Raw genomic sequence first — 57,223 nt, 5'->3', positions numbered from 1 at the left:
TCATTGCCGAGGCCTCCGACATCGTCGTGCCCGTTCTCCCATCCGCTTTCGACTGGCAGGCCACGGTGAAATTCCTGGATGGCATTGCCGATATCAAACGCGTGCGAAAGGGGAAGGCCGATATTTTTCTGGTGGCCAACCGGATCAACCGCAGTTCCAGCCAGGTCGCCGAGCTAGAGCAAACGCTCGCCAAAAAGGGCTATCCCGTTCTGTGCCGGATCTCAGACCGTGTGGTCTATGCGAAGCACGCGACGAGCGGATCGGGTGTTTTCGATTTTTCGGATGCACGCTCCTCCGATATCCGCGGGCAATGGCATCCACTGCTTCAGGCTGTTGATTGATTTGTCCTGAAGGCTTTGAATGGCGACGGTAAACCGGTTCAACGCGGGCAAACGCCAAAGTGGGCTTGCAGCATGCCGCAACCGGGAGCGGGGGAGACGGGATACCCGATCCCGCCGCCCGCGCTGATATTATCCGAGGTTCTCGACGATGATCGCGATGCCCTGACCGCCGCCAATGCACATGGTGGCCGCGCCCAGTCTTTCGTTCCGGCGTTGCAGTTCATGCACCAGCTTGGTCATCAAAATGGCGCCGGTTGCGCCGATCGGGTGACCCAGCGCAATGGCGCCGCCATTCGGATTGACCTTTTCGGACGGCAAGCCGAGCTGATCGTTGACCGCGCAGGCTTGAGCGGCGAACGCCTCGTTCGATTCGATCACGGCCAGATCGTCCTTGGAAATACCGGCCCGTTTCATCGCGATCTGCATCGCGGGTACCGGACCGATGCCCATGACGGCGGGGTCGACCCCGGCCACGCCGTAGGACCGGATCCTTGCCAGCGGCTTGACGTTCAGCTGGACTGCTTTTTCGGCGGTCATGAGGATGATCGCGGCGGCTCCGTCATTCAGCCCGGAGGCGTTTCCGGCGGTGACCATCCCGTCCTTCTTGAACACCGGGCGCAGCTTTGAAATGTCTTCAATCTTCGCGTCATGGCGGACATGCTCATCCGTATCGAACTCGGATTCCTTGCCCTTGCGGCCCACCATCACGGGAACGATCTGGTCCTTGAAGCGGCCTTCGCGGATGGCTTCGCTGGCGCGGCGGTGGCTTTCCAGCGCGAAGGCATCCTGACGCTGGCGATCGACCTGATAGCGCTCGGCGACGTTTTCAGCCGTCACGCCCATATGACCGATGCCGAACGGATCGTGCAGCGCGCCCGTCATCATGTCGACGGCTTGCGTGTCCCCCATTTTCTGCCCCCAGCGCGCGCCGGTCATCAGATAGCCCGACCGGCTCATGCTTTCGGCGCCGCCGGCCAGCGTGACGTCCCCATCGCCCATGGAAATGGCCTGGACCGCGGAGACGATGGCCTGCAGTCCACTGCCGCACAGCCGGTTCATGGTCAAGGCTGGCGCCTCGTCCGGTACACCGGCTCCCCGAGCGGCCACGCGGGCGATGTACATGTCGCGCGGTTCGGTATGGATCACGCTGCCGAAGAACGTCTGCTCGACTTGTCCGGCCTCGATCCCGGCTCGTTCAATCGCGGCGCTGGCGATCAGTGCGCCCAGATCCGCCGGCGCGATATCCTTCAAGGATCCCCCGAAACTCCCCACCGCCGAGCGGGCGGCACTGGCAATCACAATCTCTTTCATGGCTTTCCATCCCCATTGCACAAAGTCCTGATGCGTTCATCGCAAGCCTTGGTGCCTGCCGCAAGCGTCATGTCACGAAAGGCGGAACAATCATTTCTTCAGTGCGCGCAAGGGGAGGGGTTCGCGGCGGGGCTTCCGCGCCCAGATCCGCAAGTCCAGAACGGCGAAAAACGCCGCGCCAACTGCAAGTCCGCACAAGACGGCCTTCGACACGGTTTCCATCGTGCCCTCGATCTGTACGGCATGACCGGCTGTGCCAATCACGCTCATCAGCGCCAGGGTTGTGTGAAGGCGGCGCCACATCCGCGGCCGCAGAGGCAACCGACCGCGCAACAAGGCGAGTGTGGCGGTTGCGAACACGGCCCACATGGCGACCGCACCCCAGATGGAAAAGGGCGCCGGAGACCGGAACAGCAAAACGTCGACCACATCCGGCGGGCTGGTGATCCAAAGCCCGGCCACATGGATCAGGACCGCGAGCAACACGCAGGCCCCTGTCCAACGGTGGATGCGCCGGCTTTTGTAGGGGGACAATCCCGGCAGCCGCCCGGCCGCCAAAAGGGGCTGAAGGAAAAGCAGCACCAGGGCGACCACTCCGGCAAGTCCCGCCGCGACGTAGACCGGGTCCCGCCAGGCCAGCAAAGGGCTTGTCGCGGCAAACCAGAGCGCGGCCGCCGGGACGGCCACTGTCAGGCCCCAGATGATGGCGGCTCGCAGCTTTGCCTTGATGGTCACGGGTGCCCGTCAGGCCGGTTCAAGCACGAAATGGGCTTCCAGGCGGGTGTCTTTCGCGCTGGACATGACCGGGCGCAAGAACACGGTCTTGAAGTCGCCGCTGTCATAGGCGAGATGGCCGTGCGGTTGCCCGAAGGCGGGCACGATCTGGGGCATGTCCATCTGGAACACCCCGTCCTCATCGGTCAGGGTCGCGCCGTGGCTGTGCCAGTCGCGCTCGTGGCCCTCGGTGGTATGGGCCCATATCTGGATCCGCTGATTGGGCAGCGGCCGGCCGTCGCCCGCCCGGCGCACGGTGCCGGTCATGGTGAACCCGCCGCCGCCGATTCGCTCCACGATGGGCGCGCCGGGCCGGTAGTTGTTCGCGCCGCCCCGCATGGATGGCGTTGGTGCAAGGCCTTGAGCCCGGGCTGGAACCACGAGGCCGGACGGGCCGGCTACGAAAGCGGCGCCTCCCATGGCCAGAACTTGGCGGCGGTTGAGGTGAGGAAACGGCATGTCATCTCTCCTGTCGCTGAAAGGCGCCCTGGTGGATCTTCCTATCTCCATCGGTATAGGACCTTTGTGGCAAAATCCGATGCCGGAGCGTCACACGATCCTGGTTTTCGCGTTCACGGTCCCGTGAGCGAAGGCACCGGTTCGCACGCTTGCTTCAAGACCGTTGAAGACCGGGCATCTGCCGCCCAGACTGGCCCGCTCCCTTGACTTTTCGCCTGCATCGTGGCTTGTGCGGCGCGCATGTCCGGATCTTGCTGCCGGGCAGCATCGTTCCGGCGCCCGGGCGCTGTCACGGCGTGATCGTTTCCGCACGCTTCAATCAAAATCGAGGACACAGAATGCATCCCTACCGTAGCCATACATGCGGTGACACCCGTTTGTCCCATGAGGGTCAAACCATCCGTCTTTCCGGCTGGGTTCACCGGGTGCGCGATCACGGCGGGGTGCTGTTCATCGATCTGCGCGACCATTACGGCATCACCCAATGCGTGGTTGACCCGGATTCGGCCGCCTTTGGTCTAGCGGAAACCGTCCGGTCCGAGTGGTGCATTCGTATCGACGGCAACGTCAAGAAGCGGACCGCTGAGACGGTCAATCCGGATCTGCCGACCGGCGAGATCGAGATTTTCATCCGCGATATGGAAGTTCTGGGCGCAGCGAAAGAACTGCCGCTGCCGGTATTTGGCGACCTGGACTATCCCGAAGAAGTGCGCCTGAAATACCGGTATCTCGACCTGCGCCGTGAAAAGCTGCACAACAACATGATCTTGCGGTCTGAGGTTATCAAGGATCTGCGCAATCGTATGTGGGAGATCGGGTTCAACGAATTTCAGACCCCGATCATCACGGCATCCTCGCCGGAAGGCGCGCGCGACTTCCTGGTGCCGTCCCGCCTGCACCCCGGCAAGTTTTACGCGCTGCCGCAGGCCCCGCAGCAATTCAAGCAGCTGCTGATGGTCTCCGGTTTCGACAAGTATTTCCAGATCGCGCCGTGCTTCCGCGATGAGGATCCGCGCGCGGACCGCTCGCCAACCGATTTTTATCAGCTCGACATGGAAATGTCCTTCGTCACCCAGCAGGACGTGTTCGACACCATCGAGCCGGTGCTGGCCGGCTGTTTCGAGAAATTCGGCGGCGGGCGTCCGGTCAACCGCAACTGGCCGCAGATCGCCTACAAGGACGCGGCCCTTTGGTACGGCTCCGACAAACCGGACTTGCGGAATCCGATCAAGATGCAAGTCGTTTCCGAGCATTTTGCCGGGTCCGGATTTGCCATCTTCGCTAATCTTCTGCAGCAGCCGGGCACCGAGATCCGGGCCATTCCGGCGCCAAATGGCGGTTCCCGCAAGTTCTGCGACCGCATGAACAAGTTCGCGCAAGGCGAAGGCTTGCCCGGCATGGGGTACATCTTCTGGCGCACGGCCGACGACGGGTCCATGGAAGCGGCGGGTCCGCTGGCCAAGAATATCGGCACGGAACGCACCGAGGCCATCCGGCTGCAGCTCGGCCTCGATGTCGGCGACGCCGCGTTCTTCCTCGGCGGCAAGCCGAAGCAATTCGAGCCGGTGGCCGCGAAGGCCCGCAACATCATCGGTGAGGAACTCGGCCACACCGACAAGGAGCGGTTCGAGTTCGCCTGGATCGTGGATTTCCCGATCTACGAAAAGGACGAGGAAACCGGCGCGATCGATTTTGAGCACAATCCGTTTTCCATGCCCCAGGGCGGGCTGGAAGCGCTCGAAGGGGATCCGTTGCAGGTGAAGGGCTATCAGTACGACCTGACGTGCAACGGCAACGAGCTGGTGTCCGGGGCCATCCGGAACCACAAGCCTGAGATCATGTACAAGGCCTTCGAGATCGCCGGGTACCCGGCCGAGGAAGTCGACAAGCGCTTTGGCGGCATGGTCACCGCCTTCCAGTATGGCGCGCCGCCGCATGGCGGCTGCGCGGCCGGTATCGACCGGATCGTGATGCTGCTGGCCAATGAGGCGAATATCCGCGAGGTCATGCTGTTCCCGATGAACCAGAAGGCGGAAGACCTGATGATGGGGGCGCCCAATGAGCCGACCGCGGCCCAGTTGCGCGAGCTGCATTTGCGGTTGAACCTGCCCGAAAGCTGATCCACCGCCTCTTGCGACGGTCCTGAAAAGAAACGATAACGCAACCAAGGGCCGGACAATCCGGCCCTTCGCATATCGAAAAGGCGATCAGCGGCGTGATGAATCCCGCGAAATGGCAACTTTTGCAAGATCCTGACGGCACCTACCAGGTGGTCAAGCGGCTGGTGCTGGAGAATACCCGGCAGTATATGGCCCGCTATGGTCTGGCGTTCTTTTTCATGGCGCTTGTTGCCGGATCGACGGCCGCCAGCGCCTGGATCATGCGCGACGTCATCAACGAAGTTTTCGTCAATCGCGATCCGATGATGGTGTATGTGATCGCCGCCACCGTGGTTGGGATCTTTCTTGTCAAGGGGGCAGCGTCCTACGGACAGATGGTCGTTCTGGCGCGGATTGGCAATGACATCGTGGCCACGCTGCAGAAGACCCTGTTCCGCCGGATCACCGAGCAGGACACGGCCTATCTGGACGAGAAGTCTCTCGGCGATCTGTCCGTCCGGGTCAATCAGGGCGCGAATGACGCGCGCGCGGTGATGGACATGGTCATGGTCACGCTCGGCCGGGACGTGTTGACACTGGTGGCGCTTGTCGGTGTGATGCTGCTTCAGGATCCGGTGTTGAGCATGATTGCCCTGGTCATCATGCCGCCCGCGGTCTTGGCCGTGACCGTGCTGATCAAACGGGTGCGCAAGCATGCCCGCCAGCAGATCGTGTCGTCGGCGAAGATCATGTCCGTCCTGCAGGAAACGGCCCTGGGCGCGCGGGTCATCAAGGCCTTTGCGATCGAGCCGTTCATGCGCGCGCGCATGGACGCGGCGGTCGACGATGTGCGCAAACAGGCCGACAAGATCGCGGCCCTGACGGCCCGGACCTCGCCGCTGATGGAAACCCTGGGCGGCTGCGCGGTCGGTCTTGTCATTCTTTATGGCGGCTACGCGGTTGTCGAGTTGGACCAGGACCCAGGTGCCTTCTTTTCGTTCATCACCGCTTTGCTCCTGGCCTACGATCCGGCCAAGCGTCTGGCCCGCCTGCAGGTCAATTTGTCGAAAAGCCTCGTCGGCGTGCGGATCATGTACGAGTTGATTGACGACAAGCCCGTTCTGGTGGACCAGGATGGGGCGCCGCCCTTGGAGATCCGAACGGGGGAGGTCGAGTTCAAGGACGTCGATTTTTCCTACGGAGAGTCCCCTGCGCTGCGCGGTTTGTCGCTTGTTGCCAGCGGCGGCCAGACGACGGCGCTGGTTGGCGCGTCGGGTGCCGGAAAGTCCACCTTGTTCGCGCTGCTCGAGCGGTTTTACGATCCCGGATCGGGCCGGATTTCCATCGATGGTCAGGACATCCGCGCGGTGTCGCTCAACTCGTTGCGCCGGCAGATCGCCGTCGTCTCGCAAGACACTTTCCTGTTCGACGTTTCCCTTCGCGACAACATCGCGCTCGGATGCCGGGAGGCGACAGACGCGCAGATCGAGCAGGCCGCACGGGATGCGAACGCCCATGACTTCATCCTGGAACTGCCGAGGGGATACGACACTCCGGCTGGACTGGGCGGCGCGAACCTGTCTGGCGGTCAGCGGCAGCGGATCGCCATTGCCCGGGCGATGCTGCGTGACGCGCCGGTGCTGCTGCTGGACGAGGCGACGTCTGCGCTTGATGCTGAGTCCGAATCCAAGGTGCAGTCCGCGCTGGCGCGGTTGATGAAGGGACGGACCACCCTGGTGATCGCCCACCGGCTGTCCACCGTGCGCCATGCCGACCGGATCTATGTCCTCGACCGCGGAAAGGTTGCCGAAAGCGGCACCCATGCCGACTTGTATGCGAAAGACGGTGTTTACAGGCGCCTTTGCGACTTGCAGTTCCAGACAGAGGCCGCCGCCGCGGGCCAGAAGAAGCCGGCAGCCGAATAGCGCCCGTGCGAGCCTAACCCGAAAGGCCCCAAGCCCTTTGCCGATCGGACAGCCGGGACAAAGGCCTCAAAAAAAATGCCCCGGACCAAGTCCGGGGCGGTTTCGTGTGGTCCGGCGCAACGCCTGTCGCCCGGTCTACTGGTTGGCGTTGATCGACACACCGAGCATTTGCGGCAGGGCCTGCGGGGCCATCATGACGGTCCCCATGATCTGGGCCATTGGCACCGGGTTCGCCGGGGCGGCCGCCAGGCTCAACGATTTTGGATCCGTCATGAAGGCGGTGAGGGCGGTGGCCACTTCATCCTGGAACCCCGGATTTTGCAGCATGCCAAGCATCATAGGCAGCGCCGCGGTCATTTGGGACACGAAGGTCGCCCGGTCCATGCCAGCTTCCTGCGCGTGCTGTTCCAGCACCCGGTCGACCAGCGAATCGTTCTGGAGATCGATGTTGATCGCGTTCACGGTGATGCCCTGCATCAGGGCCATGGCCTCTTCCGGATTGTCCTGGGCCGCATCCAACTGGTCGATAAGCTCCCGTGTGATGCCACCAAGCGAGAAGGAGAGTTCGAGCGTACCGACTTCCGCGCCCGAGATGCGCCAGGATTGGAGATCGGCCTGCGCACTGTCCGGATCCCAGCGGCCCTGGCCGGACACATCGAGCGTGATACTGTCGTAGCCAAGCTTTTTCAGTTCCGCGGCATCAGTATCGGACAGGGCGGCGGTATCGATGGTTAGACCGTCCACGGCAAAGCTGCCGGCCGTCATCAGATCGCCGTCCATCTCGTCGATGGTCGCGGCGATCTTGTCGATCGCGACGGTATTGCCGTCTTCCGCGGTCACGGTGATGGTTTCGACCGCCACCGTCTTGTAGACCGGCCCGCCAAGCGGCAAATCCTCGACATTGTCCACCATCCCCGGAGCGGGGAGCAGCACGTCCGTCGCGCGCATGGTCTGCACGGTCAGCCCGCCGTCACTGGAGGTGAGCGCCAAATCGTCCATGGACAACCCGCCCAGTTTCAGCCGCCCATCGGCCTGAAGCTGGCCGTCCGAAAGAAGGGTTCGGCCGATAGTCACGACTGTGTCATCTCCGCCATCGCTGACGACCTTGATCCCCTCGATCACCAGTCCCGCGCTGGTCGGTGATGCGCTGGCATAGCTGTCCACCTTTCCGTCCTCGGCCTCCAGGAGCGTCAAGAAGGCATCGCCAACATCGCTGCCGGTGGGCTGAAAGGCCTGCGCGCCCGAAAGAGGGATCGCCGCGACGGACAGCAACAAGGCCGCTGCGAGGGCTGTGGATCGACGAGTCATAATATGGGTCTCCGTGATGGAACGGCCTTTGGCAACAAAGGCGAGACAGGCGGCACGATGGAGCAGGAGGCAGCCGTATTCAAGAGCGGGATCGGACTAGCGGTGTGTATCCAACAACCCGGACACGCTTTTTTCCGGAAAGGCCGCCGCCGCAATCTCGACTTGGGCAAGGTCGGGAAGGCTGGCCTCGTTTCCCAGGTGCTGGATGGCATGTGTGGAGGCGCCACGGGCAAACCGGAAATGCTCCTCCCAGGTCTTGTCCGCGTCGTGAAGGTAGGAGGCGATGTAGGCTCCGTGAAATACGTCTCCGGCTCCATTGGAATCGATGACTTTCGAAAGCGGGACGTCGAGTGCGGGGAGGGTCTGGTCCGGGCCCGAACCCGAATACCAGACCGTTCCGTTTTCGCCGAGCGTGACGGCGCCGACCGGGCATCCATGTGCACGTAAGTGCTCAAGAGTGTTGCCGACGGACTTTCCAAGCTGCTCGCAGAAACGCTCCGACACAACCGCAATGTCAATGTATCGCAGAAGCTCGTCTGTATTGGCGCGAACCGCTCCGCCATCCAAGGATGTCAAGATGCCGAGCTCGCGGCAGGTTCTTGCATAATGCAACGCGGCATCGGGCATGTGCCCGTCCAGATGAAGGGCCCGCATGCCGGTCAGGTTCAGCGGTGGAAACGGATGCAGGAAGTCGTTGTCGCGGCAGCGCACGATGGCACGTTTCCCGCCTTTGGGCATGATGAACGAGAGGGAGGATTCGCGCACCTTCCGGCCATGCACGGAAATGCCGTATTGCGCCGCCATGTCCAGAAACATCCGGGCCAGCCAGTCGTCAGCCTGCGAACACAAAAGCTCCGGTTTTCCGCCGAGTTTGGCGCAGCAGAAGGCGGCGGTCACGGCATTGCCGCCGAAACTGACCGCGTAGTCTTCCGCGATCGTTTTCTCGTCGCCCGTGGGCAGTGTGTCTGTCAGGAATGTGACGTCGATATATGCCTGTCCAATGAACAAGGCCTGCATGGGCGGCTCCTCTTTCTCGTTTGTCTGGTCAAGCCATAGCCCGATTTGCAAGCCTTGCGCCATCGCGCAAAAATAAGGAGGTTTCCGCCTCCGGTCTTCAGGGCTTGTTTACGACTATGGACCATCCTTCGAAAGGATTTATTCACGATAAGGCGTCCACTTGACCGGCCCTTACCTCATATTCGCGCGCGCCGTCGCAATCGCCATTGTCTTGGCGGCTGCACCCCTGTTTGCCGCCAACATGGTCTTGAACAACTATGCCGTTTCCCAGGCGCGCTCCGAGATGGAAGGGATGGGGCAGCGCCATATCCAGCGGGCCGAGGAAGCGATCAGCGATACCGTGACGGTCCTGCAGCGTCTGGATCGGGACGATGTCCAGACCTGTGAAACCGGCGACCGCTTGATCTACCAGAAGCTGGTCGCGGAAATGGGCATGATCGATGCTCTTGGGCTGGTGGACGCCTCTGGCCGGCGGATGTGCATCGTTCCGGATATCGAACTGACGGGCGATGCCATTTTGCCATCCGTGCGCCCGGATGGTCCGCTGGTGGGCATCGGGATGCTGGACCGGGAGTATCTCGGGGCTCGGGCTGCGGTGATCAGTTGGGATTTGAGGGATGGTACGCGGCTGTTCGCCGAAGTGACCCCGGCTGTGATCGCCTCCGACCCGGGCCCCGATTATCTGCTGTCCTACCGGCGGTCCGAGCTTCATCTGGGCGATAACCTGTTCTGGTATGGGGTGGGCGGATATAACTCCGCCGCGACCAATCCCGATGATACGATCGTTGTTTCGATCTGGTCGCAGAATTATCCATTGCGCGCGACCGTGATCGCTCCGCGCAGCGCCGCGATCCAGGTCGTTCAACCGCTCAAAGTGGTCGCGTTCCTGGCCTTTGTCGGCATGGCGGTTCTGTTCGTGGCGATCAGTGTCTGGTTCTCGTGGCGGCCCGAAACCGAGGCCAACGACGAGTTTGTTGCGGCAATCAAGAACGGGGAATTCATCCCCTACTATCAGCCGGTAATCGATATCGAAACCGGCAAGCTGCGCGGCTGTGAGGTCTTGATGCGCTGGAAGCGTCCAAATGGGGATGTGATTTCACCAGGGCAGTTCATGTCCTACGCGGAAAGCCGGGGCCACATCTACGACATGACCCGGCACATTATGACCCAAAGTTGCGAGGAAATGGGGCAGTTCTACAGCGAACGGCCGGATCTGAAGCTTTCCATCAACCTTTTTGCCGGTCATTTTCTGGATCGGGAAATCATTTCAGACATCAAGGGCGCCTTCGAGAACAGCAACATTTCCTTCCAGCAGATCGTTGTCGAGGTCACCGAGCGCCACCCTTTGTCCGATCTCGATCTGGCCCGCAAGATCATTGCCGAACTGCAAGCGCTCGGCGTTCGTGTGGCGCTGGACGATGTGGGGACCGGTCACGGCGGTATGGCCTATCTGCAAAAGCTGGGAATCGACATTATCAAGGTCGACAAGATGTTCATCGACACGATCGGCACCGACGACAACACATCGACGATCGTCGACAGTCTGGTGGAACTGGCGGACAATCTGGGCATGGGGATCATCGCGGAAGGGGTTGAAACCGAAGAACAGGTGCAACGCCTTCTGGAACTGGGCGTCACGGCCGCCCAGGGCTACCGGTTTGCCCCGCCGATGCCGGCCAGAGAGTATCTGGCCTATGCCGAGGACCTTGAGGAAAAGGAACGCGAGGCCGAGCGCCTTGCAGCGGAGGCCGAAGCCGCATCCCGCGCGGCCGCCGGGTCCGCCATGGAAGGCGCAGCGGCTTAGGCCTTCCCGTTTCCGCTGGGTGGTGTGTCCGGCTCCGCGATCCAATCCACCGGGCATACCGGCCTTTCTCACGCGCCATCCGCCAACATGTCCCGCCGGTTTCGGTGGCTCGCTCCCGTTTGTTGATGGCGAACGGAAGAAATCCGAATGGGGTGAAGCTGGACGGTTGTCTGTACCGGCTGGACGGTATATATGCAGTGCAGCACAAACGGATGGATCTGGAGAACCGGTTTGGAGCAGGGCACAGGTGGGACGTTTTCCGCTTCGCAGCGCGCGATCCTGGAGGCAGCGTTGTCTATCGTGTGCCGCTCGGGCGGAATGAACCTCACGATTGATGCCGTAGCCGCCCAAAGCGGGTTTTCCAAAGGGGGCGTGCTTTATAATTTCAAGTCGAAGAACCTCCTGATCTGCGGCATGGTGCGGTACCTGACCCATCAGTTCGACGCGGAAGTGGCATTGGCCCGGTTGCGTCATCAAGACACCGATAGTCCGACGCTGTCCGCGATGATCGATGTGACGGAGCGCTGGCTCAATGAGCAGCAAACGGTGAGCCGGGCGGTTCTGGTGACAAGCGTTCAGACACCGAGCCTAATCGAACCCTTCGTGGATTTGATGCAAGGCTACCGAACCCAGATCGCGGCCGAGTCGGCCGACTTCACCCGGGCCATGGTGGTCTTGTCGGCGCTCGACGGACTGCATTTTTGCGACGCCCACGGTGTTTCACTGATGAGCCAAGACGAACGCCGCGCGGTTTTGAACTGGATGCGCAACCTCCTCAAGCCAAAGGATTAAGTGCGATGGTGTCGATCTTCACCGCCCAAGGCTGGCGCCGGCTTGTGCCTGTGCTGCTGGGCGCGGGACTGCTGGCTGCCTGTCAGGAAGAAGCTCCGAATCCGGTCGCCCAGGCCGAGGAAGCGATGAGGGCGGAGCCACGGCCTGCGAAAATCTTCACGGTTTCCGATGAGGTGGGCTTGCTCACGCGCCGCTTTACCGGGCGCGTCGAAGCAGTCCAAACCGTTGATCTGTCGTTTCAGGTGCCGGGCAAGCTGCTCGAATTGCCGATCCGCGAAAGCCAGGCGGTATCGCAAGGAGACCTGATCGCCAAGATCGATCCGACGGACTATGCGCGGGCGGTTCGCGAGGCGCGGCTGCGCGTCGATCAGGCGAAGCGGGATTTGGACCGGCTTGAAACCCTGCGCGACCGGTCGGTGATCTCGGAAAAATCCTATGACGACCAAAAGAACGCTTACGAGCTGGCGGTCGAAGCGCTCCGGGCGGCGGAACAGAACCTGTTCTACACCGAGATCAGGGCGCCATTTGACGGTATTGTCAGCTTACGCCTGGTCGACAATTTCACGACCATAGACGTCGGAACGGCCGTCGCCCGGCTGCAGGACGTCTCCGAAACCCAGATCGACATTAATGTTCCCGAAGCCTTGTTCGTGAAGGTTGCGGAAAACGAGGTTCAATCCATAAGCGCCCAATTCCTGTCCCTTCCAGGCCAGGAGATTGAACTGGAATACCGGGAGCACTCCAGCCAGATCGATCCGATTACCCAAACCTACCGGGTCACACTTGCCGCGAAAAGCGGCAAGGATGAACGTATTATTCCCGGCATGACCGCCTCGGTAGAAGTGAAGGTTCGGCCCGAGGGGCTGGATCTTTCGGAAACCCTTTTGGTGCCGAGCTCCGCGGTGGCGGTCAATGCGGCGGGCGAGCCGTACGTGTATGTTTTTGGTCCGCAAGAGGGGACCGTTACGCGCGCGCCCGTCACCGTCGGCCCGATCATGGGGCCGTATCTTCCGGTGACCGACGGCTTGTCTATTGGCGACCAGATTGTGTCTGCGGGCGTTGCCTACCTAAGCGATGGGCAGTCGATCCGGCCCCTGCGCTGACTTCACCGTCACCCAAGACCTCTTTCCGGCAGAAAGGCGATCACGGCGTCATGGATATCGCACGCTATTCCATCGAAAAACCGGTCAACACCTGGATGATCGTCCTTCTCGCGCTTCTGGGCGGCATTTGGGGTCTTCTGACCGTGGGGCGGCTGGAGGACCCGGCTTTCACGATCAAGCAGGCGCAGGTCATCACAGCCTATCCCGGTGCGACGGCCGAAGAGGTCGAGACGGAAGTGACGGAAAAGCTTGAGACGGCAATCCAGCAACTTCCACAACTTAAGGAAATCATTTCGGAATCCATACCTGGATTGTCGCGGATCAGCGTCGAGATCAAGTCGACCTATGATTCCGCCGAGCTTCCGCAAGTCTGGGACGAACTGCGCCGGAAGGTGAATGACGAACAGCGCAATCTGCCGAGCGGAGCGGCGCCGCCGCTGGTTTTCGACGATTTCGGTGATGTGTTCGGCTTGTATTATGCGCTGACCGCCGACGGCTACAGCAACCGGGACATCCGTCAGGCGGTGCGGGACATCCGCCGGCAGCTCCTGACGGTGCAGGGCGTCGGCAAGGTCGATGTGGCCGGCGAGCCGGAGGATGTCATTTATCTGAACATCCAGCAGGACCGGATGGCGAGCCTTGGCATATCGCTCGATGATATCGCCGCCGTTTTGGCTGCCGAGAATGCGATTCAGACCAATGGCTCGGGTCTGTCGGGCGACCGCCGGATCCGGCTCATGACGCCGACCGCCTTCGAAGAATACGGAATGATACGGGATCTTGTGGTTGGGCGGCCGGGTTCCACCGCCATGATCCGGCTGTCTGATATTGCGGAACTGGAAATCGGCGAGCCCGAGCAGCCCGATCTGCTGATCCGGTACAAGGGCCAGCAGGCCGTCACGCTGGGCGTGTCGCAGGTTCCAGGCACCAACATCGTTGAAGTCGGCGATGCGGTGATGGCCAAGCTCGATGACATTAGCCGGGATTTGCCCGTGGGCATGGAGATCCATCCGATCTATGCCCAAAACGTGGTTGTCGACGAGGCGGTCAACGGCTTCATTGTCAACCTTGGGATGTCCGTCGCGATCGTGATCGGGGTGCTGTGCCTGTTCATGGGATGGCGTGCCGGAATCGTGGTGGGCAGCATTCTTCTGCTGACCGTTCTGGCGACCGTCTTGCTCATGCGGATCCTGTCAATCGAGATGGAGCGGATATCGCTTGGCGCGCTGATCATCGCCATGGGCATGCTGGTCGACAATGCGATTGTCGTGGCCGAAGGCATGATGATCAACATGCAGCGCGGCATGAAGGCGGTTCAGGCGGCGAGCAGGGCCGTCAATCAGACCATCTGGCCGCTGCTTGGCGCGACCGTCATCGGAATCATGGCCTTTTCGGGGATCGGCCTGTCGCCAGATGCCACCGGGGAATTTCTTTTCTCCCTGTTTGCGGTGATTGGGATTTCGCTGTTGTTGTCATGGGTTTTTGCCGTCACCGTGACGCCATTGTTCGGAAAGTACTTCTTCAAGACCACTGCGGCCGGTGACCTTTCCGACCCCTACAAGGGGTTCCTTTACAGCGCTTACCGCACTTTGCTCGTCGGGGCTCTGCATGTTCGCTTGCTCACTGTGCTTGCTCTGGTTGGTGTCACCGCCGCCTGTGTCGTCAGCTTCGGCAATGTCAAGCAAGCCTTCTTTCCCGACAGCAACACGCCAATCTTTTACGTGGACTATTGGGCGCCGCAGGGCACGGACATCCGCGCGACTGGAGCCGACCTGATCGAGATGGAAAAGGCCGTATTGTCCGATCCGCGGGTCGAGGCTGTCACAAGTTTCGCCGGGCGGGGAGCAACCCGCTTCATGCTGACCTACAACCCGGAGGATCCGAACCAGGCCTTCGGTCACATGGTGGTGCGTGCCTGGAGCCGGGAAGACATCGACATGCTTGCAATTGATCTGCGGCGGCAGTTCGCGGAAGACTTTCCCGCTGCCCAGATCATCACCACCCGTATCGTATTCGGCCCCGGTTCCGGCGCCAAACTGGAAGCGCGGTTTTCCGGTCCGGATGCCGATGTACTGAGGTCTTTGGGCGCGCAGGCGATGGCCCTGTTCAACCGGCCGGACAACCGGCTTGGCGATGTCCGGATCGATTGGCGCCAGCGCGAGCTTGTCGTTCAGCCCCGGTTTGACGAAGACCGGGGGCGGATCTCCGGTGTGACGCGGCAAGAGCTTGCGGAATCTCTCAAATTCGCGACCGAGGGCGTTCAGGCCGGCTTTTTCCGGGATGGTGACGATCAGATCCCGATCGTGGCACGGAAAGCGCGGATCGAAGGGGTGCCGGTGACGGAAACCATCAACGATACGCTCGTCTTCAGTTCCACCCAGAACCGGTTCATCCCGATCGAACAGTTGGTGACCGAATTCCGCATGGAGGCTCAGGACACACTGATCCGGCGCAAGGACCGTGTGCGCACCTTGACCGTCCAAGCCGAGCCGATTGGCGGCGAAACGGCGTCGGCCGCGCTCGCCCGGATCCGGCCGCAGATCGAGGCCATCGCTTTGCCCCATGGATACAGTCTGGAATGGGGCGGGGAGTATGAGGACACGAACGAGGCCCAGGCCTCGCTCGGAGCGCAGCTCCCGCTCGGCTTCCTGGTGATGTTGATCATCACGATCCTCTTGTTCGGCAAGGTGCGACAGCCGCTGATCATCTGGCTGATGGTTCCCATGTCGATCAACGGCGTTGCCATTGCCTTGCTGGCAACCGATACGCCATTCGGGTTTGTCGCGCTTCTGGGTTTCCTGTCCCTGTCGGGGATGCTCATTAAGAACGCGATCGTCTTGCTTGAGGAAATCGACCTGGAAATTGCCGAGGGCCGTAATCGGTATGAGGCGATTGTCGCCGCCAGCGTATCGCGCATGCGGCCTGTGATGCTCGCGGCGATTACCACGATCCTTGGCATGGCGCCGCTTTTGTATGACGCCTTCTTCCGCAGCATGGCCGTGACCATCATGGGTGGGCTGGCCTTCGCAACCGTCCTGACCCTGATCGCAACGCCGGTGCTGTATGCGCTGTTTTTCCGTGTACGCCCGCCCAAGCGATCCGGACCGGCGGAAAGCCCCGAGGGGGAAATAATCCGGGAGCCGTCTGAACCCGAGCCGGCAAGGCCTTGAAGAGCTTGCCCCGTCAGTTGAGAGACCAGATCACCGGATACGTTTCAGGCGGTGCATAGTCTCCGCCGCAATCCGGCTTTTCGCGTTGTTCGACAATCAGATAGCCGCCACGGTCCGGATCGTGCCGGTAGCTGGTGAACAGGCCGCAATCGCCGTCCGGCCCGTAAAAGCTGGCGGTCGTGAGACGGGTGCCCCGATCCAAAATCACCGGATTGGTCACCCGTTCCAATCGGCCTCCCTCCGGGCTTTCTGCCAGGCTGTGCAGCCAAGCGGTGCCGTCGCTTTCGATCTCCACCAAAAGGCTCTCCAGATTGACATCCGCTGGAAAGCACGGGACGGCGAACAGCGTCGAACCCCGGTCGGTGGACACTGCAACATAGCCGAACGCCTCGATTGATCCGGCCAGGTCACACTGGAACTCGCCGGTTGCGATCTGCCGCACAATCTCAGGCAGCCGGTCCACATCGTACACCGGCCCGGCTTCGCTGGCCGATGGGCTGCCGGTGGGGATGGAGACGCCCGCGGCAAACAAGACTGCAATGGCAAGGGGCGGTGCGCGCATGGTCGGTCTCCTCCTAGCGCCCGGTCAGACGGGCCCTTGAGAATGAACACCAATCAACCGCGCGGCACAATCATATACGGCGTCTCGAACCAGACCTCTTCCAGATTGTTCCCATCTCCAATCCGGTCGATCACGGCGAACAGGCCCGGCTCTGTCAGGGGGGTCAAGACCCCGTGCCAGGTGCCACGGTGAAAGTTGATGCCCTGGCCGGGTGTCGTCAGAAAGGCGCGCGGGCGCCCAGGGGTGCCGCTGTCGTCCGGGCAAACGACGACCAGGAAGGGGTCCATGCTCATGGGCAGGAAAGCCTGACTTCCGAGCGGGTGGCGCTCGACCATGTCAAGCCGGTAGGGCAGGGATCGCTTTTCCGATTTGAAAAGACTGATCCCGGCGCGCGCCTCCCCGGAAAAATCCAGCGCGGCGAGATCGTTGTAGCGCCCGCATTTGCCCTGATTGATGATCTTGTCCGCCTCGCCGGCGGCCTCGAGAACGTCCCCGAAAGGGGCGAAATCACGCGCCGTGAGCTGTTCTATGACGATCGTATTGGACACGGGGCCTCACCGCAGTTTCATGTGACGGTTGACATCCTTGTAGAGCAGGTACCGGAACCGGCCCGGTCCGCCGGCGTAACAGGCCTGGGGGCAGAAGGCGCGCAGCCACATGTAATCCCCCGCTTCCACCTCCACCCAATCCTGGTTCAGCCGGTAAACGGCCTTGCCCTCCAGCACATAGAGGCCGTGTTCCATGACATGGGTTTCGGCGAAGGGGATCACGGCTCCGGGCTCGAAGGTGACGATGTTGACATGCATGTCATGGCGCAGGTCTTGCGGATCGACAAACCGGGTCGTGGCCCACTTTCCCTGCGTTCCGGGCATGGCGGACGCGGGCACGTTCTTTTCGTTGGTCACGAAAGCGGTGGGCGCGTCGATCCCGACGACTTTTTCATAGGCCTTGCGGATCCAGTGAAAGCTGACCGGGTCGCCGCTCTCGTTCCGGGCGCTCCAGTCGCAGGTCGGTGGCAGATAGGCATAGCCCCCTTCGGTCAACCTGTGCGGTACACCCTCAATGGTGAGGGTGAGGCAGCCCCCCACAACGAAAATCACCGCTTCGGCTTCCGGATCCGTTTCCGGCTTGTCGCTTCCGCCGCCAGGCTGAACTTCCATGATGTACTGGGAAAAGGTTTCGGCGAAACCGGATAGGGGGCGGGAAAGCACCCAAAGCCGCGTCCCGGTCCAAAACGGCAGGAAGCTGGTGACGATGTCCCGCATCGTGCCCTTTGGAATCACCGCGTAGGCTTCGGTGAAGACCGCACGGTCGGTCAGAAGCTGGGTCTGGGGCGGATGCCCCCCGGTCGGAGCGAAATAGGCGCCGGAACTCATTGGCTGATCCCTGTTGAAAGGCGGCGACAGCCGCGAACGGGGGCAGCATAGAAAGCGCAAAAGGGTTGGTCTACGGCTTTGATGGTCCGGGCCGGGGCACCGGACAAGGGCGCTGCGAACAGCGTCCCTCGCGGGGAGGTGGGCCGGCCGCACCTTCGCGGGGGCGGGTGCAGCCGGCGGCGTTTTACGGGCGTGAACGTGCGTTGCGCACTTCTTCCCGACTGGCCTTGACGCGGTCGACCACCTCGGCGCAACCGGTGCGTTCTTTTTCGGCCAGAAAGGCGTTCATCCGGTTTTCCAGATCGTTTAGGCGATCGGTGCGTTTGCTTCCTGTCCTCAGTTGAACCGGAACCGCGAAGGTCGGCCAGAAGGTTGTCGTCATGGGGCTTGTCTCCACTTGGGGCCTGACGGCTGGGGCTAACGTGGCAAGAGGTCGGAGTGTCGGCGGCGTTCAAGACCCCGTTCAAGGCGCTTGATCTCGTCGCGGATACGCAACTTGAACTTCTTCAACGTCCGAACGTGAAACAGGTCGGGAGCGGGGCGCTTCTGTTCCCGTTGAAGGCGGGCTTCGAGGCTGGCATGCCGGGACTGCAACGCTTTTAGACGGGTATGCATGGCACCTTTCTCTCATGATGACCGAAGGAACCGTACTCGGATACTTCATAGATGGGTTGCATCAGGCGATAGGTGAAATACATTACATGTATCGTCCCCATAGAGGGTATCTATCGATGGCCTACCGCCCCTCGGCCCGGCAGCTTGAGTATTTCATCGCCTTGGCCGAAAGCGGTCATTTCGGCCGGGCCGCACAGCGGTGTCATGTGTCCCAGCCGACCCTTTCGGCGCAATTCAAACTGCTTGAGGACCAACTGGGTGTCAGTCTCGTGGACCGTGCCCGCGGCTCGATCGTGCTGACGCCCACCGGGGAAGCGTTGTTGTCCATCGCCCGCCAGGCTCTCGAGAACCTTGATGAAATCGTTTCGGTTGCGACGGCCAGAAAAGCTGGGCTCGGTGGTCTGGTCCGTTTGGGCGTTGCGCCGACTTTCGGCTCTTACTTCATGCCGCATCTCTTGCCGAGCCTCAAAGCTGCCTACCCGAGCCTTGATATCTATATCCGCGAGGAGCGCCCGGCCCGGCTCGGTCAGGACCTGCAGAAAGCCGCGCTCGACTGCATTCTGGTGTCGGCGCCGCTCGATGCCGACAACACGATGACGCAAAAGGTGTGCACCGAAGACCTTTCAATCGGAGTGCCGGCGGATCACGCTCTTTCGGGAGCCTCGCCGGTCAGGATTGAAGCCCTTCGGGGCGAACGCTTCCTGACCCTTGGCCCTGGCTATCAGTTGTATCAGGCGGGTCAGGCATTGTGCCAGGCATCGGGCGCCCATCTGTTGGAGGACTATGAGGGAACCAGCCTCGATGCCATCCGCCAAATGGTGTCAATCGGCATGGGGCTGGCCCTTTTTCCCGCAGCCTACATCGCTTCGGAGTTTCACAAGGAGGAGCGGGTGCGTCTGCTGAAGATCGAGGGCCCGCCGCTCAGACGGGAGATTGTTATGGCATGGCGGCGGAACAGTCCACGCTCCGGACATTTTGCCATCGTGGCCGATCTGGCCCGCGAAACCGTGCGCCGCATGAACATTCCCGGCCTCGAAGCGGCGGATTGACGGATCTTGCACGCAGTGCTGTTGCGCCTCGGCGATTGCCAATCTCACCTGTGCATGATGTGCTGAACGCCCGAGAACCCGAACAAGCCAAGGCGGGAGACGCCCATGCCAGTTATTTCTCACAGTTCAGAGCTTCAGACGGTCATCACGACATTCGAGATGACACCGGGCACGTGTTACGATCTGCTCGACGAGTTGAAGGACGCCTACCAGAGCTTCATAAGGCTGCAACCGGGGTTCATCGGGGCGGGCCTGCACGTGAACGATGCCCAGACACGGATTGCAAACTATTCGCAGTGGCGCAGTCGGGATGACTTTCTCGCCATGCTGCGCACCTCCGAGATGCGCGAGCGGAACCGGCGGATCAGCGCCCTGTGCAAGAGCTTCGAACCGGTCATGTATGACGTGGTGCAAAGTTTCGACTGAACACCAGGCGGTCCCGCGTTTTTGCGCGGGACAGGTCCTTGGCCGGATCCGGGGAGCGGCGCCGATGCCGCTCCCCGATGCGTTTGTTACTGGTATTTCGCCAGAATTTCGGCCTGTGTGCCGTCTGCGATCATTTCGTCCAGTGCAGACTGCATCCTGGCGATCAAGCCCGCGTCCGTGCCCGGATTGCAAGCCATCGACAGGACGGTTTCCGAAATGATGAGCGCTTGCTCAACATCCCGGCCATCACGTTTCAGGGCTTCATAAAACGCGCCGGAAACGGCGACCAGGTCCACACGGCCAGCCTCGAGCTTCTTGAGGGTTGCCTCCATGTTGCCCGCGGCGTCGATCTTCGGAAACTCCATCTGGGTCAGAAGCGTTTCCGTGAAATCCTGGGACTGTGTGCCCACGACGTATCTTTTCGCATCTTCCACATCGGCCGGGTTTACATCGGAGCCGACTTTCTTGATCAGCAAGGTCCGGTCGACGTTCAGCGGCTCGACCCAGCTGAATTTCGCATCGCGTTCCGCGGTGTGCGCGGCGGTGAAGACGCAGAACCCGGGACGGGTTTCCGCCAGGCCGATCGCCCGTGACCATTGCGCCATTTCAACCGCGTAGGTGATCCCGGCACGATCCATGATCTCGAAAACCTGATCCGCGCCGAAGCCGACAATCTTGCCGTCCTCCATGTAATTGAAGGGCTTGTAGTCCTCGGTGGTGAGATTGATGTCGGCTGCATGTGCAGACGCTACGCCCAGGACGGCGGCGCATGTCAAAGCGGAGAGAATGTTTTTCACTGGCATGTTGATACCTCGTACAGTGGATGGCACTTGCGAGCACCTGCCCATGAGTAATCAGGGGGCTACCATTGACGAACTGTTGCGGCCCAAGCTTTCCGGCGTCGATTTGGAGGATTTTTTTCTGAAAATTTGAGTCTTCGTGTGTTTTGCGTTACGTATCTCTATCTAAAGTAGAGTAAGTTCGAAGTTTTAGTCAAATCCCGCTTTTTATATTGGCAAATTCATCATGTGCCGCAGAAGGTGGTGTAGGGTCCGAACCGGTCCGGCGCCGGCCGGGCATACGCCTCCAGCCCGTCTCGCTCTGTGAAAGGCGCGCGCAGAACGCCGATCAGCGCATTCGCGGGACCAAAGTCACCGGTCTCGGCTGCCGCCAGCGCATCCTCGACCATGTGGTTGCGGGGAATGTAGAGCGGATTGACAGCGTTCATGCGGTCCTGGATCTCAGTTTGGGGCACGCCTTCGTCAGCCAGACGGGCGGTCCAAGCGGCCAGCCAAGGGTCCAAACGGGTTGGATCCGAAAAAAGAGCTTTGGCCGCATGCCCGCCATCGGGGGCAGCAAGCTGTCTGAAGAACAGGGTGAAATCCACGTCTTGGCCGGCCATTGCCTCGAAAAGCTGATTGGCCAGGTCGAGATCCGTGTCGCGCGCGTGCGTCAGTCCAAGCTTGGCGCGCAGTCCGGAGAGCCATGCGGCCTGGTATAACTCGGGAAATGCGTCGAGGGCCTGTGTGGCGTGTTCAACGGCTTGTTCCGATGAGGTTGCGTCCAACAGGGGCAGAAGGCATTCGGCGAGCCGCGCCAGGTTCCATTGCGCCAGAACCGGCTGGCGGGCATAGGCGTACCGCCCGCCGTGGTCGATGGAACTGAACACGGCATCCGGATCATAGCTGTCGATAAAGGCGCAAGGTCCGTAATCGATCGTCTCGCCCGATATGGTTGTGTTATCCGTGTTCATCACCCCGTGGACGAAGCCGACCAGAACCCACTGGGCCACCAGATGGGCCTGGCGCCCGATCACGCGCTGGAAGAAGGCCAGATACCGGTCTTCGGCTTCGGCGAGATCCGGATCGTGGCGGCGGATGGCGTAGTCGGCCAACTGCCGGACCTTTTCGGTTTCGCCGCGCGCCGCGAAATACTGGAACGTGCCGACCCTCAGATGGCTGGACGCGACCCGCGTCAGCACGGCGCCCGGCTTGGGGCCGTTGCGGATGATTGTTTCGCCTGTCGTCACTGCGGCCAGCGCCCGTGTGGTTGGAATGCCAAGGGCATGCATGGCTTCGCCGATGATGTATTCCCGCAGGACCGGGCCGACCACCGCCTTGCCGTCGCCGCCGCGCGAAAAGGGGGTTGGACCTGAGCCCTTCAACTGAATGTCCTTGCGCTCGCCGTTCGGGGTGACGATTTCACCGATCAGAAGCGCCCGTCCGTCGCCAAGTTGGGGGGAAAACCCGCCGAACTGATGGCCGGCATAGACCTGGGCCAGCGGCGAGGCGCCTTCGGGTGATTTGACACCTGCGAAAATGGCAGCCCCGTCCTCGTTGGCCAGCGCATCCGGGTCCAGCCCCAGGTCCCTCGCCAGCTCGGTGTTCAGCACGATGAGTTCCGGTGCGGGGACCTGCGCGGCCTCCCAGGGCACGTAGAATCCATCCATTTCCCGGGCATAGGAATTGTCGAAGTTGAAACGAGGCGGCTGATGGGTCATGTCGGGTCCTGTTGGCCGGAATGCGGGAAGGTCGGACATACGCAATATAAGACGTCTTTCCGCGTATGGGACCCCATCGGCTCGAACAGGCTGTTTGCCGCCAGCCGGTTCAGGCAAAAACGGGAAAGTGACGATGATCCCCTTTACAGGCTGATTTTTGGTCCCAAGCTTTAACGGAGAAAAGGACGGGCTCAGGAGAGGGACCATGCGACAGGTTTTCCTTGGACATGCGTGGGCCGTGTTTGGCGGGGCAGCCGTCTTCGCGGCCACGGCCGCACTGGCCGAGCCACACCGGTACGAGCTCGATCCCGAGCACACCACGCTGGCTTTCACGGTGCATCATCTCGGCTTTGCCGATACCCTTGGCGTCTTCACCGACGTCGCCGGCACCTTCACCTATGACATGGACACCCAAGCCCTGTCGGATTTGACGGTAACGGTCCAGACCGCAAGCATCGAAAGCTTCAACGCGGCCCGCGACGAGCATGTGCGCAATCCCGATTTTCTGAATGTCGCGCAGTTACCGGTCATGACATTCACCGCCGACGGCGGCACCCCGATCTCCGAAACCACCGGCACGGTGACCGGCACGTTGACCTTGCTGGGGCAAAGCCGACCCCTCACGCTGGATGTCACCTTGAACAAGGCCGGTCCTTACCCCTTCGGCCACCAGCGGTTTGTTCTCGGTATTTCGGCCCGGACCTCGGTCAAGCGCAGTGACTTCGGCATGACCTATGCCGTGGCCGGTGACATTGTCGGCGATCAGGTAGACGTGATCATCGAGACCGAGGCAATGCGGATCGAGGATTAGGTCTTGGTCCCTCGTCCTTGATCGGAGAGCCGGGGATCGGGGAGCCCGGTTTTTTCGTTGCCGGTCAAGACGACCGGGTTGGAGCACAACGCAGCGTCAGAACACCAAGGGGCCCAGAAGGATGCCGGCTGACAGCGCCACGGCGATGCCGAGCACGTCCAGCGGGGCTCCGGCCCGCAGCATATCCGGTCTGCTGACGGCAGGGTTCGCGAAAACGATCGCGTTCGGGGGCGTGGCAACCGGCAGCATGAAACCGATGGAGGCGGCCATGGCGACCGGCAGCGCGAAGACGAGCGGATCCGCGCCCATTCCAACCGCGGCTGCGCCGGCAACAGGCAAGAAGATCGCCGCCATGGCCGTATTGGACGCCAGTTCTCCCAGATAGACGATGATCAGCGCGAAACACAGCAGAATCCAGAACGTCGGCAGGCCGGCGAGACCTTTCGCCTGTGCGCCGATCCACGCGGCAAGGCCGGTCTGATCGATGGCCGAAGCCAGGGCCAGTCCGCCGCCGAACAGGATCAACACGTCCCAGCGCAGCCGGGCCGCCGTGGTCCAGTCCAGCAAGCGGCCCTCATCCGCCCTGCCGGCCTTGACCACGAACAGGCTCAGCGCGCCCGTCATCGCGATCCCGGCGTCGGTGATGCCAAGAGCCGGAAAGGCGCTGGATATGAGCGGACGTGTCATCCAGCCAAGGGCGGTCAAGGCCGCGATAACCGCCAGCCTTTTTTCGCCGGAGGACAGGGGCGGTTGTCTTGCAAATCCGGTTTCTACCGGGACGGGGCGGATCTCGAAGGCAACGCGCGTGAGGACGAGCCAGGCGATTGGAAGCAGAACAAGAACGACCGGCAAGCCGATCAGCATCCAATCGGCGAAGCCGATGACAACGCCATGGGCCTCTTCCATATAGGCCGCGAACAGAGCGTTGGGGGGCGTGCCGATCAGCGATCCCATGCCACCGATCGTGGCGCTATAGGCAACCCCGAGCATCAAGGCGGCCGGGAAGCCGTCGCCCTCCTGGCGCATGAGCGCGATCGAAGCCGCGATGGGCGCCGCGACCATCGCCGAGGCCGTGTTGCTGATCCAAAGGCTCAGGAAGGCGGTCGCGCCCATCACAGACAGGATCACATGGCGCGGATCACCGCTGGTTCTGGCCAGAATGGCAAAGGCGAGCCGCCGGTGGAGCCCCCATTTCTCGATGGCCATGGCGATCAGGAAGCCGCCAAGGAACAGAAAGATCAAGGGATTGGCATAGGCGCCGGACAAGTCGGCGATGGATGCGACCCCGGTCAGGGGAAACAGGACAAGTGGCAGCAGGGCGGTCGCGGCCAGCGGAAGGCTCTCTGTTACCCACAGCACGGCCATGAGCAGGCCGATACCTGCGGCAGCTTGCGCCTGCGCGGTCAAGCCGGCGAGCGGTGGCAGGAGGCACGCGGCCACGGCCAGGCCAAGTGCCGCGCTGTTCGCCAGGGTTCCGATGGCGGGTCGTTTGGGCTTCCAGGTCACGCATCCCCCCGATAATGAGCGAGTGTGCAACCGGGAGGTTGGCGGGGCAAGGCGCCCGTGCGGTCCGGACCGCGCAAAGTGCCGTGCGGGCCCGGAGCCGGGGTTTGATCCTTCTGGCTTATCCCAAGCCGGCGGCCCGTCCGAGAACGACGGCGCTGAGCAGCCCATTCCCTGAGAGATAGCCGCTGTCGCCGCTGCCCGACACGCCGCAAGCGGCGCCACCGGCCGCATAAAGGTTCGGGAAGAGCGTGCCGTCGAGGGCGCGAACCTGACCGTTGGGGGCAACGTCCAGGCCCCCTTGGGTATGAAACAGCGCCCCCGTCACTTTCACGGCGCAATAGGGAGGCGCAAGGCCGGGTCCTTCGAACTGTCTGCCGAACGCGTCCGTGCCGGGGTTCGGGATGGCATTGATCGTTTGCGCCAGGGTGCCCAGATCGAGATGACACTGCTCGGCGAGCAGGTCCAGCGTATCGGCTGTCTTGACCGCGCCTTGCGCCTCGGCATCCTTGAAGTCTGCGAATTGCCGCGCGATGGCCGCAATACGGCTGTCGAAAATCGCCCATGCGATGCCGCCCGGCTGGGCGAGCACATGCCTGGCCGCCTCCGAATAGCCCTGGCTTTCATCCCAGAACCGCTTGCCATCGGAGTTGACCTGGACTCCTCCGGACGTGATCACGGCCCAGGTGATCAGGATCCCGTGGGGATGGGCGACGTTCCCGTGTCCCTGGTAGGCCCCCAGATGGCGGGTGGCTGCCCCCAGACCGGCGGCCCAGCCGACCGCTTCGCCCCGGTTGCCGTCATGGCCGAACCAGAGCGCGCCGGAAATCTGTGGCATGTGGGCCGCAACCAGGCGCCGGTTCCCGCCAAAGCCATTGCAAGCGAGGATCAGACGCTCGCAGCCGATTTTTTCCTCGCCGCCATCTCCCCGCGTGGCGGCCGCACCCGTGATCCGTTTGCCGTCCGCATAAAGGGTTGTCACCCGGCGATTACAGATGATGTCGATGCCTTCCGCCTCGCAGGTTGCGCGCAAGCGATCGATCAGTTCCCGGCCCGACCGGCTGGGCAGACCGTGCATGCGGCGCTGCGAATGGCCGGGATAGTCGAAATCGGACACCACCGAAAACGGAAAACCGTAACGGTCGGCCAGCCATTCGATCGCCGCCGCAGCACCATTCGCGAGCGCCTCGACCAGGTCCGCGTCGTTTTCATGCTTGGCCTTGGATTGGATGTCGCGGGCAAACGTCCTGGCCGTGTCCGCGATTCCAAGCTGTGCCTGGAACCGTGTGCCCGCCGCCGGAACAAGACCGGCAGACAGCGCCGTCGAGCCAGATGGCAGGGAGTCGGCCTCGACAACCAGCACCTCCTGGCCCGCGTCATGAGCCGCCAGCGCTGCGACCATGCCACAGGCACCGGCGCCGACAATCAGCGTCTCGACATCGAAGTCGGTTTCCTGAGGCGCCAGGATCCGGGGATCATGTTCCGCCATTGTCATAACGTTTTCCTGTTTCCAGCATCTTGTCCGTGCCGATCAGGCCGTTGAGTCCGTCGAAATCGAACATGCGTTCGGAGAAGGGCCGGTTCGAGCCGTGTCCGTGCAGGCTTGCGTAGTAGTCGACCGCGGTCCGGGCGAGCGCCCGGACAATTCCGCCTGGAAAGATAACGATGGAAAACCCGGCTTTCTCCAGGTCCTTCGCGGACTGGATCGGCGTTGCGCCGCCTTCCACCATGTTCGCCAGGAGCGGAATGCGGCCGCTGAACCGGGCCGCGATGCTTGAAAGTTCCTCGCCGCTGCGCGGCGCTTCGATGAACAGCGCATCCGCCCCGGCCTCCACGTAGGCCTCGGCGCGGGCGATCGCCGCATCGAAGCCCTCAACCGCGATGGCGTCGGTCCGGGCGATAATCAGCGTGTCATCGCTTTGACGGGCGTCGGTCATGGCAGCGATCTTTCCCGCCATTTCGGCGGTCGGGATCAATGACTTGTCAGCAAGGTGACCGCACCGTTTCGGATAGGTCTGATCCTCGACCTGAAGCGCGTTTGCGCCGGCGCGTTCGTAAAGCCGCATGGTCCGCTGCGCATTCAGGGCGTTGCCGAACCCGGTATCGGCATCGATGATGACCGGCAGGTCGACCCGGTCGCGGATCAAGGCCATCGTGTCGGCCATTTCCGTGACCGAGGTCAGGCCGATATCGGGACGGCCGAGCCGGGTATAGGCCACGGCCGCGCCGGACAGGTACAGGGCTTCGAAACCGGCGTCCTGCGCGATCGCGGCGGTCAGACCATCATAAACACCGGGCGCCGTCAGGATCTCGTCTTTTTGAAGACGTTCTTTAAGGGTCATGAGAGTCTCTCCAAAGCCTCGGCGCACGTCATGATCTCAGTGACCGATCCAAGGGACAGGAGTGTTGCGTCATGCACGTCCTGGCGGAACGCCGCGCAGCCATCGCTGAGCAAAATGGTATGGAAATTCCGCAAATGGGCATCGCGGACGGTGGAGGCGACGCCGCCGTTGGTCACGATTCCGCCAATAATCAGCTTATCGATCCCGGTAGCCCTGAGAATGTACTCCAGCCTTGTTTGATAAAGCGCTGAATAAGCGACTTTTTCGACCGTATAATCCGCAGGAGCCAATGCATTGACAAGATCATGGCCGAATGAGCCGGGGGCAAAATCGCCTTTTGCCAGAAAAGGTCTCAGCTTTTTGAGATGCGGCGCGATCAATGGCTCTCCACCCGGACCCGGCACAAGGGTGAACTGGGCGGAGACATAGGTACCGCCCTTGGCGCGCAGCGCATCGATCACGGGGCGGATCCGCGCGGGCAGCGCAAGGATCTGGTCGGCCGTTTGACCGGCCCGGCCATACGCGCCTTCCGGATGGAGAAAGTCGTTTTGCAAATCGATGGTCAGGACAGCGGTTCGGGAGGGGACGATGCCATCGCTCATGCGGGTTCCTCAAGTCGGGTGATGATCGTGTTGCCATACATGTCGACGGCGCCGGTCAGGCCCGGCTCGATCAGCACCGTGGTGTCCGGCTGGACCAGTATGGCCGGTCCGTCGATCTGCGCGCCCACGGGCAGGGCCAGGCGGTCATAGATCGCCGTGTCGTGCCATGCGTCGCCGAAATGCACCGGCCGGGTGGATTGCCGGGCATCCTCGGCGCGTCCACTGGTCTTGGGAGCCAGGGTCGACAAATCAAACTTCGGGCGGCGTCCGATAACCGCGGTGCGCAGGTTCATCACCCGGCGGGTTCCGTTGGACAGCGTCCGGCCATAAGCTGCCAGATAAGCGGTGTCGAAGGCGGTCTCGATGTCTTCGCGCGAGGGCGTGGCGACGGCCCCGTTCTCGATTGCGACCGGCAATGGAACGGCCACGGTGTGGGTCTGGCCGACATAGGCCATGTCGAGTTCGAACACGGTTTCACGTGCCTCGAACCTTGTGCCGGCCGCGTTCAACAGCGCCATCCCGTCATCGACATGCTGCTGCATGATCTTGGCCAGCCGTTCCGGATCGAGCGCCGCCGTCAGCGCGTTGACGGTTTGAACGAAATCCTGCCGCATGTCGGCGATCACGCAGCCCAGGGCGCTGGTGACGCCCGGATACCGCGGCACGATGGCGCGGCCAATCCCGACTTCCCGGAGCATGGCGCCCGCGTGCAGGGCACCGCCGCCGCCAAAGGGCATGAAGGCGAAGCGCTTCGGATCGAAGCCGCGCTCGATGCTGACCAGGCGGATCGCGCCCGCCATCCGGGAATTGGCGACTTTCAGGATGGCTTCGGCCGCTTCATAGGTGCCAAGGCCCAGGGCTTTGCCGACATGTTCGTCAATGGCGGCTTTCGCCGCATCGACATCCAGGCGGTCCAGCTTGCCGCCAATCGGGTTCTCCGGATCGATGCGGCCCAGCACCACATTGGCGTCGGTCACGGTCGGACGGGTGTTGCCCTGGCCATAGGCGACAGGGCCGGGGGTGGAGCCCGCGCTTTCCGGCCCGATATTCAACAGCCCGCCCTTGTCGACCCAGGCGATCGAGCCGCCACCGGCACCGATCGTCGTGATCTCGATCATCGGGGTCCGCACGACCATGCCGAAATCGATGGAAGTCTGGGGGCTGAGTACGGTTTGTCCGCCCGCGATCAGGGAGACGTCGAAACTGGTGCCGCCCATGTCTCCGGTAATGACATCGGGAAAACCGGCCGTCTTCGAAATATATCCTGCGGCGATCACGCCGGCGGCCGGGCCGCTCAGCGCTGTGCGGATGGGAAGGCGGCATGCCGTGCCGGTGTCCATGACCCCGCCATTCGACTGGACGATCATGAATTCGCCGCCAAAGCCTCCATCGCGCAATGCGGTATCGAGGCGGCCGAGATAGCCGCTGACCTCGGGCTGAAGATAGGCGTTGAGTGCGGTCGTGGAGAAGCGTTCGAATTCCCGGATTTCCGGCAGGATTTCCGACGAACAGGAGACATGCGGATTGGGCCACATGGCCCGGACGGCCTCGGTGGCGAGCGCTTCGTTGGAGGAATTGGCGTAGGCATTGGCAAATAGAATGCAAACAGCCAGACAGCCTTCGTCCATGAGGGTCGATGCGGCGGCCCGCACGGCTTCCAGATCGACCGGCGTGTGAATGGTCCCGTCCGCCAAGGTGCGTTCGGGGACTTCAAGGCGCAGGTTCCGCTCAACCACCGGTTCGAAGTTGCCCCGCAGCCCCCAGGTCCGTGGCCGGTCGCGCCGCCGCATTTCGAGAACGTCGCGCAAGCCTTCGGTCGTGATAACGCCGATCCGGGCGCCCTTGCGTTCCAGAAGCGCATTTGTTCCAGCCGTTGTCCCGTGTACGACAGCGGCCACATCCGCCAGATTTTCCACCTGCCGCCGGATCCCGTCAAGAAAACCGCCGGACTGGTCCGGCCGCGAGGTTGGAACCTTGGCGACCTGGGCCTGACCCGTGGCTTCATCGAGAACGAACACGTCGGTGAAGGTTCCGCCGACATCGACACCGATCATCTTGCTCATTGGCCAGCCTCCTGCCAGTCGGTGCCGTAGGTGATGTCCGCCGCCGGACCTGTGACATAGCCCTGGGCCACATCGCGGGCGATGGCCGCCGGATCGCGGTCAGCGGCTGGCCCGTATCCACCCCCACCAGGGGTCATGAGCCGGACACGCTCGCCCTTGTGCAGCTTGATGCCGCGCATTTTCGACGTCATCGCGGGTCTGTGCCAGTTTCCGCCCTCTTCGTACTCGAACACATTCATCGCGGCCCCTTCGCCGCCACATACACCTTGCGGGGCGAAGCGCCCGCGCTCGCCGAACAAGAAGGCCTCCGCTTCCTGTTCGAGCAGCTCGATCTCATAGATCGCGCCGAGCCCACCCCGATGGGTGCCGGCCCCGGCACTGTCCGGCCGAAGGGCCCATTGCCGGAACATGACCGGGTAGGCGGCTTCCAGGATCTCCATTGGAGGGATGGTTGCCGTTGAAATCGGGGCATTGCCATGGTTCAGGCCGTCGCTCTCCCGCGAGCCGCCGTGACCGCCGCCATAAAAGCTGAACATCACCCATCGCTGACCATTCGCCCTTTTGCCGGCGATTGAGAGCGCGTTGATCGTGCCGTAGGCATTGGCGACGACCTTTTCAGGCGCTGCCTTGGACGCGGCGGCGAAGATGACGTCGATCATGCGCAATATGGTTTCGGTGTAGCCCCCGACCGGGGCCGGAAACCCGGCGGATAACAGCGAACCGTCCGGGACCTTCACCTCGATCGGGCGCATCACGCCCGCATTCGCCGGAAGATCGGGAAAAATGTGTTTGATGGCCACATAACAGCAGGCGACGGAGGTGGGCAGGGCGATGTTGACCGGGCCGGCGGTCACCGGGGCGGTCCCGGTGAAGTCCAGCACCATCCGGTCGCCCTTGACCTCCAGCGCGACCTTGATGGGCAGGGCCGTGTCGGTGATGCCATCGTTATCGAGATAGTCCACGGCCTCCCATCGGCCGTCGGGAAGTGCCGACAGTTCGGAGCGCATCAGAGCCTCGGCCCGGTGGCCGAGGGCGGTCAGGGCGGCGGATACGGTCTTGGCGCCGTACTCGTCCAGCAGTTCATCGAGGCGCTTGACCCCGAGATCGAGCGCGCCGAGCTGGCCGTTAAGATCACCCATGGCCGATTGCGGCAGTCGGGTGTTTCTCATCAGGATGTCGATAATGTCCTGCTGCAATACGCTCCCCCGCGCAATGCGCACCGGTGGGAGAATGAAGGCTTCCTGGAATGCTTCGGTGGCTGCCGGATTGTAGTTGCCCGGTACCGCTCCGCCGACATCGTGCCAGTGGCCGACGGACGCCAGGTAGCAAAACAGCTGGCCATCCCGGAAATAGGGCCGGACCAGACGCATGTCGCTCAGATGCGTGCCGCCCAGATGGGCATCGTTGAAAATATAGATATCGCCGTCGGCCAGGTCGCCATCGGCCGCCGCCTTTTCGATCACGGCCTTGACCGCGAAGCTCATCACCCCGACGAAGATCGGCAACCCGGACTTACCCTGGACGAGGGTATCCCCGGTCACAGCGTCGTAAAGGCCGTGGCTGGCGTCATGCGCCTCCGCGATGATCGGATTGAAGGCGGCCCGGAAGAGCGTCGCATCCATTTCGTCCGCGATCTGTTCCATGCGTCCGGCCAACACCGCGAGGGTGATCGGATCGATCGTCTGTTCTGTCATTTCTTGCCCTTGGTTTCGGCGATGTCGTTCCACACGTCCTGCCGGGTGATTTTGCCGCCGGTGACCTCGAAGCGATCGATGAAGCGGATCCCGGAAAAAGCGGAACCGTCCGGCCATTCGCCCGCAAGGGTTCCCCGGGTGTAGACGATGGCGGACTGCTCGCCCTGCAAGGCTTCGACGCCCTCATAGCTCTTGGTCACGAACCGGTAGCGGGGCGCGGCCCATTCAATCAGTTGCGTAAGCGATGTCATCTCCCCGGTCCCGGGGAACACCATCGCGAACCGGTCGCCCAGATGCATCCCGGCGCGATCCAGGTCCCGCGCTTCCATGGCGCGGAGATAATCCATGACAATGGCCGAAGGATCGGGAAGCGCCGGGGCCGGCGTGCGAAGGCTTCCGCCGCGCATGTAATCGCAGACCGGGCGTTCGTTCAAAAGAACGGTGATGGCTTCGGGCACGGCCGGAACGACGAATCGAATGGCGTCGGTCAATGCCTTCATCAACCGCTTTTTCTCTTCAGGCGTATAGCCCTCTATTAGATGCGTCTCGACGACCGGCATAGGTGCCCTCCTCTTTTCCTGTATTTTTTGTAATACAGATATTGTTTTAAGAAAAGACAGATTTTTGATTGAAAATAAGCTTTCTTGTTGCTTTTCTGTAATCAGAGGCTACCGTTGTGTCCGCGAGAAGGAGGTGGCGTGTGAGCGAGTTGCTGCAGACGAGTTTGCCGGAAGGCGGGAAGGCCCGCAGGGTCTATCTTTTGCTGCGGGACGAGATGGCCAATGGCACTCTCCCTGAAGGTGGGGTGATGCCCGGAGAGCAGAGGCTGGCCGAGGTGCACGGCGTGTCCCGGGTCACCATACGCAGGGCACTCGACGCTTTGGCCGCCGATGGGCTGATCGAAAAGCGCGCCGGGTCCGGTACGTTTGTGAAGCAGCGTGAAGAAGTGCCATCGCCGCTTGCCGGCGATATGGCGTCCCTTATGCCGCAGCTTGTTGAGATGGGCCGGAACACCACCGCGCGCCTGATTTCGTTCGCCTACGGGGCGCCCCCAGCGGCGGTGGCCCGCGCATTGGATCTGCAGGCGTCCGCGCGCGTGCAAACGGCGATCCGGGTTCGTCTCGTCGACGATGTGCCTTTTTCGCATTTGACAACCCACGTACCGGAAGAGATTGCCGCGCATTACGGTGAGGCCGATCTTGCCACGACCCCGCTCTTCCAGTTGCTGGAGCGCAGCGGTGTTCAGGTGGACAGCGCCCACCAAAGCGTGACCGCGACCTTGGCAGCTCCCGATGTCGCCGACGCGCTCGGGATATCCGTAGGGACGGCGCTGCTGTCGTTGAAGCGGGTTGTGCGGGATGCTTCCGGCCGGGGGGTGGAGCACCTCACGGCCTACTACCGGCCCGATTTGTTCCGGCTTGAAATGTCGCTCGCGCGGGTCGGTTCGGGCCAGGCCCGGCATTGGGAGCCGGTGATCGGCCCCGGCGAGACGGAGGGCAACTGATGAGCGCGCCACGCACTCTCTTTGACAAGGTGTGGGACGGGCATGTCGTGCTCGAGCGGCCGGATGGCGTGGCCTTGCTTTGGGTGGATCGTCATTTTGTCCACGAAGGATCCCACCACGGGTTTGCGAAACTCGCCGCCCGTGGGATGGCGCTGGCCCAGCCGGAATTGACCTTCGGTGTGGTCGATCATTACGCCCCCACGCGCGGAGGGCTGGCGGCGGCCGCGCCGGACATTCAACGCATGGTCCGGACGCTGGAAACCAATGCCGAGGCCCATGGATTCCGGTGCTTCGGTCTGGACGATCCACGCCAGGGGATTGTCCATGTGATCGGGCCGGAGCAGGGCTTGACGCTGCCCGGACTGACCATCAATTGCGGCGATAGCCACACCTCAACCCACGGGGCTTTCGGCGCGCTCGCCTTTGGAATTGGCGCAACCGAGGTGGCGCATGTGCTGGCCACGCAGACGATCTGGCAAAAACGCCCGAAACGCATGCGGATCACGATCGAAGGCGTGCTCGGCCCCGGCGTCAGCGCCAAGGATATGGCGCTGTGCTGGATCGCCAGGCTTGGCGCCGACGGCGCGCAAGGCCATGCGGTGGAATATGCCGGCGCCGCCGTGCGGAACCTTTCAATGGAGGGCCGCATGACACTGTGCAACCTGTCGATCGAGGGCGGCGCGCGATGTGGCCTGGTCGCGCCTGACCAGGTGACCGTGGACTATCTGCACGGCCGTCCATTCGCGCCGGCCGGTCCGGAGTTTGATCGTGCCGCGCAGGTGTGGATGGACCTTGCCAGCGATGCGCAGGCCTTGTTCGACCGGGAGATTTTGCTGGATGCGGCGGACATTGCGCCAACGGTGACATGGGGCACGAGCCCGGAAGAGGCCTTGCCGGTCACCGCTTCCGTTCCCGACCCCGCGGGCCTGCCGCAGGGCAGGGCCGAGCGGGCCCGCGAGGCGCTCGACTACATGGGCCTGATACCCGGGCAACCGCTCGCGGGAACGCCGATCGATACCGTCTTCATCGGGTCATGCACGAACGCGCGGATCGAGGATCTGCGGGCTGCAGCGGCCGTGCTCAGCGGGCGCAGGGCAAAGGTGCCCGGCCTCGTGTCGCCCGGCTCGCGCAAGATCAAGGCGCAGGCCGAACAGGAGGGTCTCGACCGGATCTTCATTGAGGCCGGCCTGGAATGGGCCGAGCCGGGATGTTCCATGTGCGTTGGCATGAATGGGGATATTGTCGGCGCCGGCAAGCGATGCGCGTCCACGACAAACCGGAATTTTCGCGGGCGTCAGGGACGGGGGGCCCGGACCCATCTGATGTCGCCGGCGATGGTCGCCGCAGCGGCGGTCGCGGGTGGGCTGGCGGATGTCCGGCCATTGCTGGAGGGGCGTGCATGAGCGGCTGGACCCGCTTCACGGGACAGGCGGTGGCGCTGCCCCTGGAAAGCATCGACACCGACCAATTGATCCCGGCCCGCTTCATGTCCGCGCCGCGTGGCGAGGGCTATGGCTCCTTCCTGCTTCACGACTTGCGCTTCGACAGTGCGGGCAAGGCCGATCCGGCGTTTGTTCTGAACCGGCACCGCGATGCGAACGTGCTTGTGACCCGCCGGAATTTTGGCTGTGGATCCTCCCGGGAAGCGGCGGTCTATGCACTCGTCGATTTTGGGATCAAAGCCGTTATTGCCCCCAGCTTCGGGGACATTTTCGCCGCCAATGCGATCAATAACGGACTTCTGCCCGCGTCAGCCGGGGCAGCGGTGGTGGAGGACCTGATCGCCGCCCTCGGCGCCGATACGGCGGAGGTGGGGATCGATCTGGCCGCAGGTGCGATTTTTCTGGCCGGCCGGGGGATCGAACTGCGCCTTGCCCCGGATGCGCGCGACAAACTGATCAATGGCTGGGACGACATCGACCTGACGAAGGCCCACGGGCAGGAGATCGCCGCGTTTTGCGCGCGCCATCGCCGCCAGGCGCCGTGGTCGTGGCCTGGGCATGGCTAAGGATTCGCGCCGGTAGACGCGCGAAGTTGCAGGGAACGGGCTTCAGCCGTTCCGACAAAATGGGGGTTGGCCTTCCAGCCTCGGGGAAAATGAGGAGAATTCCATGAAGAAATCTGTGATCGGCGCTCTCGTCGCCGGGTCCACCCTCATCGGGTCGGCCGCATACGGGGAGGAGACGATTACGGCTGTCCATGCCTTTCCGGAAACCCTGATCTATACGCAGAGTTTCCTGGCCTTTGTCGACAAGGTCAACGAGGCTGGCGAAGGTGTGATCCAGATCGATGTCCGGGGCGGACCGGAAGCGATTGGCATGTTCCAGCAGCCTGATGCGGTGCGCGACGGCATTGTCGATATGGTCTACACGCCCGGATCCTTCTATGGCGGCGCATTGCCGGAAAAGGACGCCCTGGTCGCCTCGAACCTGACCGCGGTCGAAACCCGCGAAAACGGCGGCACCGCGCTGATCGATCAAATCCATCAGGAGAAGATGGGTCTGAAGTATCTCGGCTGGTTCGATTCCGGTGTGTGCTACAATCTGTGGACGCGGAACGCCCCCGAGTTCGATGAGAATGGCAATCTCAAGGTTTCGGGCCTCAAGTTGCGCGGCAACGCCGTGTACAACGCATTCTTCTCCAACTATCTCGGTGCGCAGGTGATCGATCTGCCGACCGGAGACGTCTATGCCGGCCTGCAGCGCGGTGTGGTGGACGCCACGGGGTGGACCCAGATCGGCCTGATTGACCTGAAGTGGAACGAGTTCCTCAACTACCGCATCGAGCCCTGCTTCTTCTCGACCGATCTGGGCGTGATCGTCAATCTCGAGACTTGGAACGGCCTGAGCGCTGAAGCCCAGAAGATCCTTCAGGACGTTGCCATCCAGCACGAAAAGGACAGCGTCGCGGCGCTTCGCACGAAACGGGATGATGACTTCGCCAAGCTGGAAGAGCAGGGCATGCAGGTTGTCAGCCTCGAGGGCGAAGCCAAGGCGAACTATCTGAAAGCGGCCCGGGAAACCACCTGGGAGCGGATGCGCGGCCTGATGGCCGAACAGCCCGGCGGAACGGACAATTACGACCGGCTGATCGAACTGTTCTACGATCCGGCTGGCGATCAGTAACAGTTTCAAACCTCCGGCCCGGCGCCTAGCCGGGCCATCCTCCGCCCAAGGTGAGGACGGCGAATATGCAGGCAATTGCCCGTCTCTATGACAGGTTCGTTGACATGATGGCCCTTGTTGCGGCGTTGATGCTGGTCTGGCTGATGGTGTCGGTGGTGGTCTCCGTCATCATGCGTAATATCGGTATACAGCCCTTTGCCTGGCTGTTCACATCGTCCGAATACGCGCTCTTGTACATGACCATGCTGGGGGCGCCCTGGCTCGTCCGGAAAAAGGGTCATGTCCACATCGAACTGGTGACAGCGGCTTTGCCGCCCCTTGCGCGCATGATCGTCAGCCGGTTCGTCGCGGCACTTTGCGTGATCGTGTGTGTCGTGCTCGCCTGGAAGGGCTTCGACCTGTTTCAGACCAATCTGGAGCGCAACGACTATGACGTGCGGGCCTATTTCTACCCGCGCTGGCTTCTGACCGTCTGTTTTCCGATCGCCTTTGGTGTCATGGCGATCGAATTTGCCCGTTTTGTCTTCGGGCGTGAATTGATGCATTCCGGCAAGGCGGGGATCCACGAATAATGGAATGGTATGAAGCGCTCGCTGTTTTGCTTGGCAGCATCATGTTTCTCATGGCCATTGGCATGCCGGTGGCCCTGGCCTTTCTGGCGGCCAACATCATCGGCGCCTGGATCTTCATGGGCGGCGAGCGGGGCGTCAGCGCTCTGCTCAACAATGGCTGGGGAGCGCTGACCAGCTTTGCCCTGGTGCCCATTCCGCTGTTCTTGCTGATGGGCGAAGTGTTCTTTCAAACCGGCCTTGGAGGCCGGATGTTCAACGCGATTGACAAATTGCTCGGCCGCTTGCCGGGCCGGCTCAGCTACGTCACCGTTCTGGGCGGCACCGGGTTCTCCACCCTCTCGGGGTCCTCCATGGGTTCCACCGCGCTGCTTGGCAGTCTGATGGTCCCGGAGATGAAGGCCCGGGGCTACAAAAGCCATATGTCGATCGGTCCAATCCTCGGCACCGGCGGCCTTGCGATCATTATCCCGCCCTCTGCCCTCGCGGTGCTTTTGGCAACGCTGGCGCAGATCGATGTGGGCGCATTACTGATTGCCGGGATCGTTCCGGGCCTCCTGCTCGCAGCCCTTTACATGCTGACGATCTGGATCCAGACGAAACGGGATCCGCAGGCCGCTCCCGCCTATGACGTGGAGGAACTGGGGACCGGACAGAAACTGTCCCTGCTCCTTTCGGATGTGCTGCCCCAGGTCGGGCTGATGGTGGTGATCGTGACGCTGATGATCAACGGCTTCATGACGCCATCCGAGGCGGCGGCTTTCGGTGCGCTGGGCGTTTTCATTCTTGCCGCCCTTTACCGCTGCCTGACCTGGGATGCGATCAAGAAATCGGTCTGGGGCGCCTTGCGGGTCACCCTGATGGCGTACCTGATCGTGTTTGGATCGGCGACATTCAGTCAGATCCTCGCATTCTCGGGGGCATCGCGCGGATTGATCAACTGGGCGACCGGGTTCGATCTCGACCCGATCTTCATGCTGCTCGTGATGTTCGGCGTGCTTCTTCTTCTGGGCATGTTCATGGAGCAGATCTCCATCATGCTCCTGACTGTCCCGATCTTTTTCCCGCTGGCGACCAGCATCGGTTTTGATCCGATCTGGTTCGGCCTGGTCATGCTGCTGGCCTTGGAGATCAGCTTCACCACGCCGCCTTTCGGGCTGCTCCTGTTCGTGATGAAAGGCGTGGCGCCGCCGGAGACGACAATGGGACAGATCTACCGGGCCGCAATCCCTTTCATCTTCTGCTCACTGTTGGTCGTCGCGCTGTTGATCTTGTTTCCTGGCCTCGCGACCTGGCTGCCCGGTTTGCAGTAGGCCGGCAGCAAAAGGAACCGTGCGCGGGCGACCGCTTGCTCCGTGGCAGAGGGTCGGTCGGCTCTGCCGTTCCAGCCAGGTCCGGACAAGGCGCCCGTGCAGGGTCACAGCACCCTGGCCAGCGCCGCCAGATCGGCCGCCAGATCGGTCAGTTCCTGTTGCAGGCGCAAGTAGCCGGGCCGTTTGCACAGCGTTGCCTCGTTCATGTAGAGCGCCCGGTTGATCTCGATCTGGATGCTATGAGAGCCCCGGCCGGGGTTTCCGTGGCGGCGGACCAGTTCGAAGCCCTTGTAGGGATCGTTGATGGCAACCGAATAGCCGCGTTCCTTGAAGAAGGTAGCAACCGTATGCGTCACCTCTGGCGCGCAGGTGCTGCCATCCCGGTCGCCAATCACGAAATCCGGACGGACGACCATGCCATCCTCGGTGGTCCGGTCGCCCATGCTGGCCATGGAATGGCAATTGACGTGAATTACCTTGCCGTGCCGGGTCCGGGCCGTCTCCATCAATCCGGCCAGTGCGTCATGATAGGGCCGCCAGAAGGTCTCGATACGGGAGGCGACTTCCGCCGCGCTCAGCGGCCGGCCGTAGATCGGCCCGAAAGCTTTCATGTCCTTCCAAATCAGCCCGACCCCGCGCTCCAGCGTCTTGGACGTCGGGTTGACCGGATAGGGCCAGGGATCGGCGATCATGGCCGTGTCGATATCGTCCTCGTTGCGGTTCGGATCGATATAGCAGCGCGGAAACAGCGCGTGCAGAAGACTGGCTCCGTGGGTCGTGACCCCGGAAAACAGTTCGTCGATATGCGCGTCCTCTGACCGCCGCAGGGTCATCCGGTCAATGATGTGGTCGAAGTCGTCTGGATAGATGGAACCGGAATGGGGGCTGTCGAAAATCAGGGGCGCATCGGGACCTTGCGGGGTCTCGATCCGATGGGTGTGGGTCATGTTTCATTCCAAAAATGGCAGGCGGCTGTGCGCCCTGGAGCGATTTCTTCAAGCTTGGGCGCCGTGGAGCGGCAGATGTCGCGCGCCATCGGGCACCGCGGATTGAAATGGCAACCGGGCGGCGGATTGAGCGGGGAGGGAATCTCCCCCTTGATCGGTTCGAACTCCCGGCGCCGCTGATCGAGCCGGGGCGCTTCCGCCAGCAAGGCCTTCGTGTAGGGATGTTTGGGAGACCTGAACAGCTCTTCGGTCGGGGCGCATTCCACGATGCGCCCCAGATACATGATCGCGACCCGGTCCGCGATGTGCTCGACGACGCTGAGATCGTGGCTTATGAAAAGATAGGTGAGCCCCAGATCCTGGCGCAGGTCCATGAACAGGTTGATCACCTGGGCCTGGATTGACACGTCCAGCGCCGCGATCGCCTCGTCGCAGACGAGAAACTTCGGTTTGACGGCAAGAGCCCGTGCGATCCCGATCCGTTGTCTCTGTCCGCCGGAGAACTGGTGCGCGTAGCGGCGCTTGAGCGATGGGTCGAGACCGACCTTGGTCATGATCTCGTCGACATAGTCCTGTTTCTCGGACGCGCTGACCAGCCCATGGACACGGGGCGCTTCGCCGATGATGTCTTCCACACGCATTCGCGGGTTGAGGCTCGCGAACGGGTCCTGGAAGATCATCTGAATGGCAAGGGTCGCTTCCCGCCGTTCCGCCGCCGAGGCCGATGCTATGTCCTTGCCCTTGAAGCGGATGGTTCCTTCCGTTGCGTCGTGAATGCCGGCAACCACCCGGCCGAGCGTGGATTTCCCGCAGCCGGATTCGCCCACCAGGCCCAGCACTTCGCCCGGAGCGATCGAAAGGCTCACCTTGTCGACCGCATGGACCGTTTCTTCGCTGATATTCGCGCCGATCGATCGGGCGAGCTTTCCGGCGAAATCGAGCCGCTTGTAGAAGCGCTTGGACACGCCGTCGATTTCCAGGATGGGCGCGCTCATGACAAGGCCTCCTGGACCTGCGGATTAAAGCATCGCAGTTGACGGCCGGCCACGTCCTGCACCGCCGGTTCCTGTGAACAGGCCGGGGTGGCGGCGAAACACCGGGGCGCGAAGGCACAGCCTGGCGGCAGGGCCAGCATGTTCGGCGCCATGCCTTCGATCTGGAACAGACGGGCGCCGCGCTTGTTGGCCGAAGGCACCGACCCCAGAAGACCGATGGTGTAGGGATGCAGCGGGCGGTCGATGACGTCGTCGGTCATGCCCTGTTCCACGATGCGGCCGGCATACATCACGGCGATCCTGTCGGCCAGTCCGGCCACCACGGCCAGATCATGGGAAATCCAGATCATGGACGTGCCCGTCTGGCGGGTAAGCTTTTGAGCTTCATAAATGATCTGTGCCTGGATCGTGACGTCGAGAGCGGTGGTTGGCTCATCCGCGATGATCAGGTCCGGCTTGTTCAGGAAGGCGATGGCGATCGCCACCCGCTGGCGCATGCCGCCGGACAACTGGTGAGGGTAGGCGTGGAGCCGTTCCTCGGGCGAGGGAATGCCAACAAGGCCCAACGCCTCCCTGCTGCGTTCCCAAGCGGTCCTCCGGTCCACTTTTTCGTGGGCGAGGATCGCCTCGATCATCTGGGTGTCGATCCGCAAGACCGGATTGAGGGTCATCATGGGATCTTGGAAAATCATCGCTATGCGGTTGCCGCGCAGCTTCTGCAACCGCTGGTCCAGTGCGTTCGCGATGTTTTCGCCCTGAAAGCGGATTGCCCCGCTCACGATGCGGCCGGGGGGGTCGATCAAACCGAGGATGGAGAAGCCGGTGATGGATTTACCGGATCCGGATTCGCCGACAAGCCCCATGATCTCGCCTTTCCCAACGGAAAAGCTGACCCCGTCCACGGCTTTCACGATCCCCGCATGGGTGAAGAAATGGGTGCACAGCCCATCGACTTCGAGCGTTGCTGTCATTTCTTCAGCCTCGGGTTCAACACGTCCCGCAGATGGTCGCCGACCAGGTTGATCGAAACGACCGTTGCCAGAAGGGCAAGACCGGGAAAAACCGAAATCCAGTAGCGCCCGGAGAGCATGTACTCAAAGCCATTGGCGATCAGGACGCCGAGGCTCGGTTCTGTCTGGGGAAGCCCGACGCCGAGAAAGGACAGGGTGGCCTCCAGGGAAATCGCGCTGGCCGTTTGTACCGTGCCGACGACAATCAGCGGAGCCAGGCAGTTCGGGAGGATGTGGCGGAAAACGATCCGGGCCTTGGACAGGCCAAGGCATTTTGCGGCCTCGACATATTCCTTGCGCCGCTCGACCAGCGCGGTCGCACGGACGGTGCGGGCGTAATAGGCCCATTGCGCCACGACGAGCGCCAGAATGATCTTGTCGACCCCTTTTCCGAGGATCGCCACGAGCATGAGGGCGACCAGGGATGCCGGAAAGGAGAGTTGCAGGTCCACAACCCGCATGATCAGGTTTTCGGTCCGCCCGCCGGCATAGGCCGCGATAAGGCCGATGGTCATCCCGATGACCAGTGCGATGAGGCCGGACACCACGCCGACGGACAGCGATATTCTCAGTCCATAGAGAATGGCCGAGTAAAGATCGCGCCCGGATCCGTCCGAACCCAGCCACATGGTGTAGCCGGCGAAAGCGTCCGATCCCGGCGGCAGACGGCTGTCGAAAACGTCGACCTGGGAAAGATCGTAAGGATTTTGGGGCGTGATCCAGGGTGCCAGCACCGCCAGGACAATGATCACGAGCAACATGACCAGGGCACCTGCGGCGATTTTGCTTTCGAAGAACTCGGCCGCGAAGCGGCGGAAGGGGGTCTCGACCCTTGGCGCCGGCGAAGTCAGGGTTGCATCGCTCATGCGCCTTGATCCTGCAAACGGACCCGTGGGTCGAGGAGGGAATAGATGATGTCGACAAGCAGATTGATGATCACGAAGAACAGCACCATGATCATCAGATACGCGACCACGATGGGCCTATCGAGCTGAAGGATGGCGTCGATCAGCAGTTTGCCCATGCCCGGCCAGGCGAAGATCGATTCCGTGACGACGGAAAAGCCGATCAGGCTGCCGAACTCCAGCCCCATCACGGTAACCACCGGAATCATGATGTTCTTCATGACATGAACGGAGATGATGCGCCGTGTCGAGATGCCCTTGGCCCTTGCGAATTTGACATAGTCCTGGCCCATGGCCTCGCGCACGCCGGCGCGGGTCAGGCGGATGGCCAGGGAGATTTTAAGCAGGGCCAGATTGAGCGCCGGGAGGAAAACGTGCTGCAGACCGTCCCAGGTTGCCAAGCTGGTGTGAAACCAGAGCACCTTCACCGTGTCCCCCCGTCCCGTGGACGGCAGCCAGCCCAATTCCACCGCGAACAGGATGATCAGCATCAGGCCGACCCAGAAGGTGGGGAGGGAAAACCCCAGGATCGACGCCGCCATGACGGTCTTGGATATGCGACTGTCGGGATAAAGACCGGCATAAAGTCCAAGGGGAATGCCCAGCGCGATGGACAGAAACAGCGCGCTGAAAGCAAGCTCCAGCGTGGCCGGCATATGCTGCAAGATGAGTTGCAGGGCCGGTTCGCCGAAGATGAAACTGTTGCCGAGATCGCCTTGGGCGGCCCCCTTCAAGAACAGCCAGTACTGTTCCCAGATTGGCCGGTCGAGGCCGAGCCGCGATATGGTGGCGGCAATTTCGGCCTGATCCGCGTCCGGGCTGACCAGCATGTAAACCGGATCGCCAATCACATTGACGCCGAAGAAGACTATCACCGACATGAGCATGACGACGACCGCGGCCTGAAGCAGGCGTCGAATGATAAAGACCGTCATTTGAATTCGCGCCCCGGCGGAGGGCACCGGACCATCGGGACGATGATCCGGTGCGCAAGATCAGTCTTTCGCCACGCCCATGGCGATGGTGTATTCATCGGTGCGCGGGGTATAGGTCAAGCCCTTGCGCGCGGCCCAAGTGTTCACCTGGAAATGGGTCGGGATGATCGCGACATCCTCCATGGCCATTTCCGTTGCCTTGGCCAGAAGATCCTGCCGGGCGGCATCGTCAACTGTCGCGAGCGCTTGCCGGATGATCGCGTCGATCTCCGGATTAGAGTAGCGGCCACGGTTGGTCGCACCGAGGCCCGCTTCCTGATCGTAGGTGTGAATGAGAGCCTTGAGCGGCGACGATGCTTCGCCCGATCCTGCACCCCATCCGACCAGGATGAAGCTGAACTCCGGCAGGCCTTCCGGGCTGCCCCGCGAGGCCCGGTTGAAGTAGACCGAACGCGGCATGGTTTCGACCGCCGTTTCGATCCCGACGCGGCTCAGCATCTGGGCGACGGCTTCGGCGATCTTGGCGTCGTTGATGTAGCGGTCATTGGGGCCGTGGATCGTCATCTTGAAGCCGTCGGCGTATCCCGCCTCCGCCAGCAGCGCTTTGGCGCCTTCCGGATCGTATTCGACAGGCTTCAGGTTTTCCGAAACGCCGAAGAAGCCGTCAGGAAGCACCTGGCCGGCCGGCAGCGCGACGCCTTCCATCACGCGGTCCACGATGATGTCCCGCGCGATCGCCTTGCTGATGGCGGTGCGAACCCGCACATCCATCAACGGGTTTTTGATCTCGCTGCCATCCTTGCCGGTGATGAACGGCGAGTTTTCACGGAAGTGGTCCATGTGAAGGTAAATCACACGGTTGGACGGGCCTTGGGAGACGGTGATTTCGCCGTCGTTTTTCAAGACCTCGATATCGGTCGTGGGAACACCGGAGATGACATCCACGTCACCGGCAAGCAGAGCTGCCACCCGCGACGGGCCGGAGGTGATCGGACGCAGCTCGACTTCTGACCATTCCGGTTTGGTGCCCCAATAGTCCTCGTTGCGTTCCAGAACGATAGACTGGCCGGGAGTGTAGCTGACAAACTTGAAAGGCCCGGTTCCGACCGCCGCCGTTCCGTTGTTGAACTCCTCGGTCGTCCCGTTGCAGCCGACGCTGTCGGACAGGATCGAAACGGTCGAAACGTCGTTGCCCATCAGCGGGTAGGGCGCTTCGGTTTTGAAATGCACCGTGTAGTTGTCGATTTTGACGGCAGTCTTGCCTTTCGTGTAGGTGGCGAAACTGGCCGGCGAGTTGGGAACGTTCGGCGCGCGTTCGAAGGTGCAGATTACGTCATCGGCGGTGAAGTCGGTTCCGTCATGGAACTTCACGCCCTCGCGCAGCTTGAACTCCCAGGTCAGATCGTCGATCGGCTTCCAGGACACGGCCAGACCCGGCATCAGCTGCTGCTTTTCGTCCTGCAGGATCAGCCGGTCGAAAATGTGCATGGCCAAGGCATTGTTCGGCCCCACGTTGTGAAACTGCGGGTCGATGGAGGTGGGCTCCGATGCGAGGCCGATGGTCAGCTTCTCGGCCATGGCCGCGCCGGTGCTCAGCGCAAGCGCGCTGGCAGCCGCCACAAGTGTCAATTTCATCATTGGTCAACTCCCCTCTGGGGCGGGGGGGCGTCGCGACATATTGTGCGCACCCTTATTCTCCGCCGTGTGAGATGCTAGCCACACGAATTTTCATTGCCAACCCAAAATCCTATGCAAGAGTGCATAGCTTCATTCTCTTTCGTGGATGGCATAATCCAAATTTCGAGGCATGGTTCGGATCATGGCGGTGCATCGCTACAGATTAAGAGAGTTGGAAGCGCTTCGGGCTTTGATTACGGCAGGCACAACAGTGGGGGCGGCGCAGCGGCTCGGGATCTCGCAATCTGCGGTCAGCCGGGCGCTCACGCAATTGGAAAGCCGGGTGGGCCGCGCCCTTTTCGAGCGCGCATCCGGCCGCATCGAGCCGACCGAACACGCCTTGCGCCTGAATGATCGCCTCGATCCGCTGTTCGCGACGCTGGCCGATATCGAAGGGACGGATTGGTCCGCGCGCGCGGAAGAGCCCTTGCGCCTGATCATTCCGCCCACGCTCGCGCACCATTTCATCATCCCCAAGGTCGCCAAATTCATCCAGGCGGCCCCCAACCGGCGGGTTCAACTGGATATACAGGCAACCGATGTTCTCGTGTCCGGGATTCTCGACGGACGCTATGATCTCGGGCTGACAAGCGGCATGATCCAGCGCTCCGGCGTCACCCTGATCCCCTGGCGCAAATCCAAGGTGGTGTGCGCCATGCCGGAGAACCATCCGCTCGCCCGGAACGACGTCATTGTGCCGGCGGATCTGCAAGGCGCGGATATTGTCGGATTTCTCGGCCGGTTGGGAACGCGGACCTTGATGGACCAGATTCTCGGTCTGGCCGGAGTTCAGTACAACCTGCTGGCGGAAACCGCGACGAACATGGCAGCGCTGGAACTGGTGCGCGAGGGATTGGGTGTGACGTTCATCAATCCGTTTCCCCTGGTCAGCCGGCACATGACCGGGATCGTGGTCCGGCCTTTCAAGGCGCCCATCGAATACCGGACCAGCTTCGTGGTGCCGACGGGAAAGCCGCCGACGGATCTGGCCCGCCAGTTCATGCGGTTCGTGCGTCTGAGCACGCCGAAGGATCCGTATTCCGAACCGGCCTGAACCGAGCCAGCCAACCGGTCTGTCCGGACAGAAACAACAGAGTGCGCAGGGAGACGGCGAACATGACGAAGATCGCGATACCAAACGACTACCCCGTGGAACTGGCGGCGCCGGATATTTCGGTATATGCCCCGGGAAACTGCGGTGTGCCCTATATCTGGCAGTTCGACAGCGGTGTCGCGGGCCCCAATGTCATGGTCAGCGCCATTGTTCACGGCAACGAGCCTTGCGGTGCCATTGCCCTGGACTGGCTCTTGCGGGAGGACGTGCGCCCGATCCGGGGCAAGCTGACACTCGGTTTCATGAACATTGCCGCCTATGAGGCCTTCGACCCGGCCGATCCGAATGCAACGCGCTGGCTTGACGAGGACATGAACAGGGTCTGGGGCCTCGACGTCCTGGAGGGAGAGCGTGACAGTGTGGAACTGCGTCGGGCCCGCGAAGTGCGGCCGGTCCTCGACGAGGTGGACATGCTGCTCGACATTCACTCCATGCAGCATCTGGCCCCGCCCTTGATGATGAGCGGGCAGCATCCAAAGGGACAGGAACTGGCGGCCAGGGTCGGGGTTCCGGAAAAGGTCGTCGCCGATACGGGGCATGCGGCCGGCCGGCGGATGCGGGACTACGGGGCGTTCGACGATCCGGCATCGCCCAAGGCGGCCTTGCTGATCGAGTGCGGCCAGCACTGGGAAGCCGCGTCGGGCCATCTTGCCAAGATGGCCACGGCCCGGTTTCTCGTGGCGCTCGGTGTCGTTGCCCCGGAGCTGAAGGACCGGTTCGGCGATGACGTCCCGGCGCAGCAATTCTTTCGGGTCCGCGAGGCGGTCACCATCGAGAGCGAGGTCTTCACCTTCGCCCGGCCGTTTACCGGCGGTGAAATCATCGCGAAGGCCGGAACGCTTCTGGGCCACGACGGCGACCGGGAAGTGCGCACGCCGGTCGACGACGTCATGCTGGTCATGCCGTCCAAGCGGCTGTGGAAGGGCCAGACCGCCGTCCGCCTCGCGACCCGGGACGGTGCCTGAGCGGGGTAGGCCGGAGACGGCGCATCGCTGCCTCAAGTGTGCGCGGCTGCCTCAGGTGCGTGTGGTTGCTTCAAGCGGTGTGATGTTGGCGGCCAGATGCCGGAAGGCGGCTTCCGCCGCCTCCAGCGCGCCTTCCAGGAAGCCGCCTTCGGTGGGCGCGGCTTCCGTGCCCGCGAACACGAGCCTTTCGGTGGGCGCGATCGGGCGGTAGAGCGGATGCGCATGGGGCGGCACCCGGTCGGCGGCGGTCGCGGTGGCCGGATCCGTGCTCCAGTCCTTGACGTGCATGGCGTCGGGCGCCCCGGCCCTTGCTCCGAACAGGCGCGACAGCTGCGCAAGGGCGCGTTCGGCAAAGTCTTCCGCCGCCGCCGCTCCGGGCAGGGCAAACCCGAATAGCGCCCCTGCGCGCCCGTCCTCCGGCGAAGCGTCATGGATTTCCGCCAGGGGGCCGCGATGCGAAATCGCGTCGCCGTTCAATCCGTCGTCGCGCCAGAAGGGCCGGTCATAGACGGCGATCAGCTTGGCGTGACCTGCCATCCAGGTGGGAGTGTCTGCGACCTGGAGGCCCATCGGCCGCATGAGACGCGGCGGCAGTGCCAGCACGGCCTGCCGGGCGGTCCAGCTGCGCTGCGCGGTGGTGACGATAACACCCGCGCCCGTTTCCCGCACGCCGGTCACTGCCTCAGAAAGATGCAGCGCGCCGCCAAGCCCTTCGGCCAGCGCGTCGGTGATCCGGGCAAGGCCGCCCGCAACGCGCAAGGCGCCGGCCATCGGCGCCATGTCCAGATCCCGGCGCACCGCGCCCTGGGCGTTTTCGAAGATCAGCCGCCCCGCGCTGTGCTGTTCGAAGGTGCGCAGGCCGAGGTCCCGCGCAAGACGCAGGATCCGGTGCTGGTGGGGCCAGATCCAGGCCGGACCGAGATCGTATCCCCCGGCGGACAGGACCCGTCCGCCGGCGCGCCCGCGCGCTTCGAGAACCGCGAGCTCTCGGCCCCCGGCCCGCAGCGCCGCGGCCAGCGCAAGGCCGGACAGCCCGGCGCCGACGATGAGGACATCCGTGTCAAGGGTCACGCGGCGGTCCCGGCGGCCTGCAGAAGGTGTCCGGTCTTGATCCAGACCGTCGCCCCGGCGGACCCGGCGGTGGCCTGAAGGCGGGAGCCCGCCGGCAGGCGCAGCCAGTCCCACCGGCCGAGCGCATCGCCGCCGTCGCGGATGGCCCCGTCCACCACGAAGATCTCCAGGCCGCCCGGGGCCGCGATCTCACGCGCGGTGCCCGGCGCCCAGCGTTCCATGACCACCTTCTCCCGGTCATCTTCATGCAGGTCCAGCCGTTCGACGCCGTCCGCCGCCCGGTTCCAGCCGCGCCGCGCGGTGTCGATCTGCACCCGGGTGCGGTCGCCCGGGTCGAACTGGTGCAGCTTGACAAGGATCGTCGCGCCGTCCCGGGCGGCCGGGGTGTGCGAGGATGCCGGCGGATTGCGCACATAGCTGCCAACGGGAAAATCGCCGTCCTCGTCCTGGAAGGTGCCCTCGAGAACGAGGTATTCCTCGCCCCCGTCATGGGTATGGGGGGAAAACGCGCTGCCGGGGGCGAAGCGGACGAGGCTCGTCGCCCGGGCGATTTCACCGCCGATCCGGTCCAGCATCTTGCGCTCCACACCGGGCCGGGGGGAGGCGATCCAGTCCGTGTCGTCAAACCGGACGATGGTCCGCTCGGAAAAATCAGCGTTCACGCGCATGGGTCCGTCCTCGTGCTTCGGGCCGTTCGTCATCCCCCTATCTAGAGACAAACGCCGTCCGGCACAGTCCTTTTTTCGGTGCGGCCGGGGCGAAGAGCGGGCGGCTGCATTTGGACCCGCCGCCGGCCGGGTTGACACCGCAGCGCCGTCCAGCGCCGGTCCTTGAATGACGGACTGTTCGCCGCCCCAGACGGAACGGTCGCAGGCTTTGACCTTGCCCCGCCACCGCCCCGACAGCGGCCGTCCGGCCATGGCGAGCATAGTTTTTTGGGGAGGGCGGGGAGGTGTAGTCCTGTACAGCGCTTACAAACGAAATCATCCGGCGGCAAAAACCTTGAACCAAGAGCGGATAGAGACCGAAAGGTTAATAACTTACGTGAAAAAACAAAGGCAAATGGAGGGCCACAGACTAGGTTGTGATGGCTAAATTTAGGGTTTATTTTTTCATTCAGTATGGAAGGACAGTCGCGTTGCGAATATCGAGAATAATGATCAAAAACTGGCGGAATTTCCGTGGGTCCGAGGTGTCGGATGTGTCAGATGTCGTATATTTGTTGGGTCCAAACGCATCCGGTAAATCCAATTTTCTTGATGTGATGCGTTTTCTTCGCGATCTCGGAAAATCAAAGGGCGGTGGCCTTCAAGAGGCGGTCGAGAGCCGAGGAGGGATATCGAAAATACGTTGCTTACATGCTCGTCAGGACACTGAGGTGCTGATTGATGTCGATGTTTTCGACGATGATACGTCAACTGGGTGGAATTACACTTTAGGTTTTAATATTCCCAGCAAAGGTTTTGAGAAAAACCGTCGTCCGCACATCACAAAAGAAATTGTAAATCGGATAGAAAACACTGGTGAGAAAATCAACCTGTTGAAACGTCCAAATATGGAGGATGAACAAGACGAGGCCCAGCGTCAGCAGACCTATCTCGAGCAGATAAATACTAATAAAGATTTTCGTTTTTTAGCGGAGTACTTCGGATCAATTACTTATTATCACCTCGTTCCCCAACTCCTCAAATTTGGAGATGAAATCAGTGGTCGAACGCTGGAAGATGATCCGTTCGGACAGGAGTTTTTGCTACGAGTTTCTGCAACGCAGGAGCGTACACGCAACAATCGGCTAAAAAAGATAGAAAAAGCATTGCGCTCCGTAGTCCCACAGATGGAGGACCTAAGATTTCTTAAGGACGGGATCACAGGAAGGCCTCATTTGGAAATCAAATTCAAGCATCATCGGCCACGTGGTGCACGCCAGCGAGAAGATCAATTTTCTGATGGAACTCTAAGACTAATTGCGCTTTTTTGGTTGCTTCAAGAAACGGGAGACGCACCTTTGTTGCTTGAAGAGCCCGAGCTTTCGCTTAATGAAGAAGTCGTTCGACAACTGTCATATTTGATTGAAACAGTAAGAAGACGTCGGTCGCCAAGCTCGGGTCGTCAGATATTCATCTCCACCCACAGCTACGCTTTACTGTCTAATCCTGGAATTAATGCCGACGGGATAATTATAATTGAACCGTCGGACGATGGCTCGCGCACTCGAAAGATCAACACAGCTGAACAAGCTGCACTGTCAGTTGGTCTCTCTCCAGCAGAGGCCGTGCTACCAAACACACGTGGTTTGCCGGTCGGTATGCAACTGAAGCTTGAACTATGATTGCTTACTTCTGCGTCGAAGATGCGCTCAGCCGGGCTGTCCTTGTGCGATTGCTGCAAAGCCTACTTGACGAGGTACATTTGACTGAATTGCAGCCAAACCACGGCGGCTTCGGCTGGATCAAGAAGAAGCTCGCTAATTATTGCACATTGGCCCAAAGCTACCACGTTTTTATTCTAACTGACCTTGATCGTGCGAAGTGCCCGCCGAGTTTGCGTAGAAACTGGATTGATAGCTCCGGACTGAATGAACCGCTTCCGACGAAAATGTGCTTCAATATCGCAGTGACAGAGGTTGAGGCGTGGTTGTTGGCCGACCATGTAAACCTGAGTAACTATCTTGGCATACCCATCCGATCACTTCCTGATGATACGGAAATAGCGGATCCGAAAGAACTACTGCTTAATCGCGTTAGACTGCATGGAAGTCGGGAAGCGAGGAAAGAACTGCTGCCAGCTGGAAACGCCAAGATTGGTCTCGGATATAATGCGCACCTCAGTCGATTTGCAATGGAATACTGGGATTTCAATCGGGCGGCAGATCGTAACGCTAGTCTCCACCGGGCGGTAGAGCGGATTACAGCAATTGGGCAGGCAGCATGTTAGAGAACGTGCTGAACTTTTCGCTTTTATGGGTGCCAGATAACGGATCAACATCTCCTGTGATCCGGATGTCCCTCACGCACTAAATCCACCGTAGAAACTGTCCCAATGAATGTCGGCACGGATTGGCGCGCGAAGACACCCCGCCGGTCCGCGCCCGGCCCCGGAGCAGGCCTCAACGCCTTTGGATCAAGAAAAACCCGCCCGGTCGTCTCCGATGGGCGGGTTTCTTGGTTTCAGGGGCGTTCGGGCCGCGGATTGGCCTGAAGTGGCCAATCCATATGCCCCGGGACACGTCCCGGCGGCCTCAGCTGCAGCCGCTGGTCGAGCCGCAGGTGTCGCATTTCAGGCAGGTGCCGTTGCGCACCATGGTGAAGTTGCCGCATTCCGCGCAGCTTTCGCCCTCATAGCCTTTCATGCGGGCCTGGGCGATGCGCTCGGCGTCGCTCGTGGCCTGCGGGGCCGGGGCGGTGGCCACCCGGGCGGTCGCGATCACATCCGTTCCCCGGGCGAAGGCCGTGGCCACGGCCGCGCCCTGGGCGACCGCGTCGCCGGAGACCTGCCCGCCGATGGCCTCGACCTGAAGACCGGCCGGTTCGCCCGTGCCGCTGACCAGCCGGAAGCGTTCCGTCTGCCCCCGCACCAGCCCGTGGGACACCACGCCGGGCTGCTGGCCCTTGCCCGCATCCGGACCGGAATAGCCCGCGCTGCCGGGGCTGCCGGCGAACACTTCCGGCGGCACATGGGCAAGGTCGTGACGGCCCAGATAGGACACCGCCAGTTCGCGGAACACATAGTCGAGGATCGACGTGGCGTTCTTGATCGCGTCGTTGCCCTGGACCATGCCGGCCGGCTCGAACTTGGTGAAGGTGAAGGCGTCGACATACTCCTCCAGCGGCACACCGTATTGCAGGCCGAGCGAGACGGAGATGGCGAAGTTGTTGATGAGCGCCCGCAGCGCCGAGCCTTCCTTGTTCATGTCGAGGAAGATCTCGCCGAGCCGGCCGTCGTCATACTCGCCGGTGCGCAGGAAGATCGTGTGCCCGCCCACGCGCGCCTTCTGGGTGTAGCCCTTGCGGCGGCCCGGCAGCTTCTCCTGGGTGCGCACGGCGCGTTCCACGATCCGCTCGACGATCCGCTCGGCAACCATTTCGGCCCGCGCGGCGGCCGGCTTGGCGGCCAGCTCCTCCAGCGCGTCCTCCTGCTCCTCCTCGTCGTCGGCCAGAAGCTGGGCATTGAGCGGCTGGCTGAGCTTGGAGCCGTCGCGGTAGAGCGCGTTGGCCTTGAGCGCGAGCTTCCAGGACAGCATGTAGGCGTTTTCGCAGTCCTCGACGGTCGCATCGTTCGGCATGTTGATCGTCTTGGAGATCGCGCCGGAGATGAACGGCTGGGCCGCGGCCATCATGCGGATGTGGCTTTCGACCGACAGGAAGCGCTTGCCGATGCGCCCGCACGGGTTGGCGCAGTCGAACACCGGATAGTGCTCTTGCTTGAGGAACGGCGCGCCTTCCAGCGTCATCGCCCCGCACACATGGGTGTTGGCGGCCTCGATGTCGGCCTTGGAAAAGCCCAGGAACGCCAGCAGCTCGAAGGCCGGGTCGTTCATCTGCTCTTCGGTGACGCCGAGCGCGGTCATCTGCGCGTCGCCCAGCGTCCAGCGGTTGAAGACGAACTTGATGTCAAAGGCCGAGCCGAGGCTGCCCTTCAGCTTGGCGAGGCTTTCATCCGTAAAGCCCTTGGCCTTGAGGGCGGTGGGATTGATCGCCGGCGCCTGATCCAGCGAGCCATGACCGACCGCATAGGCTTCGATCTCGGCGATCTGGCTTTCCGAATAGCCAAGCTCGCGCAGGGCTTCGGGAACGGCCCGGTTGATGATCTTGAAGTAGCCGCCGCCGGCCAGCTTCTTGAACTTCACCAGCGCGAAGTCCGGCTCGATCCCGGTCGTGTCGCAATCCATCACCAGGCCGATCGTGCCGGTCGGCGCGATGACCGTGGCCTGGGCGTTGCGGTAGCCGTTTTTCTCGCCCAGCTCCAGCGCGCGGTCCCAGGCCTTCCGGGCATGCTCGATCAGCTTCTGATCCGGGCAGGAAGCATGGTCGAGCGGAACCGGATTGGTGTTGAGCTTCTCATATCCGTCCGCCTCGCCATGGGCCGCGCGGCGGTGGTTGCGCATCACGCGCAGCATGTGCGCGGCATTGTCCTTGTAGCCCGGGAAGGCGCCGAGTTCACCGGCCATCTCGGCCGAGGTCGCATAGGACACACCGGTCATGATCGCGGTCAGCGCGCCGCAGATGGCCCGGCCTTCGTCGGAATCGTAGGGAATGCCGGAGGTCATCAACAGCCCGCCGATATTGGCGTAGCCAAGGCCGAGCGTGCGGTACTTGTAGGACAGTTCGGCGATTTCCTTGGACGGGAACTGGGCCATCAGCACCGAGATTTCCAGAACGACGGTCCACAGGCGGACGGCGTGCTCGTAAGACCCGATGTCGACGGACCGGTCAGCGTTGCGGAACTGCATCAGGTTCAAGGACGCCAGGTTGCAGGCGGTGTCGTCCAGGAACATGTATTCCGAGCACGGGTTCGACGCGCGGATTTCGCCGGAGGCCGGGCAGGTGTGCCAGTCGTTGATGGTCGTGTGGTACTGCAGGCCCGGATCGGCGGAGGCCCAGGCGGCATAGCCGATCTGCTCCCAAAGCTCCTTCGCCTTGACGGTCTTCACCACATCGCCGGTGCGCCGGGAGGTCAGATCCCAGGTGCCGTCTTCGGTCACGGCATTCAGGAAGCCGTCTGTCACGCGCACCGAATTGTTCGAGTTCTGCCCGGCAACGGTGAGATAGGCTTCTGAATCCCAGTCGGTGTCATAGACCGGGAACTCGATCTTGGTGAAGCCCTGGCGGGCGAACTGGATCACGCGCTGGATATAGTTGTCCGGCACGAGCATCTTTTTCGCGGCGCGGATTTCCCGCTTCAGGGCCGGGTTCTTGGCCGGGTCGAAGCAGTCGCCATTGTCAGCTTCGCAGTTGACGCAGGCGCGCATGATGGCGCTCAGGTGCTTCTGGCAGATCTTGGAGCCGGTGACGAGCGCCGCCACCTTCTGCTCTTCCTTCACCTTCCAGTTGATGTATTCCTCGATATCCGGGTGATCGACATCGACGACGACCATCTTGGCCGCGCGCCGGGTCGTTCCGCCGGACTTGATGGCGCCCGCCGCCCGGTCGCCGATCTTCAGGAAGCTCATCAGGCCGGACGATTTGCCGCCGCCGGACAGCTTTTCGCCTTCGCCGCGCACACGGGAGAAGTTCGAACCGGTGCCCGAGCCATATTTGAACAACCGGGCCTCGCGCACCCAAAGGTCCATGATGCCGCCGTCATTGACGAGGTCGTCCTGAACGGACTGGATGAAGCAGGCATGCGGCTGGGGATGCTCGTAGGCGGTCTTGGACTTGGTCAGCTTGCCGGTTTGGAAGTCGACATAATAATGGCCCTGGCTGGGGCCATCGATGCCATAGGCCCAGTGCAGACCGGTGTTGAACCATTGCGGGGAGTTGGGCGCGACCTTCTGGGTCGCCAGCATGTAGCGGAGCTCGTCGAAGAAGGCGCGGGCGTCATCTTCGGTATCGAAATACCCGCCTTTCCAGCCCCAGTATGTCCAGGTGCCGGCCAGCCGGTCGAACACCTGACGTCCATCCGTTTCCGAGCCGTAGCGCTCGTCCTCGGGAATGGCCTCAAGGGCGGCCGAATCGGCTTCCCGGCGCCACAGCCAGGACGGAACGGTGTTTTCTTCCACGGGCTTCAGCTTCGCCGGCACGCCCGCCTTGCGGAAGTACTTCTGGGCCAGAATGTCGGCGGCCACCTGGCTGAACTGGGAGGGCACCTGAATGTCGTCCAGCTTGAAGACGATGGATCCGTCCGGATTGCGGATCTCGCTCGTGGCCGTCCTGAACTCAATGTCGGCGTAAGGTGACTGGCCGTCTTTGGTGTAGCGCCGCTCGATCCGCATTTCTCAAGTCCCCTTTATGTCCCCGGCCGGTATGCATCGTGCCAAGCCGGGCCTAAACGCAAAAGCATGTCACAGACCGGTACCGGTCCGCATCGGCGATGATCGCCGTCCCCGTATGTGATGATCGATGATCTCGATCCGTTATCTAGTATCTGCGTGTGTGAAGGCTACCATATATAGCGCTTCTCAACAGGTATCTCTTGTTCCTTCCGAGCCGTCCGGCGCAAATGATCTCTGCCTGCTGCTTGTCGGAAACAGCCGGGTGAAATCGTCACGATACTGGGCACTGGATGGGTCGGCCCGGCAGGCTGCCGGCCCGGGTACGCACACCGGTAATGGTTAGGAAACTAGTGTAAACAAAATCTTACCGTCAAGCGTCTGGCGACAAGCTCTAGTGTACGACTTGTGGGCAAGCGCAAAATGTTGTGGCTGCATGTGAATTGCGGGGAGAGGGGGGAAAAAAGCGGAAAGCTGCCGTTCCGCGCGCCGGGTTCCGGCCGGGGCCGGCTGGTTTGCCGCCCGCGCAGTTAACTTGCCGTGGTTTGATGAAATTTTGAAGAAAAGCTGAGGAGCTCTTTTCAGCCGGGTTTAAAGCGAGCCTGTCATAACCCAAGTGTGGGGGAGACCGGAGCCCGGCAAGTCTATGAAACATCACGCAGCTTTTGGCCTTGGCGTTGAGGATCTGGACATCGTTGTCGTCGACGACAGCAAACCGATGCAGACCCTGATCCGGTCGATTCTCCTGAGTTTTCGGGTGGCCCGCGTTCGGGCCTTCGATTCGGTCGACGAGGCACTCCAGTCGATGATGGCGGAACCGCCCAACGTGATTCTCACGGATTGGCGCATGGGGCCGACGTCCGGATACCAGTTCTTGCGTCTCATTCGGCACCGGCACATGGAGCCGTTATGCTATGTGCCGCTGATGTTCATCACCGCCCACGGGACACGCGCTCTGGTCAACAAGGCGTTGCGGGCAGGAGCCCACCATTTGCTGGTAAAGCCGCTTTCGCCTTCGACGCTCTACAGCCGCCTGCGCTGGCTGGTGCAGGACGCACGGCAGATGATCCTCGAACATTCCGGCTTTTACAATGTCTCCGGGATCAACGAGGCCATGAATGCGCAGGCCGAAAAACTGCAATCGCTCCATCAGGCACGGGTTCATACACTGGCCAACGGGGAGCAGTTCGACGAGGTCCGTAGCAGGCTCGCCAACGCCATGCTAAGTGGACGCACCATTCGGGCTTCGATGCGTCCCTTGCCCAAACCCCCGGTGACCAAGGATGATGCGGCCGGTCAGGTGGTTCTGGCGCATGGCGGCGGACGGGTTCGGCGTCCTGTGTTCGCGGCGGTGAACAGCAAGGCCAAAAATTAAGTGATTCCACTTTATCGCCAGAGGAATGCGGGGAACCGGCCAAGCCCCAGAGGCGCGTTACTGGACATGGCCGCGTGTTGGGGGCATAGTCGCGCCAACTGACGCGGGGCATTTGAACGGGCCCGGCAACGGCTTTGATATGCCCGTTCAGCGTGCCCGCTCACAAGAGCACCCCGCCCGACACACGGGTTCGAGCTTAGGGACTGTCGTTCGACATGAAATTCTGGGATTTTTTGACCGAAGTCTTCACCTGGTGGAATGGCCAGACAATGGGGACACGCTTTTTCACGTGGCGAAAGGGCGAGTACGTCGGCGAGGATGAATTCGGCAACAAGTACTACCGCGAGCGCGGCGGTGAGAAGCGCTGGGTGATCTACAACGGACTGGCGGAAGCCTCTTCCATCCCACCCGGTTGGCACGGTTGGATCCACCACCGCGTGGATGTCGCCCCGAGCGAGGAAGAGTACCATGCCAAGTCCTGGCAGTTGGCGCATCAGGTCAACCCGACCGGTACACCGGCCGCCTATCGTCCGGAAGGCTCCATTCTGACACCGGAAAAGCGCCCGGAGGTGACCGGGGATTACCAGGCATGGTCTCCCGGCCAATAGCCGCCGCAGGCCGGTGGCCCAAGGCCGGACGTTGTGCGAGCATCGTCCGGCATTCAATCGCGTAATACCTTCACTCTGCCTCAAAATAGCGAAAACGGATCCGGTCTCGGCCAGTTGAGCGGGCCGATGCTATCGTGCATCGGCCGCCGGTGCGCTCGCAGGCGTGGGGGCCCGGCGGGGGCCGGCAACGGGATTGTTTCTCGGGGGCACGGATTGGTGTCCTGGTGCCGCCCAAAGCGGCTCCCGGTTGGGTTGAAGCGGTCCGTTCCAAACTGACTTGTGAGAATTGCTCGCTGTATCAACGTTTCAGAAGACGGTTCAACGCTTCCGATAGCGGGACTGTAGCGGTCAGGATCCTTTGTGAGGGTCGGGTATGACGAATCCCTTTTCCAGGGCGTCCTGCCGGTAATGGTAGTGTCAAATATCTTTCGCACTTTCGTTTTCAGGCGACGGCTCCGTGTGCTTGGTTCTGCTCTTGGTAGAGCGGCGCCATGTTGATGTATTTTTGCGCTGACCATTTACCGGCCGCGATGTGC

At 62.0% G+C, this 57,223-nt stretch carries 51 protein-coding genes (1 of these 51 cut by a window edge); 23 read left to right on the top strand and 28 right to left on the bottom strand.

What is annotated here, in order from left to right; all coding sequences use genetic code 11:
• Positions 1-341, top strand: partial view of a ParA family protein gene (locus tag F0184_RS05920; RefSeq protein ID WP_150495249.1) — the 3' portion only. Its footprint begins 283 nt before the window's first position; the window shows 341 of its 624 coding nt (coding positions 284-624); the start codon falls outside the window, past its left edge; the stop codon is at positions 339-341.
• A gap of 129 nt (positions 342-470) precedes the next feature.
• Here F0184_RS05920 and bktB read toward each other — a convergent pair whose 3' ends face one another.
• The 3 genes from bktB to F0184_RS05905 all read right to left on the bottom strand — a co-directional run bounded on the left by bktB (position 471) and on the right by F0184_RS05905 (position 2,885).
• Positions 471-1,652 (bottom strand): beta-ketothiolase BktB, encoded by a 1,182-nt coding sequence (bktB, locus tag F0184_RS05915; RefSeq protein WP_150495248.1) that lies wholly within the window; start codon positions 1,650-1,652, stop codon positions 471-473.
• A 90-nt stretch (positions 1,653-1,742) separates the two neighbouring features.
• Entirely contained in the window at positions 1,743-2,387 is a 645-nt protein-coding gene (locus F0184_RS05910) for a ferric reductase-like transmembrane domain-containing protein (protein WP_244298989.1), read from the bottom strand.
• Between the two features lie 9 nt (positions 2,388-2,396).
• Entirely contained in the window at positions 2,397-2,885 is a 489-nt protein-coding gene (locus F0184_RS05905; protein WP_150495247.1) for a peptidase associated/transthyretin-like domain-containing protein, read from the bottom strand.
• Between F0184_RS05905 and F0184_RS21005 the strand changes: the two genes are divergently transcribed.
• From F0184_RS21005 to F0184_RS05895, 3 genes are all read left to right on the top strand, one after another.
• A complete protein-coding gene (locus F0184_RS21005) occupies positions 2,884-3,012 on the top strand; it encodes a hypothetical protein (RefSeq protein ID WP_280176930.1) in 129 nt (42 codons plus the stop codon). The genes F0184_RS05905 and F0184_RS21005 overlap by 2 nt on opposite strands.
• A 211-nt stretch (positions 3,013-3,223) precedes the next feature.
• On the top strand, positions 3,224-5,005 hold the full coding sequence (gene aspS / locus F0184_RS05900; protein WP_150495246.1) for an aspartate--tRNA ligase: 1,782 nt from the start codon (positions 3,224-3,226) through the stop codon (positions 5,003-5,005).
• Positions 5,006-5,103: 98 nt separating this feature from the next.
• Positions 5,104-6,909, top strand: coding sequence for an ABC transporter ATP-binding protein (locus tag F0184_RS05895; protein WP_150495492.1), 1,806 nt, complete (start codon positions 5,104-5,106; stop codon positions 6,907-6,909).
• Between the two features lie 135 nt (positions 6,910-7,044).
• Here F0184_RS05895 and F0184_RS05890 read toward each other — a convergent pair whose 3' ends face one another.
• Both F0184_RS05890 and F0184_RS05885 read right to left on the bottom strand, forming a co-directional pair.
• Positions 7,045-8,217 (bottom strand): hypothetical protein, encoded by a 1,173-nt coding sequence (locus tag F0184_RS05890; protein WP_150495245.1) that lies wholly within the window; start codon positions 8,215-8,217, stop codon positions 7,045-7,047.
• 96 nt (positions 8,218-8,313) lie between these two features.
• Positions 8,314-9,234, bottom strand: a complete 921-nt coding sequence (locus F0184_RS05885; protein WP_150495244.1) for a sugar kinase — start codon at positions 9,232-9,234, stop codon at positions 8,314-8,316.
• Positions 9,235-9,394: 160 nt separating this feature from the next.
• Here F0184_RS05885 and F0184_RS05880 point away from each other — a divergent pair, with 160 nt between their 5' ends.
• The 4 genes from F0184_RS05880 (at position 9,395) to F0184_RS05865 (ending at position 16,103) form a co-directional block, all read left to right on the top strand.
• Entirely contained in the window at positions 9,395-11,038 is a 1,644-nt protein-coding gene (locus F0184_RS05880; RefSeq protein ID WP_208998346.1) for an EAL domain-containing protein, read from the top strand.
• Between the two features lie 192 nt (positions 11,039-11,230).
• Positions 11,231-11,830 (top strand): TetR/AcrR family transcriptional regulator, encoded by a 600-nt coding sequence (locus F0184_RS05875; RefSeq protein ID WP_150495243.1) that lies wholly within the window; start codon positions 11,231-11,233, stop codon positions 11,828-11,830.
• Between the two features lie 5 nt (positions 11,831-11,835).
• The gene (locus tag F0184_RS05870; RefSeq protein ID WP_150495242.1) at positions 11,836-12,933 is read left to right on the top strand and encodes an efflux RND transporter periplasmic adaptor subunit; all 1,098 of its coding nucleotides are present in this window, start codon (positions 11,836-11,838) and stop codon (positions 12,931-12,933) included.
• 50 nt (positions 12,934-12,983) lie between these two features.
• A complete protein-coding gene (locus F0184_RS05865; RefSeq protein ID WP_150495241.1) occupies positions 12,984-16,103 on the top strand; it encodes an efflux RND transporter permease subunit in 3,120 nt (1,039 codons plus the stop codon).
• A gap of 13 nt (positions 16,104-16,116) precedes the next feature.
• Here F0184_RS05865 and F0184_RS05860 read toward each other — a convergent pair whose 3' ends face one another.
• The 5 genes from F0184_RS05860 to F0184_RS05840 form a co-directional block, all read right to left on the bottom strand.
• Complete coding sequence (locus F0184_RS05860) at positions 16,117-16,665, bottom strand: hypothetical protein (RefSeq protein WP_150495240.1); 549 nt, start codon at positions 16,663-16,665, stop codon at positions 16,117-16,119.
• A 53-nt stretch (positions 16,666-16,718) separates the two neighbouring features.
• Positions 16,719-17,213, bottom strand: coding sequence for an ureidoglycolate lyase (locus F0184_RS05855; RefSeq protein ID WP_150495239.1), 495 nt, complete (start codon positions 17,211-17,213; stop codon positions 16,719-16,721).
• 6 nt (positions 17,214-17,219) lie between these two features.
• On the bottom strand, positions 17,220-18,041 hold the full coding sequence (locus F0184_RS05850; RefSeq protein ID WP_150495238.1) for a bifunctional allantoicase/(S)-ureidoglycine aminohydrolase: 822 nt from the start codon (positions 18,039-18,041) through the stop codon (positions 17,220-17,222).
• A gap of 184 nt (positions 18,042-18,225) precedes the next feature.
• Positions 18,226-18,423 carry a hypothetical protein gene (locus F0184_RS05845; protein ID WP_150495237.1) on the bottom strand — a complete coding sequence of 66 codons (198 nt, stop codon included), beginning with the start codon at positions 18,421-18,423 and terminating at the stop codon, positions 18,226-18,228.
• A gap of 35 nt (positions 18,424-18,458) precedes the next feature.
• A complete protein-coding gene (locus tag F0184_RS05840) occupies positions 18,459-18,656 on the bottom strand; it encodes a YdcH family protein (RefSeq protein ID WP_150495236.1) in 198 nt (65 codons plus the stop codon).
• Positions 18,657-18,772: 116 nt separating this feature from the next.
• Here F0184_RS05840 and F0184_RS05835 point away from each other — a divergent pair, with 116 nt between their 5' ends.
• Complete coding sequence (locus tag F0184_RS05835) at positions 18,773-19,705, top strand: hydrogen peroxide-inducible genes activator (protein WP_150495235.1); 933 nt, start codon at positions 18,773-18,775, stop codon at positions 19,703-19,705.
• A gap of 105 nt (positions 19,706-19,810) precedes the next feature.
• The gene (locus F0184_RS05830) at positions 19,811-20,131 is read left to right on the top strand and encodes an antibiotic biosynthesis monooxygenase family protein (RefSeq protein ID WP_150495234.1); all 321 of its coding nucleotides are present in this window, start codon (positions 19,811-19,813) and stop codon (positions 20,129-20,131) included.
• An 86-nt stretch (positions 20,132-20,217) separates the two neighbouring features.
• Here F0184_RS05830 and F0184_RS05825 read toward each other — a convergent pair whose 3' ends face one another.
• Both F0184_RS05825 and F0184_RS05820 read right to left on the bottom strand, forming a co-directional pair.
• Complete coding sequence (locus tag F0184_RS05825) at positions 20,218-20,934, bottom strand: substrate-binding periplasmic protein (RefSeq protein WP_150495233.1); 717 nt, start codon at positions 20,932-20,934, stop codon at positions 20,218-20,220.
• 221 nt (positions 20,935-21,155) lie between these two features.
• The gene (locus F0184_RS05820) at positions 21,156-22,631 is read right to left on the bottom strand and encodes a protein adenylyltransferase SelO (RefSeq protein ID WP_150495232.1); all 1,476 of its coding nucleotides are present in this window, start codon (positions 22,629-22,631) and stop codon (positions 21,156-21,158) included.
• A 205-nt stretch (positions 22,632-22,836) separates the two neighbouring features.
• Between F0184_RS05820 and F0184_RS05815 the strand changes: the two genes are divergently transcribed.
• Positions 22,837-23,442, top strand: a complete 606-nt coding sequence (locus F0184_RS05815; RefSeq protein WP_150495231.1) for a YceI family protein — start codon at positions 22,837-22,839, stop codon at positions 23,440-23,442.
• Positions 23,443-23,538: 96 nt separating this feature from the next.
• Here F0184_RS05815 and F0184_RS05810 read toward each other — a convergent pair whose 3' ends face one another.
• The 7 genes from F0184_RS05810 to F0184_RS05780 form a co-directional block, all read right to left on the bottom strand.
• Positions 23,539-24,948, bottom strand: a complete 1,410-nt coding sequence (locus F0184_RS05810) for an SLC13 family permease (RefSeq protein WP_208998345.1) — start codon at positions 24,946-24,948, stop codon at positions 23,539-23,541.
• 118 nt (positions 24,949-25,066) lie between these two features.
• Complete coding sequence (locus F0184_RS05805) at positions 25,067-26,434, bottom strand: FAD-dependent oxidoreductase (RefSeq protein WP_150495490.1); 1,368 nt, start codon at positions 26,432-26,434, stop codon at positions 25,067-25,069.
• On the bottom strand, positions 26,421-27,287 hold the full coding sequence (locus F0184_RS05800) for an isocitrate lyase/PEP mutase family protein (RefSeq protein ID WP_150495229.1): 867 nt from the start codon (positions 27,285-27,287) through the stop codon (positions 26,421-26,423). Before F0184_RS05800 ends, F0184_RS05805 begins: the two co-directional genes overlap by 14 nt.
• Positions 27,284-27,889, bottom strand: a complete 606-nt coding sequence (locus F0184_RS05795) for a cysteine hydrolase family protein (protein ID WP_172972002.1) — start codon at positions 27,887-27,889, stop codon at positions 27,284-27,286. Before F0184_RS05795 ends, F0184_RS05800 begins: the two co-directional genes overlap by 4 nt.
• Positions 27,886-29,952, bottom strand: a complete 2,067-nt coding sequence (locus F0184_RS05790; protein ID WP_150495228.1) for a hydantoinase/oxoprolinase family protein — start codon at positions 29,950-29,952, stop codon at positions 27,886-27,888. Before F0184_RS05790 ends, F0184_RS05795 begins: the two co-directional genes overlap by 4 nt.
• Positions 29,949-31,646 (bottom strand): hydantoinase B/oxoprolinase family protein, encoded by a 1,698-nt coding sequence (locus F0184_RS05785; protein ID WP_150495227.1) that lies wholly within the window; start codon positions 31,644-31,646, stop codon positions 29,949-29,951. Before F0184_RS05785 ends, F0184_RS05790 begins: the two co-directional genes overlap by 4 nt.
• A complete protein-coding gene (locus F0184_RS05780; RefSeq protein WP_150495226.1) occupies positions 31,643-32,206 on the bottom strand; it encodes a tautomerase family protein in 564 nt (187 codons plus the stop codon). The genes F0184_RS05785 and F0184_RS05780 overlap by 4 nt, the downstream gene beginning before the upstream one ends.
• Before the next feature lie 140 nt (positions 32,207-32,346).
• Here F0184_RS05780 and F0184_RS05775 point away from each other — a divergent pair, with 140 nt between their 5' ends.
• The 6 genes from F0184_RS05775 (at position 32,347) to F0184_RS05750 (ending at position 38,157) form a co-directional block, all read left to right on the top strand.
• On the top strand, positions 32,347-33,150 hold the full coding sequence (locus F0184_RS05775; protein ID WP_150495225.1) for a GntR family transcriptional regulator: 804 nt from the start codon (positions 32,347-32,349) through the stop codon (positions 33,148-33,150).
• On the top strand, positions 33,150-34,553 hold the full coding sequence (leuC, locus tag F0184_RS05770; RefSeq protein ID WP_150495224.1) for a 3-isopropylmalate dehydratase large subunit: 1,404 nt from the start codon (positions 33,150-33,152) through the stop codon (positions 34,551-34,553). Before F0184_RS05775 ends, leuC begins: the two co-directional genes overlap by 1 nt.
• A complete protein-coding gene (gene leuD / locus F0184_RS05765) occupies positions 34,550-35,158 on the top strand; it encodes a 3-isopropylmalate dehydratase small subunit (RefSeq protein WP_150495223.1) in 609 nt (202 codons plus the stop codon). Before leuC ends, leuD begins: the two co-directional genes overlap by 4 nt.
• Before the next feature lie 103 nt (positions 35,159-35,261).
• Positions 35,262-36,275: a TRAP transporter substrate-binding protein DctP gene (gene dctP / locus F0184_RS05760; protein WP_150495222.1), complete on the top strand. Its 1,014-nt coding sequence runs from the start codon at positions 35,262-35,264 to the stop codon at positions 36,273-36,275.
• Positions 36,276-36,340: 65 nt separating this feature from the next.
• Positions 36,341-36,847: a TRAP transporter small permease gene (locus F0184_RS05755; protein ID WP_150495221.1), complete on the top strand. Its 507-nt coding sequence runs from the start codon at positions 36,341-36,343 to the stop codon at positions 36,845-36,847.
• Positions 36,847-38,157, top strand: a complete 1,311-nt coding sequence (locus tag F0184_RS05750; RefSeq protein WP_150495220.1) for a TRAP transporter large permease — start codon at positions 36,847-36,849, stop codon at positions 38,155-38,157. Before F0184_RS05755 ends, F0184_RS05750 begins: the two co-directional genes overlap by 1 nt.
• 104 nt (positions 38,158-38,261) lie before the next feature.
• On the opposite strand, the gene F0184_RS05745 is transcribed toward F0184_RS05750, so the two are convergent.
• The 6 genes from F0184_RS05745 to F0184_RS05720 are packed head-to-tail and all read right to left on the bottom strand — an operon-like array spanning position 38,262 to position 44,587.
• Entirely contained in the window at positions 38,262-39,104 is an 843-nt protein-coding gene (locus F0184_RS05745; RefSeq protein WP_150495219.1) for an N-formylglutamate amidohydrolase, read from the bottom strand.
• Positions 39,101-40,099: an ABC transporter ATP-binding protein gene (locus F0184_RS05740; RefSeq protein WP_150495218.1), complete on the bottom strand. Its 999-nt coding sequence runs from the start codon at positions 40,097-40,099 to the stop codon at positions 39,101-39,103. Before F0184_RS05740 ends, F0184_RS05745 begins: the two co-directional genes overlap by 4 nt.
• Positions 40,096-41,070, bottom strand: coding sequence for an ABC transporter ATP-binding protein (locus tag F0184_RS05735; RefSeq protein WP_150495217.1), 975 nt, complete (start codon positions 41,068-41,070; stop codon positions 40,096-40,098). The genes F0184_RS05740 and F0184_RS05735 overlap by 4 nt, the downstream gene beginning before the upstream one ends.
• The gene (locus F0184_RS05730) at positions 41,067-41,975 is read right to left on the bottom strand and encodes an ABC transporter permease (RefSeq protein WP_150495216.1); all 909 of its coding nucleotides are present in this window, start codon (positions 41,973-41,975) and stop codon (positions 41,067-41,069) included. Before F0184_RS05730 ends, F0184_RS05735 begins: the two co-directional genes overlap by 4 nt.
• On the bottom strand, positions 41,972-42,949 hold the full coding sequence (locus F0184_RS05725; protein WP_150495215.1) for an ABC transporter permease: 978 nt from the start codon (positions 42,947-42,949) through the stop codon (positions 41,972-41,974). Before F0184_RS05725 ends, F0184_RS05730 begins: the two co-directional genes overlap by 4 nt.
• Positions 42,950-43,009: 60 nt before the next feature.
• On the bottom strand, positions 43,010-44,587 hold the full coding sequence (locus F0184_RS05720; protein ID WP_150495214.1) for an ABC transporter substrate-binding protein: 1,578 nt from the start codon (positions 44,585-44,587) through the stop codon (positions 43,010-43,012).
• A gap of 181 nt (positions 44,588-44,768) precedes the next feature.
• Between F0184_RS05720 and F0184_RS05715 the strand changes: the two genes are divergently transcribed.
• Together F0184_RS05715 and F0184_RS05710 are read left to right on the top strand one after the other, a co-directional pair.
• Positions 44,769-45,680, top strand: a complete 912-nt coding sequence (locus F0184_RS05715; RefSeq protein ID WP_208998344.1) for a LysR family transcriptional regulator — start codon at positions 44,769-44,771, stop codon at positions 45,678-45,680.
• Between the two features lie 62 nt (positions 45,681-45,742).
• Positions 45,743-46,705, top strand: coding sequence for a M14 family metallopeptidase (locus tag F0184_RS05710; protein ID WP_150495213.1), 963 nt, complete (start codon positions 45,743-45,745; stop codon positions 46,703-46,705).
• 51 nt (positions 46,706-46,756) lie between these two features.
• On the opposite strand, the gene F0184_RS05705 is transcribed toward F0184_RS05710, so the two are convergent.
• Both F0184_RS05705 and F0184_RS05700 read right to left on the bottom strand, forming a co-directional pair.
• Positions 46,757-47,776: a flavin monoamine oxidase family protein gene (locus tag F0184_RS05705; protein WP_150495212.1), complete on the bottom strand. Its 1,020-nt coding sequence runs from the start codon at positions 47,774-47,776 to the stop codon at positions 46,757-46,759.
• The gene (locus F0184_RS05700; protein WP_150495211.1) at positions 47,773-48,444 is read right to left on the bottom strand and encodes a cupin domain-containing protein; all 672 of its coding nucleotides are present in this window, start codon (positions 48,442-48,444) and stop codon (positions 47,773-47,775) included. Before F0184_RS05700 ends, F0184_RS05705 begins: the two co-directional genes overlap by 4 nt.
• Positions 48,445-48,977: 533 nt before the next feature.
• Here F0184_RS05700 and F0184_RS05695 point away from each other — a divergent pair.
• Both F0184_RS05695 and F0184_RS05690 read left to right on the top strand, forming a co-directional pair.
• Positions 48,978-50,105, top strand: coding sequence for an AAA family ATPase (locus tag F0184_RS05695; RefSeq protein ID WP_206668309.1), 1,128 nt, complete (start codon positions 48,978-48,980; stop codon positions 50,103-50,105).
• A complete protein-coding gene (locus F0184_RS05690; RefSeq protein ID WP_150495210.1) occupies positions 50,102-50,710 on the top strand; it encodes a hypothetical protein in 609 nt (202 codons plus the stop codon). The genes F0184_RS05695 and F0184_RS05690 overlap by 4 nt, the downstream gene beginning before the upstream one ends.
• A gap of 304 nt (positions 50,711-51,014) precedes the next feature.
• On the opposite strand, the gene F0184_RS05685 is transcribed toward F0184_RS05690, so the two are convergent.
• The gene (locus F0184_RS05685) at positions 51,015-54,707 is read right to left on the bottom strand and encodes a vitamin B12-dependent ribonucleotide reductase (protein WP_150495209.1); all 3,693 of its coding nucleotides are present in this window, start codon (positions 54,705-54,707) and stop codon (positions 51,015-51,017) included.
• Between the two features lie 643 nt (positions 54,708-55,350).
• Here F0184_RS05685 and F0184_RS05680 point away from each other — a divergent pair.
• Positions 55,351-56,079 carry a response regulator gene (locus tag F0184_RS05680; protein WP_150495208.1) on the top strand — a complete coding sequence of 243 codons (729 nt, stop codon included), beginning with the start codon at positions 55,351-55,353 and terminating at the stop codon, positions 56,077-56,079.
• Positions 56,080-56,294: 215 nt separating this feature from the next.
• Complete coding sequence (locus F0184_RS05675) at positions 56,295-56,687, top strand: NADH:ubiquinone oxidoreductase subunit NDUFA12 (protein WP_150495207.1); 393 nt, start codon at positions 56,295-56,297, stop codon at positions 56,685-56,687.
• The last annotated feature ends 536 nt before the right edge of the window (positions 56,688-57,223 follow it).

Origin of the sequence: Roseibium aquae, assembly GCF_008711285.1 — a bacterium.
GTDB classification, from domain to species: Bacteria; Pseudomonadota; Alphaproteobacteria; order Rhizobiales; family Stappiaceae; genus Roseibium; species Roseibium aquae.
Note: the sequence above shows the minus strand (reverse complement) of the source record. Positions and strands in the feature narration are given on the sequence as shown.

Excerpts from the sequence above, each read along its gene's own strand:
- F0184_RS05840 (WP_150495236.1), bottom strand. The coding sequence starts at position 18,656 with ATGCATACCCGTCTAAAAGCGTTGCAGTCCCGGCATGCCAGCCTCGAA.
- F0184_RS05780 (WP_150495226.1), bottom strand. The coding sequence starts at position 32,206 with ATGCCGGTCGTCGAGACGCATCTAATAGAGGGCTATACGCCTGAAGAG.
- F0184_RS05895 (WP_150495492.1), top strand. The coding sequence starts at position 5,104 with ATGAATCCCGCGAAATGGCAACTTTTGCAAGATCCTGACGGCACCTAC.
- F0184_RS05725 (WP_150495215.1), bottom strand. The coding sequence starts at position 42,949 with ATGACGGTCTTTATCATTCGACGCCTGCTTCAGGCCGCGGTCGTCGTC.
- F0184_RS05805 (WP_150495490.1), bottom strand. The coding sequence starts at position 26,434 with ATGGCGGAACATGATCCCCGGATCCTGGCGCCTCAGGAAACCGACTTC.
- F0184_RS05845 (WP_150495237.1), bottom strand. The coding sequence starts at position 18,423 with ATGACGACAACCTTCTGGCCGACCTTCGCGGTTCCGGTTCAACTGAGG.
- bktB (WP_150495248.1), bottom strand. The coding sequence starts at position 1,652 with ATGAAAGAGATTGTGATTGCCAGTGCCGCCCGCTCGGCGGTGGGGAGT.
- dctP (WP_150495222.1), top strand. The coding sequence starts at position 35,262 with ATGAAGAAATCTGTGATCGGCGCTCTCGTCGCCGGGTCCACCCTCATC.
- F0184_RS05710 (WP_150495213.1), top strand. The coding sequence starts at position 45,743 with ATGACGAAGATCGCGATACCAAACGACTACCCCGTGGAACTGGCGGCG.
- F0184_RS05860 (WP_150495240.1), bottom strand. The coding sequence starts at position 16,665 with ATGCGCGCACCGCCCCTTGCCATTGCAGTCTTGTTTGCCGCGGGCGTC.
- F0184_RS05785 (WP_150495227.1), bottom strand. The coding sequence starts at position 31,646 with ATGACAGAACAGACGATCGATCCGATCACCCTCGCGGTGTTGGCCGGA.
- F0184_RS05835 (WP_150495235.1), top strand. The coding sequence starts at position 18,773 with ATGGCCTACCGCCCCTCGGCCCGGCAGCTTGAGTATTTCATCGCCTTG.
- F0184_RS05825 (WP_150495233.1), bottom strand. The coding sequence starts at position 20,934 with ATGCCAGTGAAAAACATTCTCTCCGCTTTGACATGCGCCGCCGTCCTG.
- F0184_RS05820 (WP_150495232.1), bottom strand. The coding sequence starts at position 22,631 with ATGACCCATCAGCCGCCTCGTTTCAACTTCGACAATTCCTATGCCCGG.
- leuD (WP_150495223.1), top strand. The coding sequence starts at position 34,550 with ATGAGCGGCTGGACCCGCTTCACGGGACAGGCGGTGGCGCTGCCCCTG.
- F0184_RS05675 (WP_150495207.1), top strand. The coding sequence starts at position 56,295 with ATGAAATTCTGGGATTTTTTGACCGAAGTCTTCACCTGGTGGAATGGC.
- F0184_RS05800 (WP_150495229.1), bottom strand. The coding sequence starts at position 27,287 with ATGACCCTTAAAGAACGTCTTCAAAAAGACGAGATCCTGACGGCGCCC.
- F0184_RS05720 (WP_150495214.1), bottom strand. The coding sequence starts at position 44,587 with ATGATGAAATTGACACTTGTGGCGGCTGCCAGCGCGCTTGCGCTGAGC.
- F0184_RS21005 (WP_280176930.1), top strand. The coding sequence starts at position 2,884 with ATGTCATCTCTCCTGTCGCTGAAAGGCGCCCTGGTGGATCTTCCTATC.
- F0184_RS05685 (WP_150495209.1), bottom strand. The coding sequence starts at position 54,707 with ATGCGGATCGAGCGGCGCTACACCAAAGACGGCCAGTCACCTTACGCC.
- F0184_RS05905 (WP_150495247.1), bottom strand. The coding sequence starts at position 2,885 with ATGCCGTTTCCTCACCTCAACCGCCGCCAAGTTCTGGCCATGGGAGGC.
- F0184_RS05850 (WP_150495238.1), bottom strand. The coding sequence starts at position 18,041 with ATGAGTTCCGGCGCCTATTTCGCTCCGACCGGGGGGCATCCGCCCCAG.
- F0184_RS05735 (WP_150495217.1), bottom strand. The coding sequence starts at position 41,070 with ATGACAGCAACGCTCGAAGTCGATGGGCTGTGCACCCATTTCTTCACC.
- F0184_RS05755 (WP_150495221.1), top strand. The coding sequence starts at position 36,341 with ATGCAGGCAATTGCCCGTCTCTATGACAGGTTCGTTGACATGATGGCC.
- F0184_RS05815 (WP_150495231.1), top strand. The coding sequence starts at position 22,837 with ATGCGACAGGTTTTCCTTGGACATGCGTGGGCCGTGTTTGGCGGGGCA.
- leuC (WP_150495224.1), top strand. The coding sequence starts at position 33,150 with ATGAGCGCGCCACGCACTCTCTTTGACAAGGTGTGGGACGGGCATGTC.
- aspS (WP_150495246.1), top strand. The coding sequence starts at position 3,224 with ATGCATCCCTACCGTAGCCATACATGCGGTGACACCCGTTTGTCCCAT.
- F0184_RS05790 (WP_150495228.1), bottom strand. The coding sequence starts at position 29,952 with ATGAGCAAGATGATCGGTGTCGATGTCGGCGGAACCTTCACCGACGTG.
- F0184_RS05700 (WP_150495211.1), bottom strand. The coding sequence starts at position 48,444 with ATGCGCGTGAACGCTGATTTTTCCGAGCGGACCATCGTCCGGTTTGAC.
- F0184_RS05865 (WP_150495241.1), top strand. The coding sequence starts at position 12,984 with ATGGATATCGCACGCTATTCCATCGAAAAACCGGTCAACACCTGGATG.
- F0184_RS05680 (WP_150495208.1), top strand. The coding sequence starts at position 55,351 with ATGAAACATCACGCAGCTTTTGGCCTTGGCGTTGAGGATCTGGACATC.
- F0184_RS05875 (WP_150495243.1), top strand. The coding sequence starts at position 11,231 with ATGCAGTGCAGCACAAACGGATGGATCTGGAGAACCGGTTTGGAGCAG.
- F0184_RS05795 (WP_172972002.1), bottom strand. The coding sequence starts at position 27,889 with ATGAGCGATGGCATCGTCCCCTCCCGAACCGCTGTCCTGACCATCGAT.
- F0184_RS05830 (WP_150495234.1), top strand. The coding sequence starts at position 19,811 with ATGCCAGTTATTTCTCACAGTTCAGAGCTTCAGACGGTCATCACGACA.
- F0184_RS05885 (WP_150495244.1), bottom strand. The coding sequence starts at position 9,234 with ATGCAGGCCTTGTTCATTGGACAGGCATATATCGACGTCACATTCCTG.
- F0184_RS05890 (WP_150495245.1), bottom strand. The coding sequence starts at position 8,217 with ATGACTCGTCGATCCACAGCCCTCGCAGCGGCCTTGTTGCTGTCCGTC.
- F0184_RS05690 (WP_150495210.1), top strand. The coding sequence starts at position 50,102 with ATGATTGCTTACTTCTGCGTCGAAGATGCGCTCAGCCGGGCTGTCCTT.
- F0184_RS05870 (WP_150495242.1), top strand. The coding sequence starts at position 11,836 with ATGGTGTCGATCTTCACCGCCCAAGGCTGGCGCCGGCTTGTGCCTGTG.
- F0184_RS05715 (WP_208998344.1), top strand. The coding sequence starts at position 44,769 with ATGGCGGTGCATCGCTACAGATTAAGAGAGTTGGAAGCGCTTCGGGCT.
- F0184_RS05740 (WP_150495218.1), bottom strand. The coding sequence starts at position 40,099 with ATGAGCGCGCCCATCCTGGAAATCGACGGCGTGTCCAAGCGCTTCTAC.
- F0184_RS05750 (WP_150495220.1), top strand. The coding sequence starts at position 36,847 with ATGGAATGGTATGAAGCGCTCGCTGTTTTGCTTGGCAGCATCATGTTT.
- F0184_RS05745 (WP_150495219.1), bottom strand. The coding sequence starts at position 39,104 with ATGACCCACACCCATCGGATCGAGACCCCGCAAGGTCCCGATGCGCCC.
- F0184_RS05730 (WP_150495216.1), bottom strand. The coding sequence starts at position 41,975 with ATGAGCGATGCAACCCTGACTTCGCCGGCGCCAAGGGTCGAGACCCCC.